Consider the following 56,882-nt stretch of genomic DNA (forward strand, 5'->3'; position numbering starts at 1 on the left):
ACCGTCACCGGCAGGCCAACCACCTGTACCCGAGGAGCCCCCACCCGCAGGCCAACCGCCAGTCCCCGACCGACCATCACCCGCAGGCCAACCACCCGTGCCCGACCCACCGTCACCGGCAGGCCAACCACCTGTACCCGAGGAGCCCCCACCCGCAGGCCAACCGCCAGTCCCCGACCGACCATCACCCGCAGGCCAACCACCCGTGCCCGACCCACCGTCACCGGCAGGCCAACCACCTGTACCCGAGGAGCCCCCACCCGCAGGCCAACCGCCAGTCCCCGACCGACCATCACCCGCAGGCCAACCACCTGTACCCGACCGGCCATCACCCGCAGCCCAGCCACCCGTGCCCGACCCACCGTCACCGGCAGGCCAGCCGCCCGTGCCGGAGTGACCGTCGTCGATGGGCTGAGGGCCAGTCGGGGGTTGGGGGGTTTCGGCGGCGCGACGGCTGCGACGACGGCTCCGGCCACGGCTCTCCCCGGACGCCTGCCAGCCGTCGGTCCGCCGACCACCATCAGAGCCGTCACCCGGCCACGCGCCGTCACCACCGGCCTCGTGACCACCCGTCTCGGCGGCACCACCGACGCCACGACCCCCCGCCCCAGCGGTCGGCACGGCGTCGAAACCACCCGTCCCGGTAGCACCTGAGCCGTAAGCCGCCCCAGCAGCGCCACCAGCGCCGTAGCCTGTCGCTGCGCCGCCAGAGCCGTAACCCGCCCCACCGGCACCGGCACCGAGGCCTTCGTCGGCTCCGCGGCCGCGACCACGGCCGGCGCCCCTGCCGTCGCCCGCGTCGGCGACGTAATCCGGCCCTACGCCGTAACCGCCCGTGCCGCTGTCGCGGCCGCCGGGCGTTCCGTCGCCGTAAGCGCCGCGAGCGTCACGAGTGCCGCGATTGCCGCGTCGGCTGCGCGAGCCGCCGGGCGCGGTGCTCGGCCAGTCGCCGGTCGCGCCACCTCCGGCAACGCCACCGAGGCCTCCGCCGGCGCCGTCGTCGAAGAAGCCGCCGGTAGCGGCGTCGCTGCGACCGGCGGCGGGAACGTCCGCGCCGGGCCGGCCACGCCCGCCGGCCCCAGCCTCAGCCCCGTGTGCGGAACCGGCCCCGCCCCCGGACCCGTAGCCGGACCCGTGCTCCGGCCTCGTGCCGGCACCATGTCCCGCTCCGTACTCCGAACCGGCCTCGGCTCCGGACTCGGACGCCCCAGGCCCGTAGCCGGACCCGTACGCGGGGTCCGCCCCAGCGCCGTAGTCGGCTCCGGGCTCGAAGTCGGGCCCGGAGCCGGGGGCGGTGCGGCGGGAGCGGCGAGAGCGGCCGGAGCCAGGGGTGCCGCGTCGGCGGGCCATCACAGCCCCGCCGCCCCGATGGCGTTGCCGACCGAGAAGGTGACCGCCGCGGCCACCGCCCCGACGAGCAGCTGCCGCAGCCCGGAGTACCACCAGCTGCGGGCGGTCACCGCCGACACCAGCGCACCGGCGGCGAAGAGCGCGCAGCACGACACCGCGGCCGAGATCGCCAGCTCGCGCGCCCCGAACAGGTACGGCAGCAGCGGCAGCGCCGCCCCCACCGCGAACGACACGAACGACGAGACGGCGGCCACGACCGGCGACGGCAGCTCCCCGGGCACCACGCCGAGCTCGTTACGCGAGTGGACCTCGAGCGCGCGGTCGGGATTCTGCGAGATCTGGCGGGCCACCTCGGCGGCCAGGTCGGGCGCCACGCCCTTGTCCACGAAGGTCTGTGCGAGCTCGGCCTGCTCGTCTTCGGGATGGTGGGCGAGCTCGCGCCGCTCGGCGGCGATCTCGGCCTGGGCGAGCTCGCGCTGGCTGGCGACGGAGACGTATTCGCCGCCCGCCATGGACAGGGCTCCCGCGGCCAGCCCGGCGACGCCGCCGAGCGCGACGACCCTCGGGTTGGCGGTGCCGCCCGCCACGCCTGCGATGAGCGCGAAGTTCGACACCAGGCCGTCCATCGCGCCGAACACCGACGGCCGTAGCCAGCCTCCGGTGACGTCGCGATGGGCGTGGTGGGCCTCCGCGCGTTCGCTCATCGAGTGTTCTTCTCCTTCGTCACCGTCTCGGCCTCGGCGGGCACCGCCTGCGCGCCCTCCTCCCGGCCGCCTGAGGCGGCGCCTGCGGGCTGCGCAGGATCGGCGGCGGCCTCCGCTTCGGCGTCGCCGGAGGGCGTGTCCGCGCCGGCACCGGACGCGCCAGTACCCGACTCACCAGCGCCCGACTCACCAGCGCCCGACTCGCCAGTGCCCGCCTCACCCGTGCCGGCCGCGCCACCGCGGGACGCGCCGTCGCCGGACTCACCGCTCCCGGACGCACCGCTGCCGGACGCGCCAGCCCCGGACGCACCGCTGCCGGACGCGCCGCTGCCGGACGCGCCATCGTCGGAGCGGGACTCGCCGGACGCGGACGGGTCCGGCGCAGCCGAGGACTCACCGCTGCCGGGATCGGCCTGGCCCGCGCCGTGGGCCGGGTCGGCCGCCTCGCCGTCGGAGCCCGGCTCGGGCACGACGACGATCTCCTCGCCGGTCCTGCCACGCGTGGCGAAGAAGTAGGCCAGCGCGAGCACGAACAGCACGATCGAGGTCCACTGGTTGATGCGCAGCCCCAGGAACATGACGGCGTGGTCGACCCCGCCGACGGGGTCGATGCGCAGCCCCTCGATCCAGAAGCGGCCGAGCGTGTAGCCCGCGACGTAGAGGGCGAACAGCCGGCCGTGGTGCAGCGCGAAGCGGCGGCCGGCGAAGATGAGCGCGAAGCCGAGCGCGACGTCCCACAGCGATTCGTACAGGAACGTCGGGTGGTAGAGAACGCCGGGCTCGCCGCCGTGGTCGATGTCGATCTCCAGGCCCCAGGGCAGGGTGGTCGGCGAGCCGTAGAGCTCTTGGTTGAACCAGTTTCCCCAGCGGCCGATGGCCTGCGCGAAGGCGATGCCGGGCGCGACCGTGTCGGCGACGGCGCTCATGGACAGGCCGCGCTTGCGTACGGCCAGCCAGACGCCGAGGGCGCCCAGCGAGATCGCGCCCCAGATGCCGAGGCCCCCCTCCCAGATGAACAGCGCCTGGTAGGGCTCCTTGATCGCCCGGCTGCCGAAGTAGGTCTGCCAGTCGGTGATGACGTGGTAGAGCCGGCCACCGATGAGGCCGAAGATGACCGCGGGAACCGCGATGTCCACGATCGTCCCCGCCTGGCCGCCGCGGGCGCGCCAGCGCCGTTCGCTCAGCCAGACGGCGACGACGACGCCGAGCACGATGCAAAGCGCATAAGCCCGGATCGGGATGATTCCGAGATACCAGACCCCTTGGGAAGGGCTGGGAATCGAGGCTAGGGGCATGTCAGGTGAGGGTAGCGGAAGCGGGCCTATTTGGCCGCCTCGGTAATCTCTTCGCGCAGCTGGGAAGGAGTGAACAGTACCTGATTGTCGATTTCTGTTCCGTTCAATTTCACTGTCGGCGTGTGGTCGAGCTTCTGCTCGTCACTGACCTTCTTGCTGTACGCGAGCTGCGCGTCGGCGTTCTTGTTGCTGGTCACGCACTGGTCGAACCCGGGCGTGTCGACCCCCGCCTCCTTGCCCCACTCCTTGAGCTGGTCGGGCAGGAACCCCTCTTCGGTCTCGGGCGGCTGGTTCTTGTAGAGCAGGTCGTGGAAGGCCATCCACTGCTTGCCGTCGGCGATGCAGCGGGCCGCGCTGCCGGCGCGCACGGAGTTGGCCCTGGTCGGATCCTGCGAGAAGATCGTGATCGGGTGGTAGACGACCTTGGCCTTGCCCTCGGCGGCGAGGTTCTTGAAGGTCTGGCCGCTGACGCGCTCCAGCTCCTTGCAGGCCGGGCACTGGAAGTCCTCGTAGATGTCGACGACGGGCGAGGTGACGCCGTTCTGGGCCATCACGACGCTGCCGTCGGACTGCACGGTGATCGGTGCGAGGGAACCGAGCGCCTCCTCAGAGCGCGACTGGCTGGCGGTGTACCACACGCCCAGGCCGACGACGGCGACGGCCACCACGGACGCGGTCGTGTACGTCACGATGCGCCGCCGCTTCTCGCGAGCCCGCTGCGCGGCCTGCTGCGCCTTGATCTTCTCCCGCGCCGACTGCGCCTTCGTCGTGGTGCGCTCGCCTTTGCTCATTGTTCGTCCTCTCCCTCATCAACACCATTGTCGCCCCCGAGGCCGAGAGCTCCGTCGAGCGCGAAACGGCCCGGCGGGAAGCGCACGGTCCACGCGCCGAGCAGCACGAGGCCGAAGTCGCGCAGGATGTCGAGCAGGTAGGTCGGCTCCTGTCCGGCACCCAGCTGGCCACCGCCGCCGAAGCAGCCGCAGTCGATCCGCAGGCCGTGCGCCCACGCCCAGGCGATGCCGAAGACGAACGCGAACATGAGCAGCGCGGCGATCACCGCGGCCGCCCTGGTCAGCAGACCGACGACGAGCAGCACGCCGACGACGATCTCCACGATGGGCAGCGCGTAGCCCACCGCGATGGCGACCGACTCCGGCAGCAACTGGTAAGCCTTGACCGCGACCACGGAGTCGGCCGGGTTACCGATCTTCAACGCACCCGCGACGATCAGCACCCCGCCCAGAACCAACCGGGCGACGGTCGTCACCCAGGGTATCGCCGTTCTCGCCCACGGTGACGCTTGAGACGCGGCCACGAGTCCTCTCCTCTTTTCTCTGCGCCGGAATGCGCACAGTACCCGGTCCCATCCGATCACGTCTGGGATAAGCGTCAGCTAAGCGCGTACCCCGCCGCCGACCTGGGAGGGTCTTCGCAATAGACCCTGAAACGGGGCAAAGGGGAACGCCCACTTGCGGAGGCGCGGGCGCCGACCTTGACCGCGCGGCCCCAAGCTATCAACGCCCGAACCCGGTCCTGAGACGAGCCATCGCGTCCCGCAAGCACGGGCTCCGCCTCACGCTCACCCCGGCCCCCTCGGCCTCCCGAACGCACACCCGCCCAGCCCCTCGGCCTACCCGAACGCTCGCCCGCAACAGCCCCTCCAGCTTGCCCAGCCACACCCCGCGCAGCCGCTCGCCCTGCCCAACCCCACCCCCACAGCGCCCCGCAACACGGGCTGCGGCCCGCGAGAGGCGGAGAGGGCCTGCAACCCAGCGGCAAGCGACCCGCGGAACGCGGAAAGACCGGCGATCCAGCGGGACACCATTCCAGCGGGAGTCGGGCGCGTTAGCGGCTGCGGACGCCCTTGGCCATGTCGCGGGCCAGCGCGGCGATGGACTCGCGCCCCGCTGCCTCGTCGGGTGCGTCGAGCATGCGGCGGATGAACGCCGAGCCCACGATCACGCCGTCGGCGTAGGCGGCGACCTCGGCCGCCTGGGCGCCGGTGCCGACGCCGAGGCCCACGCACACGGGCAGCTCGGTGTGGGCGCGGGTGCGCTCGACCAGGCCCTGGGCGGCGGAGTTGACCGTCTCCCTGGCGCCGGTGACGCCCATGAGCGAGGCGGCGTAGACGAAGCCGGTGCAGCAGTCGACGACGGCCTTGATGCGCTGCTCGGTGGAGCTGGGCGCGACCAGGAACACCGTGTCGATGCCGGCCGCGGCGGAGGCCGCGCGCCACGGCTCGGACTCCTCGGGCGTCAGGTCGGGCGTGATCGTGCCGACGCCGCCCGCGTTGGCGAGGTCGCGCGCGAAGCGGTCGGCGCCGTACTTGTCGATCGGGTTCCAGTACGTCATGACGAGCGTCGCGGCTCCGGTGGCGGCCACGCCCTCGACGGTGCGCACGACGTCGGCGATGCGGGTGCCGTTGGTCAGCGACCGGTGCACGGCGTCCTGGATGGTCGGCCCGTCCATGAGCGGGTCGGAGTACGGCAGGCCGATCTCGATGACGTCGCAGCCGGCCTCCACCAGGGCCGCGGCGGCGGCGATGGCGCCGTCTTTCGACGGGAAGCCCGCGGGCAGGTAGCCGACCAGTGCGGCCCGGTTGTCCGCCTTCGCCTTGGCGAAGACCGTCTGAAGAGTCGTCATGTCTGTCCGTTTCGAAGGTCTAGTCCCACCATGATGCCCTGCTCCGCGCCCGGTCCGAAGCCTCTCGGGGCGTCGTGTCGGGGCGCGGGCGTCAGCGGACCGGCGGTGTCACAGGTTGAAGTACTTCATGGCGGTGCCCATGTCCTTGTCGCCGCGCCCGGAGAGGTTGACCAGGATGATCGCCTCGGGGCCGAGCTCGCGGCCCAGCTCGAGCGCGCCCGCGAGCGCGTGGGAGGACTCGATGGCCGGGATGATGCCCTCGGTCCTGGCCAGCAGCGAGAACGCGGCCATCGCCTGGTCGTCGGTGATGCCGTGGTAGGTGGCGCGGCCGGAGTCCTTCAGCCAGGCGTGCTCGGGGCCGACGCCCGGGTAGTCGAGGCCGGCGGAGATCGAGTGGGACTCGATGGTCTGGCCCTCGTCGTCCTGCAGGACGTAGGTGCGCGAGCCGTGCAGCACGCCCACCGAGCCGGCGGTGAGGGTGAGCGCGTGCTCGCCGCTCTCCAGGCCCCGCCCGGCGGCCTCGTAGCCGTGGAGCTGCACGCCCTCGTCGTCGATGAAGGCGTGGAAGGCGCCGATGGCGTTGCTGCCGCCGCCGACCGCGGCGCACACCGCGTCGGGCAGCCGGCCGGTCAGCTCCTGGATCTGGCGGCGCGCCTCGACGCCGATGATGCGCGCGAAGTCGCGCACGATCTCGGGGAACGGGTGCGGGCCCGCGACGGTGCCGAACAGGTAGTGGGTGGTGTCGACGTTGGTCACCCAGTCGCGGAAGGCCTCGTTGATGGCGTCCTTGAGCGTCTGGGAGCCGTTCTTGACCGGCACGACGGTGGCGCCGAGCAGCTTCATCCGCGCGACGTTGAGCGCCTGGCGCTCGCAGTCGACGGCGCCCATGTAGATGGTGCACTCCAGGCCCATCAGCGCGGCGGCGGTGGCGGTGGCCACGCCGTGCTGGCCCGCGCCGGTCTCGGCGATGACCCGCTTCTTGCCCAGCCGCTTGGTCAGCAGCGCCTGGCCCAGCACGTTGTTGATCTTGTGGGCGCCGGTGTGGGTGAGGTCTTCGCGCTTGAGGATGATGCGGGCGCCGCCGGCGTGCTCACTGAACCGCGGCACCTCGGTCAGCGTGGTGGGACGGCCCGCGTAGGTGCGCAGCAGGTGGTCGAACTCCTTGATGAACTGCGCGTCGTTCTTGGCCTTCTCGTAGACCGCGGCCACCTCGTCGAGCGCCGGGATCAGCGCCTCGGGCACGTATCGGCCGCCGAAGATGCCGAACTTGCCGTGCACGTCGGGGTCGTCGCCGCGCGCGCCGTTGCCCGCCAGATCGGCGGCGGTCAGAATGGTGCCTTCGTTTGCCACTGCTATCCCTCTGTCGAGTGGTCGGGGCGCGTCGACGGATGCGCACCGGCGGTCACCAGCGCCTCCACTGCCTTACGCGGGTCCTTGCCGGTGACCAGGCTCTCCCCCACCAGGACGGCGTCGGCGCCGGACCTGGCGTAGGCGAGCAGGTCGTGCGGGCCGCGCACGCCCGACTCTGCGATCTTGATCACATTATCGGGGATCTTAGGCGCGATCTTCGCGAAGACATCGCGGTCGACTTCGAGTGTCTTGAGATTTCTCGCGTTGACCCCGATGACCCGCGCGCCGGCCGCGACGGCCCGCTCGAGCTCCTCCTCGGTGTGCACCTCGACCAGCGGCGTCAGGCCGATGGACTCGGCGCGCTCGATGAGCGACACCAGCGCCTCCTGCTCGAGGCAGACGACCATGAGCAGCGCCAGGTCGGCGCCGTAGGCGCGGGCCTCCCAGAGCTGGTAGGAGGTCAGGATGAAGTCTTTACGCAGGATCGGGATGTCGACACGGGCGCGGACGGCCGCGAGGTCGTCGAGGCTGCCGCCGAACTTGCGCCGCTCGGTCAGCACGCTGATGACGTGGGCGCCGCCCGCTTCGTAGTCGGCCGCCAGCGCGGCGGGGTCGGCGATCGCGGCGAGCGCGCCCTTGGACGGGCTGGAACGCTTCACCTCGGCGATCACCGAGACGCGATCGCCCCCGAGCGCGGCCATGGCGTCTCTGGGCGGCTGCGCCCGCTCGGCTCGCCGCTTGAGCTCGTCGATCGAGACGGCCTGCTGACGGGCGGCGAGGTCGGCGCGCACCCCGTCGAGGATGTCGTCGAGGACACTCGGCCCTTCCGTCCGCTCACTCACGCGCTTGAGGTCCCTCCGGTCGGCTTTAAGGGGGTGGCGGAGAGTTCGCGTCGCGTCCGCTCTCTGCCTTGTCCTGCGATGGTATCGGCCTCTGCGAGGCGCGTTCACCACCGGTCCCCGCCTAGGGGGCGAGGAACGCCCCGAAAGGCAGATTACGAACTACCCAGTAGACCATGACGACGGCGATGAACGCCCACAGCCACGCCGGGTGAGGCACGGACGTGCTCGGCGGCCTGCCCCGCCAGGCGCGCACGACCCAGCGCGCCCACCAGAACAGCAGGATGGGCATCATCGCCACGAACAGCGGGTTCAGGCCCAGCGCGGCGACGGGGTCGAGGTGGGCGAGCGCGTGCATGGTGCGCAGCGTGCCGCAGCCAGGGCAGTAGAGGCCGGTGAGCCACAGGAACGGGCATGTCGGGTAGTGGCCAGGCTCGTTGGGGTCGACCAGCCCCGTGACCGTGAAGGCCGCGACGGTGACGGCCGCGACGCCGAGCGGCGGGAGCAGCGCTCTCATGCGCCGCGTGCCTGGCCGCTCGATGGTCGCGAAGCTCATGCCCCCGATGTCCGCCTTCCCGGTCGGCCCGCGCCGCGTGGCCGGGTCAGTAGCCGTACGTGCTGCTGGCGGCTCCGGCGAGCCCGACCAGCGACAGCAGGATACCGCCGAGGAAGATCCAGGTGAGCACCCAGATCACGACGGTGATGTAGGACGTGACCAGGCCGCCGATGGCCATGCCCGAGCCCTCTTCGCCGTTGCGCTTGATCCGGTTGAGCGCGATGTGGCCGCAGATCACGCCGGGGATGCTGGTGAGCCCGCAGAAGACCAGGCCGATGATGCCGAGGACGAGCGAGGCCACCGCCATGCCGTTGGTCGGGCGCTGCGGGGGGTAGTAGCCGGCCTGCTGATCGTAGCCGCCGTAGCTCTGCGGCTGGGCGCTGTAGCCGCCGCTCGCGGGCATCTGGCCGTAGCTGAGGTCCTGCGGGTAGCTGGGCGGCTGCTGCCCATAATCGCCGCTCGGCTGCTGACCGTAGCCGCCGCTGCCGGGCTGCTGGCCGTATCCGCCGCCGCTCGGGGGCTGCTGGCCGTATCCGCCACCGCTAGGGGGCTGCTGGCCGTACCCTCCGCCGCTCGGGGGCTGCTGGCCGTACCCTCCGGAGGCCGGCTGTCCGTAGCCCCCGTCGTAGCCGGGCTGGCCGTAACCGCCGCCGGGCGGCTGCGCGCCGTAGCCGCCGCTACCGCTCTGATCCCCGTAGCTCATGAGCTGGCTCCTCAATCGTTCGTGGCGAGTTGGTACGGCAGCTTAGTGAGGAAATCTTTGCCAAGAAGACAAGGACTCAGGACAGTGGAGGTTTCGTCAGCACCGCGCGTCAGCGGCCCTCGGTCGGGTCGTCGCCCCTGTCGAGCGCGTCCCACAGCGCCCGATCGTCGCTGACCTGCGCCTTCGCCTCGCCGTCCGTCCCCTGGGCGCGGTCGTAGCGCGCGGACATGCCCGCCCAGCGCGGGCCGCGCGCGATCGCGGTGATCCCGCCCGCGAGCATCAGCAGCGCACCCGCGGCGGCGACGGCGGGCCACAGCGGCGCGGCCTCCCAGGGCACGCCCGAGGATCCGTGGAGCACGTCGCGCTCGCCGAGCCAGCCGGTGACGTTGGCGTCGTCGATCGCCGCCCAGACGGCCGCCGCCACGCCCGCGCCGCACAGGGCGAGCACCGCGCCGACGACGCGCCTGCCGGTGCCCCTGGTGGCGAGCACGGCCACGACGCCGGCCAGCCCGGCCAGCGCGACGGGTGTGAGCACCGGGCTGAGATCGCCGCCGGTGGGTGCGGCCGCGCCCGCCTGGAGCACCCTGGCCCACTCGCGGCCGGCGGCGAGCAGCACCAGCAGGCAGCCCAGGGCGGTGGCGGCGACCCAGATCGACAGCTCCCGCTTGTCGCTGCGCATGGTGCTAGCCGATCGCGATCTCGAGCCGGTCGGCGTCGAAGCAGGTGTGGTCGCCGGTGTGGCAGGCCCCGCCGACCTGGTCGACCTTGACCAGCACGGTGTCGCCGTCGCAGTCGAGTGCCACCGACTTCACGTGCTGGACGTTGCCCGAGGTGGCGCCCTTGACCCACAGCTCCTGGCGGCTGCGCGACCAGTAGGTGGCCTTGCCGGTGGTGAGCGTCAGGTGCAGCGCCTCGTCGTTCATCCAGGCCAGCATGAGCACCTCGCCGGTGTCGTACTGCTGGGTGATCGCGGGCACCAGGCCGTCGGCGTTGCGCTTCAGCCGCGCGGCGATCTTGGGATCCAGGGACATGCTGCCATTCAACCAGGCCGCCCGCGCGCCCCGGACGTCAGGCGAGCGCCTCCGGCAGGGTGTCATAGATGGGGAACAGCGGCGCCAGGTTGGTGCGCCGGAGCCTGCGCAGCACCACGCCGTCGGGGGCGACGAGCGCCATGGTGCGGCCGCGCTCGCGCAGCGAGGCGAGCAGGCGTACCAGCACCCCCAGGCCCGTGGTGTCGATGAACGTCAGCCCGGTCAGATCGACCACGAGGCGCGGCTCGTCCGCCGCGACCGCCTCATCCAGACATTTCCGCACTTGGGAGACGTTATCGACGTCCATCTCCCCCGACAACCTCACCACCACCGAGCCCCCGTGATCGTGTCGCGACATCTCCAGCACATCCACGCCCATGTTCCTCATGACCCCTCCCGTGGGCGGCTCCGCCGAAAACGTACACCCGCCCGCATCGCGTCACGGTGGGTTTTGCTGAGAATGCGGCACGTGATCACATCCGTGCGAGTACCTTCTGACCCGATCGCGTCGAAGGACGGGCTGCTAGGGAGGACAGGATCGTGGTGCACGTGGCGGGCTCCGTCCTGGATCCGGATCTGGGCGACCATGTCTGCCTGCCGTTCGACGGCGAGCGCGAGCGGATGACGGTCACCGGGGTCTTCACCGTGAACGGCCTGCGCCGCCGCGTCAAAGTGCTGATCATGACGCACACCGACACCCCCGAGCGCACGCGCACCTGGCTGGCGCCGCTGGTGCCGGGGTTCGCCGAGGCCGAGTCGGCCGGCCGGATCGAGATCCTGGCCTGCGCCGACACCCACTTCACCGGCGGCTTACTCGACCCGGCGCGGCTGCGCGCGGGGCTCGCCGCCGCCCGCGACCGCGCCGGAGGACACGGCGTGTACGCGCTGGTGGACGCCTCCTGGGGCCTCGGCGACGTGCCGGGGCACGCGGCGTTCGAGGCGGCCGTCAACGAGCTGTTCGGCGAGGGCTGGCTGGCGGCGGTCTGCCAGTACGACCGCGGCGTCTTCCCCCGCGACGCCCTGGAGGAGGCGGCGGCCGTGCACCCGATCGCCCCCGAGCAGGCGCTGCTGCGCTTCGCCCGCGCCGGAGACGGGCTGCGGGTGTGGGGCGATGTGGACCTGACCAACCGCCCGGCGTTCGCCTCCCTGCTGCGGCCCCTGGTCAGGTGGCCGGGCGAGGTCGTGATCGACGCGAGCGGGCTCGGCTTCATCGACGCCGGCTCGGCCCAGCTGCTCGCCACCATGGCGATGGCCAGGCCGCGCGGCACGACGACGGTGGTCTGCCGCGCCCCCATGGCGCGGGTGCTGCGGCTGATCGGCGCCGACGAGCATCTCGCCGTACGGCGGGCCGGCGATGACTAGCCAGGTGCTCCGCACCAGCTTCGCCCGCGGCCGCATCACGCTGCTGCGCAGGACGGTCACCGAGCACGCCAGGCGGCACGGGCTGACCGGCGTCCGCCTGGAGGACTTCGTGCTGGCGGTCAACGAGGTCGCCACGAACGCCGTGCTCCACGGCGGCGGGCACGGCCGGCTGCGGATGTGGTCGCACGGCGGCCGGCTGTGGTGCGAGGTCAGCGACGAGGGGCCCGGGCTGCCCGCCGGGTGGATGGGCGACGGCCGGCCGCCGGAGCGGCTCGACCACCGCGGGCGCGGGCTGTGGCTGACCGGCATGCTGTGCGACCAGGTCATGATCGTCTCAGGCCCGGCGGGGACGACGGTGACGTTCGCCGCCCTCTGCGACTGAAGCAGGAACCCGGCCCAGGAACCGGCCCGGCGTGCGAGCGGGCCCTACGTGTCGCGAGCGGTCTTCGAGCGCGCCGCCGACACCCAGGAGGCGTGCAGGTCGGCGTACACGCCGGGCTCCTGCACCAGCTGGGCGTGCGGCCCGCGCTGCACCAGCCGGCCCGCGTCGAAGACCAGCACCTCGTCGGCGTTCTCCGCGGTGGACAGCCGGTGCGCGATGGAGACGGCGGTGCGGCCCCGGGTGACGCCTTCGAGCGCGCGGGCCAGGCGCACCTCGGTGGCCGGGTCGACGGCGGAGGTGGCCTCGTCGAGCAGCAGCAGGTCGGGGTCGGCGAGGTAGGCGCGGGCCAGCGCGACGAGCTGCCGCTCGCCCGCCGACAGCGACTCGCCGCGCTGCCCGACCGGCGTGTCGAGGCCCGCGGGCAGGCCCTCCAGCCAGTCGGCCAGGCCCAGCTCGGTCAGCGCCAGCTCGATCTCCTCGCGGGTGGCCGACGGCTTGCCGTAGCGGATGTTCTCCTCCAGGGTGCCGTCGAACAGGAAGCCGTCCTGCGGCACCATGACGATGCGCTCGCGCAGCGAGGAGAAGCGCACCTGGCGCAGGTCGTGGCCGTCCACGGTGACCCGGCCGGATGCGGGGTCCATGAGCCTGGTGAGGAGCTTGGCGAACGTGGTCTTGCCCGAGCCGGTCTCGCCGACGACGGCGACGCGCGAGCGCGGCGGGATGGACACGGTGACCTCGCGCAGCACGGGCGCGCCACCGGGGTAGGCGAAGTGCACGTTCTCGAAGGCCACCTCGATGGGGCCGCGCGGCAGCGTCACGCCGCGCTCGCCGGGGTCGGCGACGTCGGGCGGGGTGTCGAGCACACCGAGGATGCGCCGCCAGCCCGCGACGGCGTTCTGCGCCTCGTTCAGCACCTCGGTCGCGGTCTGCAGCGGCGAGATGAACAGCGTGACGAGGAACAGGAACGCCACCAGCTCGCCCTGCGAGATGCCGCCCGACAGGCCGAGCCGCACGCCGAGCAGCACGATGCCGGCGATGGCGATGGCGGCGACGATCTCGGTCAGCGGGAAGACGAACCCGACGATGGTCTGCGCCCGCACCTGGGCCTTCTTGTTGGCGTCCACGGCCCTGTCGATGCGTTCGGCGGTGCGGCGCTCGGAGGCGTAGGCCCTGATGACGGTGGCGCCGACCACCGACTCGCTGACCGCGGCCAGCATGTCGCCGGTGCGCTCGCGCACGGTGGTGTACGCCCGCGACAGCAGCCGCTGGAAGCGCGGCAGGGCGATCATCAGCGGGATGAAGCAGGCCCACACCAGCAGCGTGAGCTGCCAGGAGTAGACGAGCATCAGCACGGTGGCCACGAGGAGCTGGCCGAGCGAGACGATGATCATCAGCCCGCCCCACTGCATGAACGTGCTGATCTGGTCGATGTCGTTGGTGACGCGGGAGACCAGGGCGCCGCGGCGCTCGGTGTTCTGGGTGAGCACCGACAGGTCGTGCACGTGGCGGAAGCCGCGCACGCGCAGGGTGGCCAGCGAGGACTCGGTGGCCTTGTAGAGGCGGACGTTCATGGCGTACCCGGCCAGGGCCGTCACCACCACGGCGACGGCGCAGATCACCACGGCCCGCGTGATGTACGGGATGTCGGGTGTGCCGGTCTTGAGGCCGGTGTCGATGGTCTGCTGCACCGCGATCGGCACGATCACCTTGCCGATGGTGGCGACGACGGCGAGTGCCAGCGTGCCGAGCAGGCCGGCGCGGAACTCGGGCGTCAGCGACAGGCCCTGCCGGATGGTGGCAAGCGCGGAGCGCTCGGCGTTGCCGTGGATGCTCTGCGCGGTCATGCGCTGACCCCTTCTTCCTCGATGTCGATGTCGGACAGCTCGATGGCGGCCCGCTCGGCCTCCTCGCGCTCGTAGGCGGTCACCAGGTTGCGGTAGCCCGCGCAGCGCCCGATCAGCTCCTCGTGCGTGCCCCGGTCCACCACGCGGCCGTGGTCGAGGTAGACGACCTCGTCGGCCAGGGAGATGGTGGCCATCCGGTAGGCGACGACCACGACGGTGGACGCCTCGGCGGCGTCGCGCAGCCCGTGCAGGATCCTCGCCTCGACCTGCGGGTCCACGCTGGAGGTCGCGTCGTCGAGTACGAGCAGGCGGGGGCGGCGCACGACCGCGCGGGCCAGGGCCAGGCGCTGACGCTGGCCGCCGGAGAGCGAGGCGCCGCGCTCGCCGACGCGGGTGTCGAGCCCGTCGGGCAGCCGGCCGACGAAGCCGTCGGCCTGGGCCAGCCGCAGGGCGGCCCACACGTCCTCGTCGGTGACCTCGCCGCCGAGGGCGATGTTGCCGCGGACGGAGTCGTCGAACAGGAACGTCTGCTGTGGCACCAGCGCCACCGACGCGGCCACGCCGCCGTAGGGCAGGTCGCGCAGGTCCACGCCGTCCAGCAGCACCTGACCCGAGTCGGGGTCCACCAGGCGCACCAGGAGCTGCACGAGCGTGGACTTGCCCGATCCGGTGGGGCCGACGATGGCGACGGTGCGGCCCGCGGGCACGTCGAAGGTGACGTCGTGCAGCACCTTCGCCTCGCCGTAGGCGTAGGAGACGCCTTTGACGCTCAGCTCGGCGGGGCCTGCGGAGGTGCCGGGGGCGGCGGTGCCGTACTCCATGGAGCCGGTGGCATCCAGCACGGCCTGCACCCGCTGCCAGCCGACGACGCTGCGCGGCAGCTCGGCGAGCACCCAGCCGAGCGCCCTGATCGGGAAGGCGAGCAGCGTGAACAGGTACGCCACCTGCACCAGGTCGCCGGGGTCGATCGCGCCGGCGGACAGCCGGGCCGCGCCGACGCCCAGCACGGCGAGCACGCCGAGCGTGGGCAGCGCCTCCAGCATGGGGTCGAACAGGCCGCGCACCCGGCCGACGGCGATGTTGGCGTCGCGCAGCTCGTGGGCGCGCCGGCGGAACCGCTCGGTCTCCAGCTCCTCCCTGCCGAGCGTCTTGACGACGAGCGCGCCGTCGAAGCTTTCGTGGGCGATCTCGCTGACCTCGGCGCGCAGCTGCTGCGCGCGGGTGGCCAGCGGGCTCAGCCTGCGCTGGTAGACGAGGTTGAGCACGGCGATGGCCGGGAAGATGAGGAAGCCCACGAGCGCCAGCGCGAGGTCGGTGAGCACCATCGCCACGGCCGCGGTGATCAGCATGACGACCACGCCGACGGCCATCGGCAGCGGCGCGAGCGGCGCCCAGGCGGCCTCGGCGTCGGAGCTGGCGTTGGACAGCAGCTGCCCGGTCGGGTGCCGGTGGTGCCAGGCCAGCGGCAGCCGCAGGTACTGCTTGGTGACGTCGCGCCGGGAGCGGGCCTGCATGCGGTACTGCATGAGACCGGCCAGGATGCGCCGTCCCGCCACGCCGATCGCCTTGAGCAGGGCGGTGCCGACGATGAGCGACACGCCGGTCCACAGCGCTCCCGCGGTGACGTCGCCGTCGCGGAACGCGGCCAGCACGACGTTCTGTGTCGCCCACCCAAGGGCGGAGGCCGAGGCGACGGTCATGCCGCCGTACACAGCGCTGGCCAGCACCGCGAGGGTGAAGACCGTCTTCTCGGTGCGAATGGCCACCCCAAGGACGCGGAGCCCTTGACGCATCACGGCCGAGGTGACCTTGCTCGCCACTCGGTACGTTTCCTTCCAGGTCTGATGTTGATACGTATGTCCCTATCACGCCCGATCATGCGGTTATTCCCGGCGGTAGGCTGATCCACGTGACTCACGCTCGTGGCGAACGCGCTGCGCTCTGCACTCTGCTCGACCGGCTCGGCCCGGACGCGCCGACCCTGTGCGCGGGCTGGACCACCTACGACCTGGCCGCGCACCTCGTCGTGCGCGAGCGCAGGCCCGACGCCATGCCGGGCATCGGGCTCAAGCCGCTGGCCGGCTACACCGCCAAGGTGCAGCAGCGGATGAAGGAGGCCCACCCCTACCCCGAGCTGGTCGGCCTCGTCCGCCGGCCGGGCGGCGTCTACGGCCTGCTGCCCGCGCTCGATTCGGCGGTCAACACGCTGGAGATGTTCGTCCACCACGAGGACGTGCGCCGCGCCCAGCCGTCGTGGGAGCCCCGCGAGCTGGACCCCGGGTTCGAGCAGCTCATCTGGAAGCGGGTGTCCACGGGGGCCCGGCTGATGCTGCGCAAGGCGCCCGTCGGCGTGGTGCTGCACCGGCTCGGCGGCGGCGTCGTGCTCGGCGGCCCCAAGGGACGCTCGCGCGTGGAGGTCACCGGGCGGGCGGCCGAGCTGCTGATGTTCTGCTTCGGACGGCAGCGACACGCCCGGGTCGAGCTGACCGGGGACCCGGCGGCCGTGGAGGCGCTGCGCGAGGCTCCCCTGGGGGTCTGACCTGCTCCCGTGAGGGGCGGCCCGGTGCCCGGCAGGCCCGGAAAACCCGGCGGGGCAGGCGCTCGCGTTTCCGGACACTGCGCTTACCATGGCAAGGGAAAGAAGCCCCCCGGTTAGGATCTTGTACATCTATAGAGATGCCTAAGGATCGCCCAGACTCGGGTATATACGGCTGGGAACGGACTGCAGGAGGCCCCCCATGCAGGTCAAGAAGGTGATCACCTACGTGGCTATCGCGTTCGTGGTCTTCTACCTGTTCACCCGGCCGGCCCAGGCCGCCGCCGCGGTCAACGGTGTGTTCGACGGGATCATCCATGGAGCCAACCAATTGGCGGTGTTCTTCTCGAGCATCCTGACCTGACCTTGGGCGCTGTCTGCGTGCGGTGCTTCCACGCGCCGCCCGTTCGTGTTACGCAGGCAGGGTGACAGATCGCCCCACCGGCACCAGACCGCATCAGCTCGGCGCCGCCGCCCGGCGCACCCTCGAGCGTGCCGAGCTCGAGGGCATCGAGCTCATCCGTTTCCTGTACGCCGACCACGGAGGCGTGATCCGTGGTAAGGCGGCGGCCAGGTCCCGGCTGGCCGAGCGGCTCAGCTCGGGCATCGGGCACACGGTGGCCATGATGGCGATGAACATGCTCGATCAGTTGCAGGAGGTCGAGCACATGGGGCCGGTGGGCGAGGTGCGCATCGTGCCCGACGCCGCCACGTACGTGCCGCTGCCGTACGCTCCCGGCGCCGCCGCGATGCTGTCGGATCTGCGCCGTCCCGACGGCACCCCCTGGGAGGCGTGCCCGCGCACGTTCCTGAAGGACGCGATCGCCGCGCTGCGTGAGGAGGGCTACGCGCTGGAGGCGGCGTTCGAGCCGGAGTTCACGCTCGGCCGGCGGCTGCCCGACCCGTCGGGCGGGCCCGACCGGCTGGTGCCGATCGACGACGCCCTCTGCTACGCCGCGATCGGCTTCGACATCGCTCACGACTACACGATGGCGCTGGTGCGCGCGCTGGAGACGCAGGGGCTGCGCGTCGAGCACTACCATCCCGAGCTCGGCCACGGTCAGCAGGAGCTGTCGATCCGCCACGCGCCCGCGCTGCGCGCCGCCGACAACCACGTGCTCTACCGCGAGACCGTGCGCGGCGTGGCCCTGCGCATGCAGATGTGGGCCTCGCTGGCCCCCAAACCGCTGGCCGACCAGGCCGGCAACGGCGCCCACCTGCACCTGTCGCTGTGGAGCGGCGGCCGCAACGTCTTCGCCACCGACAACGAGGTGCGCGACGCCTTCATCGGCGGCCTGCTCGCCCACCTGCCCGCGCTGACGGCGCTGACCTGCGGCAGCGTCAACAGCTTCCGCCGCCTGGCGCCCCGCATGTGGTCCAGCGCGTACGCCGTCTACGGTCCCGACAACCGCGAGGCCGCCGTCCGCGTCTGCTCACCGCTGGGCGACAGCGGCGAGCCGAACCTGGAGCTGAAGCCGTCCGACTCCTCCGCCAACCCCTACCTGTCGCTCGGCGCGGTCATCCACGCCGGCCTCGACGGCATCCGGCGCAAGCTGGACCCGGGCGAGCCGGTGGACGTCGACCCCGACACCCGGCCGGGCCGTTATCCGCGCCTGCCGTCCTCGCTGGACGAGGCGCTGGACGCGCTGGAGGCCGACGAGGTGCTCATGGAGGCGCTCGGACCGCTGCGGCGCAGCGCGTATCTGGCCGTCAAGCGGTCCGAGGCCGCGGCGTTCGCGGGGAAGGACGCCTCCTTCGAGCTCTTCCACCACATGCGGGTGTTCTGAGCGCGCCGCTCAGCGGACCGGGTGGCCCGCGTTCCTGAGCGTCTCCTTGACCTCGGAGATCTTCAGCGTGCCGAAGTGGAACACGCTCGCCGCCAGCACGGCGTCGGCGCCCGCCGCCACCGCCGGGGGGAAGTGCTCCAGCCGGCCGGCGCCGCCGCTGGCGATCACCGGCACCCGCACGGCCGCCCTGACCGCGCGCAACATCTCCAGGTCGTATCCGTCGAGCGTGCCGTCGCCGTCCATCGAGTTGAGCAGGATCTCGCCCACGCCGAGCTCCTCGCCGCGGGCGGCCCACTCGACGGCGTCGATGCCGGTGCCGCGCCGCCCGCCGTGGGTGGTCACCTCGAACCCGCTGGCCGTGCCCGGCGCCCGCCGGGCGTCCACCGACAGCACGACGCACTGCGCGCCGAACCGCCGGGACGCCTCGGTGAGCAGCTCGGGCCTGGCGATGGCGGCGGTGTTGAGCGACACCTTGTCGGCCCCCGCCCGCAGCAGCCGGTCGACGTCGTCGACCGAGCGCACCCCGCCGCCCACGGTGAGCGGGATGAAGACCTGCTCGGCGGTCCTGCGCACGACGTCGAGCATGGTCTCGCGCTCGCCTGACGAGGCGGTGATGTCGAGGAAGGTCAGCTCGTCGGCGCCCTCCTCGTCATAGCGCCTGGCCAGCTCCACGGGGTCGCCCGCATCGCGCAGGTTCTCGAAGTTCACGCCCTTGACCACGCGGCCGGCGTCAACGTCGAGACAGGGGATGACTCTTACCGCCACGCTCATGTTCGCAGTGCCTCGATCTCGATCTCTACCAGCATTCTCGGGTCGACCAGCCCGGCCACCCGCACCCCTGTGCAGGCGGGGCGCACCTTCGAGAAGACCTCGTGGATCGCCTTGCCCACGGGGTCGAAGTGGCGCTGATCGACCACGTAGTAGCGGACCATGACGACGTCCTCACGCGTCAGGCCGCCCATGAGGACGGCCTCGAGCGCGATCTCGATCGCGGTCAGGGCCTGCATGTACGGGTCGCCGACGTGGCGTACCTCTCCGTCGACCGTGGCCGTGCAGCCGGACACGATCACCCGGCCGCCCGCGACCACCGCGCGGGCGTAACCGTACTTCTCCTCCCAGATGCCGCCTGAGAACACCCGGTAACCGGTGCTCTCCATGCCGATGCTCCCAATACTCATCTCGCCCCTCCTGGCACGGCTACACACGTACCGCTGCCAGCGCATCTTCCAGGGTGAACGCGCGAGCGTACAGGGCCCTGCCCACGATGACCCCCTCCAGGCCGTCGGGGACCAGGGAGGAGAGCGCGACCAGGTCGTCGATGCTGGAGACGCCGCCGCTGGCCACCACGGGCTTGTCGGTGCGGGCCAGGATGCGCCGGTAGAGGTCGAGGTTGGGGCCCTGGAGCATGCCGTCCTTGGTGACGTCGGTGACGACGTAGCGGGGGCAGCCGTCGGCTTCGAGCCGGTCCAGCACCTCCCACAGGTCTCCGGCGTCCTCGGTCCAGCCGCGCGCGGCCAGCGTGGTGCCGCGCACGTCGAGGCCCACCGCGATGCGGTCGCCGTACTCGGCGATGATCTTGCTGCACCAGGCGGGGTTCTCCAGCGCGGCGGTGCCGATGTTGACCCGGCGGCAGCCGGTGGCCAGCGCCTGGGCCAAGGAGTCGTCGTCGCGGATGCCGCCCGACAGCTCCACGTTGACGTCGAGCCTGCCGATCATCTCGGCGATCAGCTCGCGGTTGCTCCCCCGGCCGAAGGCGGCGTCGAGGTCGACCAGATGGATCCACTCCGCGCCCGCCTCCTGCCAGGCCAGCGCGGCGGCCAGCGGCTCGCCGTAGCCGGTCTCGGTGCCGGCCTCGCCCTGCACCAGGCGTACGGCCTGGCCGTCGACGATGTCGACGGCGGGCAGCAATGTGAGAGACATCAGGTCCTCCGGTCGAAAGCGAGAGTCACGACGACGGGCACGAACAGCAGCGACAGCACCAGGACGGCGAAGCTGGCGAGGAGCGACCCCCACACCAGCCACGCGACCACCTGGACGAGCAGGAAGCCGAGCGCCACCACGGCGTTCTGGGCGCGGTGGCGGCGGGCCAGCAGCCCGCCCTGACGGCGGATGCGCACCGGGCGCGGCGTCAGCCGGGCGATGAGGGCGCGGCGCCGGGCCCTGCGGGCCTGCCGCTCCTCGTTGGCCCGGATCGCGCGCGCCCGCTCGGCCTCCCGCTCCGCCCTGCGGCGCGCACGCTCCTTGCTCACGACAGCGCCTTGACCCAGTTTCGCAGCAGGGCCGCACCGGCGTCGCCGGACTTCTCCGGGTGGAACTGGGTGCCCATGAGCGGGCCGTTCTCCACGGCGGCCACGAACGGCACGCCGTGCTCGGCCCAGGTGACGAGCGGCTCGGAGAAGCCGTCGCCGGTGCGCAGCTCCCACTCGCGCACGCCGTAGGAGTGGACGAAGTAGAAGCGGGTGTCCGCGTCGAGCCCGTCGAACAGCACGCTGCCCGCGGGCGCCTTGACGGTGTTCCACCCCATGTGCGGCAGCACGGGCGCGTCGAGCCGCTCGACCGTGCCCGGCCACTCGCCGCAGCCCTCGGTCTCCACGCCGTGCTCGACGCCGCGCGCGAACAGGATCTGCATGCCGACGCAGATGCCGAGCACGGGCCTGCCGCCGGACAGGCGGCGGCCGATGATCTGCTCGCCGCGCACCGCCTTCAGGCCCTTCATGCAGGCGGCGAACGCCCCAACGCCGGGCACCACCAGGCCGTCGCTGTCCATGGCCGTCTGGTAGTCGGAGGTCACGGTGACCTGGGCACCCGCCCTGGTCAGCGCGCGCTCGGCCGAGCGCAGGTTGCCCGAGCCGTAGTCGAGTACGACGACATTGTTCTTCACCACCACAACACTCCCGCCGTGATCGCCATCACCGCGCCGACCGCGCAGATCGCCGCGCCCGCCTTCAGTCCCTGCTTGGCCAGGGAGTACACGCCGCCGCCGAGGAACAGCCCGAGGAACACCAGGGCCACGGCGAGCAGGTTGTCGGTCACAGCACGCCCTTGGTGCTCGGCACCCCGCTCGCGCGCGGGTCGAGCTCGGACGCCTCGCGCAGCGCCCTCGCCAGCGCCTTGAACTGCGCCTCGACGATGTGGTGCGCGTTACGGCCGTAGGGCACATGAACGTGCAGGCAGATGGCCGCCTGCGCGACGAACGACTCCAGGATGTGGCGGGTCATCGTCGTGTCGTAGTCGGGGCCGATCATCGGTGCCATGCCCTCGGGCTCGGTGTGCACGAGGTAGGGGCGGCCCGACAGGTCGACGGTGACCTGGGCGAGCGACTCGTCCAGCGGGCACGACGCGCTGCCGAACCGCCTGATGCCGGACTTGTCGCCCAGCGCCTCGCGGAACGCGGCGCCCAGCGCCAGCGCGGTGTCCTCGATCGTGTGGTGGGAGTCGATGTGCAGGTCGCCCTCGGTCTTGACCGTCAGGTCGAACAGCCCGTGCTTGCCGAGCTGGGCCAGCATGTGGTCGTAGAAGCCGACCCCGGTGGACACCTCCACCCGGCCGGTGCCGTCGAGGCCGACCTCGACCAGGACCGAGGTCTCCTTCGTGACGCGCTCGATGCGACCTACGCGGCTCACATTGCTCCTTCCAGGGCGGCGCGGAAGGCCGCCATCTCCTCGCCCGTGCCGATGCTCACCCGCAGCCACTCGGGAGGGCCCACCTCGCGGATGAGCACCCCGCGCTCCAGCAGCCCCTCCCACACCCTGCGCCGGTCGGGGAAGCGCCCGAACAGCACGAAGTTGGCGTCGGAGTCGGCCACCTCCAGCCCCTTGCCGCGCAGCCACTCCACCGTGGCGTCGCGTTCGCGGCGCAGCGCGTCGACCGTGCCGAGCAGCTCGTCGCGGTGGCGCAGCGCCACCCGCGCCGCCGCCTGCGTCAGCGTGGACAGGTGGTACGGCAGCCGCACCAGCAGCAGCGCCTCGACCACCGCCGGGTGCGCCGCGAGATAGCCGAGGCGGGTGCCGGCCATCGCGAACGCCTTCGACATCGTCCTGGTGACGATGAGCCGCGGGTGGCCGGGCAGCAGGGTCAGCGCCGACGGCGTGCCCTCGCGGGCGAACTCGGCGTACGCCTCGTCGACCACCACCATGCCGGGCGCCGCCGCCAGCACCGCCTTGATCGTCTCCAGCGGCTGGGCGGTGCCCGTGGGGTTGTTGGGCGAGGTCAGGAAGACCACATCGGGGCGGTGCTCCTCGATCGCGGCGACCGCCTTGTCCGGGTCGAGCGAGAAGTCGCCCTCACGGGACGCGCTGATCCACTCGGTGGAGGTGCCGCCCGTGATGATCGGGTGCATGGAGTAGGAGGGCTCGAACCCCATGGCGCTGCGGCCCGGGCCGCCGAACGCCTGCAGGATCTGCTGGAGCACCTCGTTGGAGCCGTTGGCGGCCCACACCTGCGCGGCCGTCAGGCCGTGGCCGAGGTAGTCGGCCAGGTCGGCGCGCAGCTCGGTGGCGTCCCTGTCGGGATAGCGGTTGAGCTCCCCCGCCCGCCGGCCGATCTCCGCCGCCAGGTCGGCGACCAGCTCGGGAGACGGCGGGTAGGGGTTCTCGTTGGTGTTGAGACGTACGGGCACGTCGATCTGGGGCGCGCCGTAGGGCGTCTTGCCGCGCAGATCGTCACGGATGGGCAGGTCGTCGAGGTTCACGCGGTCTCCGTCGGCACTCGCCAGTCGAATCGGGCGCGGATCGCGGCGCCGTGTGCGGGCAGGTCTTCGGCGTCGGCCAGCACCGACACATGGGCCGCCGCGCCGGCGAGCGCCTCGCGGGTGTAGTCGACCACGTGGATGCCGCGCAGGAACGACTGCACCGACAGGCCGCTGGAGTGGCAGGCGCAGCCGCCGGTCGGCAGCACGTGGTTGGACCCGGCGAGGTAGTCGCCGAGCGAGACCGGCGAGTAGGGGCCGACGAAGATCGCCCCGGCGTTGCGCACCCGCGCCGCCACGGCCGCCGCGTCGGCGGTCTGGATCTCCAGGTGCTCGGCGGCGTAGGCGTCGACCACCTTCAGGCCGTCGTCGATCGAGCTCACCAGCACGATGCCCGACTGGCGGCCGCCCAGCGCCTCGGTGATGCGCTCGGAGTGCTTGGTCGCCGCGACCTGCGCCGGCAGCTCCTTCTCGACCGCGTCGGCCAGCTCGACGCTGGTGGTGACGAGCACGGATGCGGCGATCACGTCGTGCTCGGCCTGGCTGATCAGGTCGGCGGCGACGTAGACCGGGTCGGCCGTCTCGTCGGCGAGGATCGCGATCTCGGTGGGGCCGGCCTCGGAGTCGATGCCGATGCGGCCCTTGAGCAGCCGCTTGGCGGCGGCCACGAAGATGTTGCCGGGACCCGTCACCATGGACACCGGCTCGCACTCCTCGGTGCCGTAGGCGAACATCGCCACCGCCTGCGCGCCGCCCACGCTGTAGACCTCGTCCACGCCGAGCAGCGCGCACGCGGCCAGGATCGTGGGGTGCGGCAGCCCGCCGAACTCCTTCTGCGCCGGGCTGGTGACCGCCAGCGAGCCGACGCCGGCCTCCTGGGCGGGCACGACGTTCATCACGACGCTCGACGGATAGACCGCGCGGCCGCCCGGGACGTAGAGGCCGACCCGCTCGACCGGCACCCACCGCTCGGTCACCGTGCCGCCGGGCACGACCTGGGTGGTGACGTCGGTGCGCCGCTGGTCGCGGTGGACCAGCCTGGCCCGCCTGATCGACTCCTCCAGCGCGGCGCGCACCTTCGGGTCGAGCCCGGCGAGCGCGTCGCGCAGCGCCTCGGCGGGCACGCGGGCGGAGGCGATCTCGACACCGTCGAACTCGGCGGTCAGCTCCCGTACGGCTGCCGCCCCGCGATGGCGCACGTCCTCGCATATCGGCCGCACCTTCTCCAGGGCGGCCTCGACGTCGAGCTCGGCGCGGGGCAGCACGTCGCGCAGGTCCGCAGGCAGGGAACCGCGCATGTCGATACGGGAAATCACCCTCACAGTCTACGGAGTCCGGGCTCCGGTTCAGGTTGTGTCCACCATGCGGACAGCGACAACACAGCGAGAACACAGCGGGAACACAGCGGGAACGCCGTGCGCCCGACCCCCGGAGGGCACCACGTGCCCGGTGCGCGACGGCCGCGGAGACGCCGTCGCGCCCGGTGCTCGACGACCGCGGGGGCGGCGCTCGCCGACGCACGCCCCGCACGGCCGTCGCGGCCCCGGACCGGGCCTGCCGGGGCCGGCGCCGTGGCCGTCACGGGGGTACGGCCACGGCCGGGGAAAGCCACGGGAAACTCCACTGCCCGGGACATGCGGTCTCTAACCCGGATTCTCAAGACAAACCTTGCAGCGCGACAAGGTGACCTTGCGTGATTTTTAGTCACATCTGCCGGCCGCCGCGCGGCGCGTCCGTGTCGGCCAGGGCGCGGGGCGGCGCGCTCGTCTCACCCGAAGGCACGGGCCGCGCGGCCGGGCTCCCCGCGGCCGGTGTCGGATCGGTTTCCGGAAATTATCCGCCCATTATGTGCGGCCTCTTACCCTTAGCCGCATGGGACAGTGGCACGGACCCGATGGCATCCTCGTCGAGGCGATCATCCTGGACGATCGCCCGCTCCTGCGCGTCTCCCATCGCGTCAACGGCCGCACGTACCTGCGCGGCTACTGCGCCACCGTCGACGAGCTCAGCGAGCACGGCGTCGACCTCGCCGAGCTCGTCGAACGCGCCGACGACGGGCCACTTGACCATCTGCAGACCCCGGAGCGCCACTGACGATCACGCGGACGGGGTACGGCATGCACCATGGTCCGGCTGCCGGTCTACGCGCCCATGCTGGCCCAGCCCGGCACCCTGTCCGCCGTCCAGGGCCCCGGCTGGGCCGTGGAGATGAAATGGGACGGCGTGCGCGCCCTCGCCTACATCGAGGACGGCGCCGTACGCCTGATGTCGCGTAACGCCAAGGACATCACCCCCGCCTACCCCGAGCTCCAGCTCATGGCCGGCGCCACCGGCGGCCACGACGCCGTCATCGACGGCGAGATCGTCGCCTTCGACGAGGCCGGGCGGCCCAGCTTCGAAGCCCTGCAGCCCCGCATGCACCAGCGCAACCCGGCCGCCGCGGCCGCGCTGGCCAGGGCCGTGCCGGTGACGTACATGGCCTTCGACATCCTGCACCTCGACGACGGCAGCACCGTCTCGCGGACCTACACCGAGCGCCGCGAGATCCTGGAGAGCACGCTCACCCCCGGCTACCGGTGGCAGGTGCCCGTCTGGTTCACCGACCACGCCACCCGCGCCTTCGAGTCCTCCCGGCGGCTCGGGCTCGAAGGGGTGGTGTGCAAGCGGCTCGGCTCGCCGTACCGGCCGGGGCGGCGCAGCAGCGAATGGACCAAGGTCAAGAACGTCAGCACCGCCGAGGTCGTCATCGGCGGGTGGAAACCGGGCAGCGGCCGGCGCGCGAGCACGATCGGGTCGCTGCTGCTCGGCGCGTACGACCAGGGCGGCCGGCTGCGCTTCGTCGGCCACGTCGGCACCGGCTTCACCGACCGGGCGCTGCGCGACCTGCGCGACCGGCTGCTCCCCCTGGAGCGGCCGGAGCCGCCCTTCGACGAGGAGGTGCCGCGCGAGCACGCCCGCGACGCCCACTGGGTGCGCCCCGAGCTCGTCGGCGAGGTCCAGTACGCCGAGGTCACCGGCGACGGGCGGCTGCGTCACCCCTCGTGGCGGGGGCTGCGGCCCGACCGCGAGCCCGCCGAGGCCCGTACCGAGGGGCTGCTCCCCCACCGGGGCGACGCCGCCGCCGGCTGACGCATAACGGCTCGTCTCCCGACACGACACCCCTGACCACACATCGTCCTCATATGGTGACTTAGAGTTACCGAAAGGCATGTTGAACGGTTCGGGGGGCATCGTGCGCAGAACTCTCGTCACCACCATGGCCGGACTGGCCGGGCTCACCGGCCTGACCGCCACGCTCGCCCCGCCCGCCACCGCCGACCGGCCGCCCCTCATCTTCGCCGGAGACCGTCAGGCCGCACCCGCCGCCGGCGACCGCCAGGCCCCGCCCATCGCCACCGCATCCCCCGCCACCGGCTCGCAGACCGCCGCCTTCCCCTGGGGCGCCGATGCGTCGCCACTGATGCGCCCCGGCCGCGCCGTCACATACTGGACCGCCGCCAAACAGGCCGCGGCCACACCCGCCGACCTGCCCCGGAGCTCCGAGCCCAAGAGCCGCATCGGCGCCGCCCGCACCGCCGCGCCGCTCAGCGTCCCCGCCGCCGAACGCCTCACCCCCGGCGGCGACGTCAACGGCTACGCCCGCGTCCCCAGGCCCTACACCGCCGTCCCCTACAGCCGCATCAGCGGCCGCCTGTTCTTCATCAACTCCTCCGGCCAGGGCGACTCCTGCACGGCCTCCGTCGTACGCTCGGCCAGCGGCCTGCTCATCGCCACCGCCGCCCACTGCGTCTACAGCGTCCCCGAAGGCACCACCACCGGCCGGTGGCACCGCGACTTCGCGTTCGTGCCCGCCTACGACGGCCGCGCCACCTCGGTGCGGGAGCGCGAGCCGTACGGACGCTGGGGCGGGCGCCGCGCGTGGAAGCCCGACGGCTACACCGGCCTGCACGGCGGCGACTGGAACTCCAGCTACGACATCGCCCTCATCGAGGTCGGCTGGCGCGGCCGCACGCTCCAGGACGCCGTCGGCGCCTTCACCCCCATGCTCAACCAGGGCGGCAGGCACGTCATCGCCACCACCGGCTATCCAGGGCTGCCCGGCAGGCAGCCGTACGACGGGCGCGACCAGCTCTGGTGCCTCGGCAGGACCCGCCAGACCGCCGGCGTCGCCCCGGCCGAGACCCTGCTCGCCGCCCGCTCCACCCGCCTGCCCGCCCTCGGCCGGGCCACCGGGAACGGGCGCATGGAGACCTACAACTGCCACCTCTACAAGGGGCACTCCGGCGGGCCCTGGTTCCTCAAGGACACCGGCGACCTCGTCGGCGTGCTGTCGGCGGGCAAGGAGGACGGCGAGGCCGACGGCAACTCCGTCGCCACCGCGCTCAACCTCGAAGGCTACGGCGCCATCGTCCGGCAGGCCGACCCGAACGGCGTCTACGACGCCCTGTCCGTCAAGCTGACCGGCCCGGCCAAAGCCGCCAGGCGCGGCGAGAACACCACCGTCACCGCCACCGTCACCATGCGCGGCGTCATGGCCGCCGCGCGGGTGCCCGTCACGCTCAGCGTGCCGCGCGGCGCCGCGCTGACCGCCGTGCACGGCGTCTCCTGCAGGCCCACCCGGCGCCAGGCCACCTGTGTCATCCCCGCCGTACGTCCCGGGCGGCCCGTCGAGATCACCGCCCGCCTGCACGTCGCCGCCGGCGCCCCGCACCGCCTGCCCGTCACCGCCCGGGTCGTCTCCACCAGGCTCGACCCGGACCAGCGCGACAACACCGCCACCCTGCGCCTGCGCACCCGCCGCTGAGCCCGCTCACGCCGGCTCGGCCGCGGGCAGCGGCTCGGGCTCCTTGATCGTGCGCGCGAACAGCCAGGCGAGGACCGGGAACACGATCAGGCAGGCCAGCGCCGTACGCAGCGACGACGCCTCCGCCACCGCGCCCACCAGCGGGGTCGCCAGGCCGCCCACGCTCACCGCGAGGCCCAGCGTCACCCCGCCGGCCGTGCCCACCCTGTTCGGCAGCATGTCCTGGCCGAGCGTGACGTGCAGGGAGAAGGGGGTGTACAAGGCGATCGAGGAGGCCGCCACGAACGCGTACGCCGCCGGGCCGGGCACCAGCACCACGCCCGCGACCGCGGGCACGGCCAGCGCGTACGCCGCCCGCATCGTGCGCACCCGCCCGTAACGGGCGGCCAGCCTGCCGCCCAGCACCGTGCCCACGGCGCCGCCCGCGAACAGCACGAACAAAGCCGCCGCGCCCGCCGCGCCGCCGCCCATCAGCAGCGCCACGAACGCGCTCAGCCCCACGTACACCACCGAACGGAAGACGATCACCAGCGTCAGCCTGGCGAAGGCCGCCCAGTCGTCCCTGCCGTGCGCCACCCGCGCGGCCTTGGCCGCCCGCGTTCCGCGCGTCAGCGCCCGCACGGCGGGCAGCGTCGCCAGCGCGCCCGCCACCGCGGGCACCACCAGGAACGGCGAGGCCTCCAGGCCGCCCGCCGCCAGCAGCGGCGTCACCAGCACCGGCGCGCAGGCGAACCCCAGCGTCCCGCCCAGCGAGAACCAGCTCATCCGCACGTGGCCGCCCGCGCTCGCGATCCGCGCCAGCCGCGCCGACTCCGGGTGGTAGGCGGCCACGCCCATGCCCGACAGGGCCACCGCGAGCCACGTCAGCGCGTACGAGCCGGACAGCCCGCCCGCCGCCACGCCGGCCCCGGCCAGCACCGTGCTCACCGGAATCAGCCACGGCATCCGCCACCTGTCGGTCAGCACCCCGAACAGCGGCTGCACGATCGACGACGACAGCGTGGCCGCCAGCACGATGCCGGACGCGGCGACGTACCCGTATCCGCGCTGCGCCACCAGGAACGGCACCAGCGCGGGGACCGCACCCTGGTAGAAGTCCACCGCCGCATGACCTGCGGCGAGCGTAGGAATCCTGTTCATGCCTTCGATGGTGATTCGGACGGCCGCTGGCACGCTTCCGATAAAGTGCCAATGTATGTCGCATATCCGCCATCTACCGGAGGCGCCCACCGGTCACCGGCCGCTCACCGCCGGCGCCGGCATGGACGCCCACCGCCACGACACCCACCAGATCGTCTACGCCTGCCGCGGCGTCCTGTCCGTCACCACCGACGCCGGCACCTGGGTCGCCCCCGCCAACCGCGCCATCTGGGTACCCGCGGGCACCGTGCACGAGCACCGCGCCCACGGCGACACCGACCTGCGGCTCGTCGGGCTCACCCACAACCCGCTGAACCTCGGCCGCCCCGCCGTGCTCGCCGTCGGCCCCCTGCTGCGCGAGCTGATCATCGCCTACACCGCCGACTCCGCCGCCCCCGAGGCCGAGCGCGCCCGGCTCCTCGCCGTCCTGCTCGATCAGCTCAAGCGCGCCCCCGAGCAGCCGTTCCACCTGCCCACCCCGCGCGACCCGCGCCTGGCCGCCGTGTGCGCCGCCCTGCACGACGACCCCGCCGACCCCGCCACGCTGGCGCGGCTCGCCGCCCGCGCCGGCACCAGCGAACGCACCCTCGCCCGGTTGTTCCGCGCCGAGCTCGGCATGAGCTTCCCGCAGTGGCGCACCCAGCTCCGGCTGCACCACGCGCTCGTGCTGCTGGCCGACGGTCTGCCGGTGACCGCCGTCGCGCATCGCTGCGGGTGGTCGACGCCGAGCGCGTTCATCGACGTGTTCAAGAAGGCCTTCGGGTACACCCCCGGCCGGGCCTTTACAATGTAGATTCGCTACACTGAAAAGTTGTGAGCAAAACCAAGGGCAAGGGCGGCACCCCGGCCACCATGGCGCTGACCAAGGCCGGAGCCGAGTTCACCCTCCACCCCTACGAGCACGACCCCGCCGCGCAGGCCTACGGCGAGGAGGCCGCCGACGCGCTCGGCGTCCCCTACGAGCGGATCTTCAAGACGCTGGTCGCCGAGGTCGAGAGCGGCCTGGCCGTGGCCGTCGTCCCCGTGGCGGGCAAGCTCGACCTCAAGGCCTTCGCCGGCGCGCTCGGCGGCAAGCGGGCCGCGATGGCCGACGCCGCCAAGGTCGAACGCGTCACCGGCTACGTCGTCGGCGGCATCAGCCCCCTCGGCCAGCGCAAGCAGCTGCCCACCGTGGTCGACTCGTCGGCGCTCGGCTTCGAGACCATCTACTTCTCGGCGGGCAGGCGCGGCCTCCAGATCGAAACCGCCCCCGCCAACCTCATCGCGCTCACCCGCGCCATCACCGCCCCCATCGCCAAACCCGCCTGACCAACCTCGCCGGGGCGGGATCACACCGCCCGCCCCGCGCCCCGACCGGGGACACGCCGCCCTGCGCGATCAGCGCTGCGCGCCGGCCGGCCCACGTGATCCCCCACCGAGCGCCACACCGCCCGCCCCTCCCGGCCCCCACGGGGTGCGCCCCACCGCCCGCCTCTCGCGGACCCCGACCGGGCTGTGCCGATCACCCGCCCCCGCGAGCCCCAACCAAGCTGCGCCGCCCACCCGCCCCCGCGAGCCCCAACCGAGCTGCGCCGCCCACCCGCCCCCGCGAGCCCCGACCGAGGACTGCGCCGCCCACCCCAACGAGATCCCACCGAGCGCTGCACTGCCCGCCTCCCCACGAACCCCGACCGGAGTGCACCGGCCGCCCGGTGCCGGCCTCGTCCTCGACGTGCCCGTCCGCCCTACGCCTGCACGCCCAGGCGGCCCACCGAGCCACGCACCCGCGATCGGCCGTACCCACGCACGTGCCCACCCGACGAGCTCGGCGGACGCGCCACCGCCCACCCGGACGGGCCTGGCGGACGCACCGGGCCACCCGCCCCAGACGAACCTCCCGCCCTCGATAAGCCGCCGAGCCCGCTGCCACGCCCCTCTCCCCCGGACGAGCCTCACAAACGCGGTGACCGCCCACCCCGGACCAACGCTCAGGAATGCTGGACCGCCCACCCGGACGAGCCTCACAAGCGGACGACCGATCACCCGGACGAGTCTCGCGAACAAGCAACCGCCCACCCTTCCCGGCCTGGCGGACGCATTGGGCGCCGCCCACCCCGGACGAGCCCGCCCCGACTCGGATCCGCCACCTTACGAGCGGCTCGCCCCCGGTCCGGACCCGCCACTCCACGCTCAGCCTGTCGGCGACCCTGCTTCCCCGACGGACGCAACCACCCGAAAAGGGCGCGTTTCCGATCCGGATGAAGTTTGAGCCTGGTCGACACGCTGTGATTGATAGAGCGACAAATGAACAAATGGTGGCGCTCGACTCCTGTGTGTCGCCATGGGGGCAACGGCTGAACGGATGCAAGATGAGCCGTACCGGGAGGCCTGCAGTCGGCGGGTCCATCCGGAAAAAATCGACATTGCGTATCTATGTGTGCAATCCCATAATGAGGAGATCAATTGCCTAGAATTGGCAGCCTCTTCGGGGTTCTCGCAGCCGGCACGGTGCTGACCGCAGGTGCCGTCGCCCTGGCCGACGGCGCGGCCTTCGCGGCCTCCGGCCCTGCGCGTGCGGCCGCCTCTCCAGCTCGCGATGGACAGCTGCGCTTCGCCGTCCGCGCCTCTCATCGCTCGGACCCGAAACACAACACCCAGCACGAACGTCAGGGCGCGGACCAGAGCCGGCGTCAGGTGACGGGGCAGCGCAACGATTCCCTGGGACAGGCGGTCCTTCAGAGATCGGAGGGAGCGCCCGGTAAGCAGGGGCCGGGGTGGCCACGGCCGCCCCACCCGCACGGTAAGCGTGGTCCGGCGGGTCCGCCCGGACCGCCCGGGCCGGAGGGCCCGCCCGGACCGGAGGGCCCTCCCGGACCAGAGGGCCCACCCGGACCGGCAGGAGTCTCGGGCTATGAGGTCGTCACCGGAGACGCCTTCACCGTGCCCGGAGGGGTGAATGTAGGTACCGGGGGAGTTCTGTGTCCCGCTGGAAAGGTGGCGATTTCCGGCGGATATAGGCTGCAGAGCGGCGGCATCTCAGTGGACGACAGCGTCGTCTCTGTGGTCACGTCCGCACCGAACAACGCAAATAACGGGTGGGAGGTGCTGGTCTTCAACAACAGCAACTTCAGCGCGACTTTCGTCCCTTATGTGATCTGCGCCAACCAATCCTGACCACCCGAGCGGAGCGGCCACGGCTAAGGGCGTCGGCCCTCTTGCCGATGTTTTCCGCTGGCAGGGGCGATGAGAACTCGTCATCGCCCCTGCGAGGGGTCGCAACTCATCGACGGTGAGCGGGATGAGACCGCCGCTTCAGGGAGCCCTCAGCGTGGCAGGCGCAAGGTCGTGCATGTGACGGCGGAACGGCACAGCTGTCGCGACAGTTGTCAGGTCGTACGAGGAGCCGGGGACGCCTCCTGAACCCGGGGGATCTCCGATGCTCGATTCCCTCGCCCTCGCCGCAAGAAGCGTGTGCGACTTGGCGGTTTCACCAGAGACTCACGCAATGGCCCCGTGCGTCGAGATCGCGACGCACCAATGAGGGCCGCTTCTCCACGACTCGACGGGACCTGACCCGCCCGCGGCCGCGCGACGCGAACCCGCCACTCCACGCTCAACCTGATCGGCGAACCCTGCGCCCGACGCGGACCCACCACCTTCGAGCGCTCCGCCCCTGGGCCCGGCCCACCGCCCTACGAACGACCCTGCGCCCCCGCGCCCGACCCACCACCTCACGAGCGACCCTGCGCCCCCGCGCCCGACCCACCACCCCACGAACAGCCCTACGACCCCGCGCCCGACTCGCCGCCCTACGAGCGACCTGATCCGCGACCCTGGGCACGACCCGATCCGCCGCGATGCGAGCGGTCATCGGCGGAGGGTTGGCGGTGCTGCTGAGCAGACGACTGCGAGTGGGGCTTCGCTGAGCCCTGCTGCCGAGACTGCGCGGGAGGTTGCCTGCGGGGCTGCGCTGCCGGTTGCGGGCGCGGCTGGGCGGGCTGCGGACGCGCTTGCGCGCGGCTCTGAGCGGGTGGCTGCTTACGCGCCTGGGCGGGCGGTTTCGGACGCGATTGGGCCGCCGTCTGCGAGTGCGATCGCGCGGGCGGCTGCTGCCGCGCCTGCGAGCGGGACTGCGCGGGTGACTGCGGGCGTGCCTGGGCGGGCGGTTGCGGGCGCGGCTGGGCGGGTGGGGCGGTGCTCGGCTGGGCGGGTGCGGTGGTGTGGGCGGCGGGGTGGTGGCGGCGGTGCGGGGGCCATTCGAGGGTGAACTCGGTACGCCCGCGGCGCGGCGAGGTGATCGCTTTCTGCCCGAGCAGCCACTCGAAGAGCCGGCGGTGCCGCCGCAGGAAGGGGTGCATGCGGCGCTTGCGCTCCTCCTCGGCGAGCGCCTTCTCCAGGCCTGGCGTGTGCCCGCCACCGAAGCGGGACATGTCGGGCTTGTGGAAGCGCGTCGGTTCCGTACGCCGCAGGGCGTGCCGCATCGACTCCACCCAGATCGGCCCTGGCAGCGACGCCCCCTGCACCGACCCGTAGTACCGCCCGCCGATCTCCACGCCCCGCAGCGGATACCGGTACGACCCCCGGATGTCCCCCACGCTGACCGCCGCCGCCAGGTCGGGCGTGTGGCCGGCGAACCAGGCGGAGGTGTAGCCGTTGTTGGTGCCGGTCTTGCCGGCGGCCGGCCGCCCGATGCTCTGCCCCTTCATCGTGCCCTTGTCGAAGACGCCGGTGAGCACGTGGTTGACGGCGTCGGCGACGGGCGCCTCGATGGCCTGCTCGCAGGCGGGCGGGATGTGCGTGCGCCGCCCGTCCCTGCCGGTGATCTCGACGATGGCGAGGGGCCGGCAGTAGCGTCCGCGCGCGGCGAAGGCCGCGAACGAGGCGGCCACGGTCACCGGGTCCATCTCGTTGATGCCGAGCGTGAACGTCGGCACCTCGCGCAGCGGCTGCCCGTCGGCCCTGACGATGCCGAGCTTCTTGGCGGTGCGGACGACGTTGCAGAGCCCGACCTTGCGCTCCAGCATCATGTAGAAGATGTTGACCGACTTCCAGGTGCCGGTCTCGATGCTGTGCGGGCCGCCCTCGCCCTCGCCGCTGGCGTTGTGGATGGTGGTGCCGGGGTCGTTCACGGGACGTCCGGCGCAGTTGCGGTAGCCCTGTGACGGCGTCAGCGAGCCGGGGGTCTGGAAGCCGTCGCCGAAGCGCCAGCCCTGCTGCAGCGCGGTGGCCAGGGTGAACACCTTGAACGTCGATCCGGCCTGGAAGCCCTGCCCGCCGCCGTGCGCGACGTCGGCGGCGAGGTTGAAGGTGGTCCTGTGACCGTTCTTGCGGTTGCCGGGGTTGGGGCCGAAGTGCTTGCTCGCGGCCATCGCCAGGATGCGGCCGGTTCCCGGCTCGACCATGGCCTCGGCGGCCACCTCGGTGTCCTTGGGCGAGACGTACCTGCGGATGGCCTGTTCCGCGGCGCGCTGGGCGACGGGGTCGAGGCTGGTCCTGATGGTCAGGCCGCCTCTGGCCATGCGGCGGCGCCGCTCTGCGGCGGTGTTGCCGAAGACGGGGTTGGACAGCAGTTCCTGCTGGACGTACACGCAGTAGTAGGGGTAGTCGCTCTGCGCGCAGCCGCCGGGCTCTGGCCGCAGCCGCAGCCCGAGCGGCGAGCTCTTGGCCTGGGCCGCCTCCTGCTGCGTGATCCACTTGAGCCCGGCCATGCGGTCGAGCACGAGGTCGCGCCGCGCCTTGAGCCGTTCCCGGTGCTCGCTGCCGAGCGAGGGGTCGGTCGAGTGCGGCATCCGCACCGCCCCCGCCAGCGTGGCCGCCTGGGTGAGCGTGAGCTTGGAGGCGGTGGTGGAGAAGAACCGCCTGGCCGCCGCCTCCACGCCGTGGGCGCCGGCCCCGAAGTAGGCGATGTTGAGGTACCGCTCGAGGATCTCGTCCTTGCGGTACTTGCGTTCCAGCGCGAGCGCCAGCCGCAGCTCGGTGATCTTGCGGGCGAGGTTGGGCGCGCGGGCCCGGTCGCGTTCCTCCTCGGTGCGGGCGCTTTCCACCAGGATGTTCTTGACGAGCTGCTGGGTCAGGGACGAGCCGCCCTGCTTGATGCCGCCCGCCTGGGTGTTGGTGAGCAGCGCCCGCAGCGTGCCCCTGACGTCGAGTCCGCCGTGCTCGTAGAAGCGGGCGTCCTCGATGGCCACGATGGCCTTGCGCATCACGGGCGCGACGGCGGCCAGCGGTACGACGGTCCTGTTGGCCTCGTAGAACTGCGCGAACGGGCGGCCGTTCCTGTCGAGCAGCCTGGTCACCTGGGAGAGCTGCTCCTCGCGCGGGGCGGGCGGCAGGTCCACGAAGTGGTTCACGGCGTTCTTCGTGGCGATGCCGCCTCCGCCCACCACCGGGACGGCCAGCGCGGCCGTGAGCAGCCCGCCCAGCGCTCCCGCCAGCCCGAGTGCCCCGATGGATCTGAGTACGCTCACGTGAGTTGTGTGCGACGCCCCGATCGGCGGCAAACGTCCGGCTGGCAGCTCTTTACCGTTGCCTGCGGATGTTCAGACCCAGCGAGGCGAACTGCTCGAACGGCCGGTGGTACCCCCGTTCGATGTGGTGCACCCCGCGCAGTGTCGAGGGCCCGTCGGCGACGGCCGCGGCCAGCACCGCCGAGAACCCGGCCCGGATGTCCGGCAGCGTCACGTCGGCGCCCTTGAGCTTGGACACGCCGCGCACGACCGCCGAATGGCGGGCGTTGGTGTCGTGGTAGCGGCAGGCGGGGCCGCCGAGACACTGGTCGAACACCTCGATCTCGCAGCCCATCTTCTGCAGCGCCGGCACGTACACCAGGCGGTTTTCGAAGACCGTCTCGTGCAGCACGGACATGCCGTGGCTCTGCGTGAACAGCACCATGAGCGGCGTCTGCCAGTCGGTCATGAAGCCGGGGTGGGTGTCGGTCTGCACGGCCGCCGCGCGCAGGCCCTCGGGCGGCGCCGTGGCGCACAGGTACTCGTCGTTGATCTCGAACTGGGCGCCCATCCTGGCCAGCGTGGTGATGGCGGTGACGAGGCGGTCCTGGGGGCAGCCGTGGACGCGTACCTCGCCCTGGGTGATGAGCCCGGCGGCAAGGTACGAGAACGCCTCGATCCGGTCGCCGGTCAGCCACGTGGAGGCACCGCGCAGGTGATCGACGCCCTCGATGACGATCCTGCGGTCGGGCGAGAGCTCGATCCGCGCGCCCATGCGCTGCAGGAACAGCGCCAGCTCCACCACCTCGGGCTCGGTGGCGGCGTTCTTCAGCACGGTCTTGCCGTCGGCCAGCACCGCCGACATCAGCACGGTCTCGGTGGCGCCCACGCTCGGGTACGGCAGCTCGATGCGGGTGCCGTTGAGCCGTTTCGCCTTGGCGTAGATGCCGGTCTCCTTCACCTCCACCTCGGCGCCCATCGCCCGCAGCGCGTCCACGTGGAAGTTGACCGGCCGCCGCCCGATGGGGTCGCCGCCGACCAGCGGCACGAACGCCTCCCCCGCCAGATGCAGCAGCGGGCCGAGCATGAGGATGGGGATGCGGTTCAGGCCGGTGAACGCGTCGGGCACCCGCGGCTCGATCTCGGCGCCGCGCTCGATCCTGATCTCCGAACCGGAGATCTCGACGTGGATGCCGAGGGCGCGCAGCATGTCGGCGGTGATCCCCACCTCGCCGACCTCGGGGGCGTTGTGGATGCTGCTCTCGCCGTCGCCGAGCATGGCGGCGACCATGTGCTTGGACACGCCGTTCTTGGAACCGCGTACTTCGACATCACCCCGGAGTGGACCGGAGGGTTCTATCAGCCAGACCTCTTCAGCAATCACGAAGTGAGCCTAACCGGGAGATACCATCGAGCTGATTCGGACGTACATGTGAGGGGGAGTGGCGTGGCGAGGGAAGTACGCGCATTTGCGGTAACTGTCCTCACTCTCGCCACACTCGGAGCCGCCGCCGGCCTGCTCTGGTCGGGGCTGTCGCCCCGGGCTCCCTACCAGGTGACCGGGCAGGGCCAGACGGTGCTCGCCGACCCCACCACGCAGGCGCTGATCGCGGCCGACGGCTGGTTCGCGGTGATCACCGGCGGTCTCGGGCTGGTGTGCGGCGGGGTCGCCTGGTTCATCGCCCGCCGCTGGATGCTGCCGGTGCTGCTGGGCCTGTGCGCGGGTGGGGTGCTGGCGTCCTTTCTGACGCTGTGGATCGGGTCCACGTTCACCATCGGGGCGGTCACGGTGGAGGCGGCCGCCGCGCCCGGGGTGACGATCGTGCCCGGCGCGCTGAAGCTGACCGCCTCCGGCGTGCTGGTGTGCTGGCCGCTGCTGGCCGTCGGGTTCTTCGGGCTCCTGGAGGGCATGCACGGCTACCGCGAGTCGCCGCTGCGGCATCCGTACGGCCTCGAGCCCGGCGACCCCGACCGGCTCTGAGCGGCTACAGCGGGGGCCGGCGCCGCCCGTGGCCGGTGGCGTGCTCGAACGCCCGCGCCACCCGCAGCACCCTCGCGTCCTCGAACGGGCGCCCGACGATCTGCACGCCCACCGGCAGGCCGTCATCGGTGAACCCGGCGGGCACGGACGCCGCCGGCGCGTGCAGCACGCTGATCAGGTACGCCGAGCGCATCCACGACAGGTAGTCGGGCAGCTTCTGGCCGTTGATCTCGCTCACGTGCGGATGCTCGACGGGGAACGGCGGCACCTGGCTGACCGGCGCGATGAGCACGTCGTAGGTGTCGAAGAAGGCGGCCATGCGCTGGTAGAGGCGGCTGCGCGCCATCTCGGCCCTGGCCAGGTCGGCGCCGGTGACCTTGCGGCCCTGCTCGACGTTCCAGGCGGTGTTGGGGCCGAGGCCGCTCTTGTCGCCGTGGGCCAGCAGGTAGAACCAGGCCCGGTAGGTCCTGAACGCGTCGTCGGCGTCCTCCAGGTCGAGCTCCACCTCCTCCACACGGGCGCCGAGACCCTCGAACACGGCGGGCGCGGTCGCGGTCACCGCCGCCGTACGCGGATCGACCGGCAGGCCGCCCAGGTCAGGGCTCCACGCCACCCGCAGCCCCGCCACGCCCTGCTCCGGCTCCGGCCGGAACTCCTCCTTGATCGCGAACGGGGAGCGCCGGTCGAACCCGGCGATGGCCCCGAGCATGAGTGTGACGTCGTCGACCGTCCGCGCCATCGGCCCGGACACCGACAGCGTGTACCAGGCGGCGGTGTCCGAGGGCGTGGGCACGCGTCCCGGCGTCGGCCGCAGCCCGACGACGTTGCAGAACGAGGCCGGGTTGCGCAGCGAGCCGCCCATGTCGGTGCCGTCGGCCAGCGGCACCATGCCGGTGGCCAGCGCGGCGGCCGCTCCCCCGCTGCTGCCGCCCGCCGACTTCGTCAGGTCGTACGGGTTCCTGGTGGCGCCGAACACCTCGTTGACCGTGTGGGAGCCGGTGCCGAACTCCGGGGTGTTGGTCTTGCCCACGCTGATCGCGCCCGCCGCGCGCAACCTCCTGACGACCAGGTCGTCCTGCTCGGGCACGTGGTCGGCGAACAGCGGCGAGCCGTACGTGGTGCGGATGCCGGCCGTGTCGAGCAGATCCTTGTGGGCGACCGGCACACCGTGCAGCGGGCCCACCGGCTCACCGGCCGCGAGGGCCGCGTCGGCCGCCTCCGCCGCCCGCAGCGCCTGGTCGGCGGCGAGCGTGACGATGGCGTTGACGGCGGGGTTGACCTTCTCGATGCGGTCGAGGTGGGCGCGCAGGACCTCTACGGCGCTCACCTCCCGGGTCTTGATGAGGCGGGCCAGCTCGGTCGCGGTCAGGTAGTGCAGTTCGCTCACGATGTGATCCTGCCCCACGGGGGCCGGGGAGGCGACGGCGAGGGTTGCCGAACGCCACCCGCCGCGCTCAGCCACCCGGACGCCACCACCGCGCTCAGCCATCCGAACGCCACCACCGCACTCAGCCACCCGAACGCCACCACCGCGCTCAGCCACCCGGACACCCGCCCGCCTCGCACAGCGACCCGGACGCCGCCGACCCGCTCAGCCACCCGGACACCCCCGCTCAGCGGCGGCCACCACCCGCCCCCTCAGCGACCCCGCCATCGCCGGCCCGATCGCCCACCCCGACCCGGCCCGCACCCGGGCGGCCGGCGCTCGCGGGCCGTCGGGCGGCGATCCGGGCAGGGCCGTCGGGCGGCGATCCGGGCGGGGCCGTCGGGCGGCGATCCGGGCGGGGCCGTCAGGTGGTGACGGAGGCCGGGCCGAGGAGCTGCTTGAGGTCGCCCATGAGCGCCGGCGACGGCGTGACCCGCAGCCGGTCGTCGACCCGCAGGACAGTGGTGCGCGGCCCGTTGCGCACCTGCAGGTGCACCTCGGAGGTGCCGGGATGGGTGGTGAGGATCTCCTTCAGCCGGCCGACCACGGGCGGCGTGCAGCGGGCCAGCGGGAGGTTGACCTTCACCGGCCCGCCCGCCTCCTGGGTCAGGTCGGGCACCGTCACCTCCATGGCGATGATCTTGGCGACGTCCTCCCGCTTGTCGATGCGGCCCTTGACGAACACGATGGCGTCCTCGGCCACGACCGTCGAGCACAGCTGGTACGTCGACGGGAAGATCATCACCTCGATCGAGCCCGCGAGGTCTTCGAGCTGGGTCAGCACCCAGGTGTCGCCTTTCTTGGTGACCTTGCGCTGCACCCCGCTCAGGATGCCGCCCACGGTCACGATCTGCCCGTCGGGCCTGCTCTCGTCCTGCACGGCCGCGATCGAGCAGTCGGCGCCCGCCGCCAGAATGTGCTCGACGCCGAACAGCGGGTGGTCGGAGACGTACAGGCCGAGCATCTCGCGCTCGAACTGCAGGAGCGTGGTCTTGTCCCACTCCCCCTCGGGGATCTGCACGTCGAAGGTCTGGTCGTCGCCGCCGTCGATGGCCCCGAACAGGGAGTCCTGGCCGATGGCCTCGTTCTTCTTGATGTCGATGATCGCGTCGACGGCCTGCTCGTGCACCATGACCAGGCCCTTGCGCTGGTGGCCGAGCGAGTCGAACGCGCCCGCCTTGATCAGCGACTCGATGACCCGCTTGTTGCAGACGGCGGCGGGCACCTTGCGCAGGAAGTCCTTGAAGTCGGTGAAGCGGCCCTTCTGCTTGCGGGCGTTGATGATGCCCTCGACGACGTTGGCGCCGACGTTGCGGATGGCCGACAGGCCGAAGCGGATGTCGGAGCCGCGCGGGGTGAAGTCGAAGTCGGAGTCGTTGACGTCGGGCGGCAGGACCTTGATGCCCATGCGGCGGCACTCGTTGAGGTAGAGGGCCGACTTGTCCTTGTCGTCCTTGACCGACGTCAGCAGCGCCGCCATGTAGGCCGCCGGGTAGTTGGCCTTGAGGTAGGCGGTCCAGTAAGCGATGAGGCCGTAGGCGGCCGTGTGGGCCTTGTTGAAGGCGTAGTCGGAGAACGGCAGCAGGATGTCCCACAGCGCCTTGATGGCCTCGTCGGAGAAGCCGTTCTCCTTCATGCCGCGCTCGAAGTTGGCGTACTGCTTGTCCAGCTCGGCCTTCTTCTTCTTGCCCATCGCGCGGCGCAGCAGGTCGGCGGCGCCCAGCGAGAAGCCGGCCACCCGCTGGGCGATGGCCATGACCTGCTCCTGGTAGATGATCAGACCGTAGGTGGTCTCCAGGATGTCCTCGAGCGGCTTTTCCAGCTCGGGGTGGATGGGCGTGATCTCCTGCTGGCCGTTCTTGCGCAGCGCGTAGTTGGTGTGGGAGTTGGCGCCCATCGGGCCGGGACGGTAGAGCGCGAGGGCGGCGGAGATGTCCTCGAAGTTGTCGGGACGCATCAGGCGCAGCAGCGAGCGCATGCCGCCGCCGTCGAGCTGGAACACGCCGAGCGTGTCGCCCTTGGCGAGCAGCTCGTAGCTCTTGCGGTCGTCGAGCGGCAGCGAGAGCAGATCGACCTTCTCGCCCGTGGTCGCCTCGATCAGCTTGAGGCAGTCGTCCATGATGGTGAGGTTGCGCAGGCCCAGGAAGTCCATCTTGAGCAGGCCGAGCGTCTCACACGTCGGATAGTCGAACTGCGTGATGATCGCGCCGTCGGAGTCGCGGCGCATGATCGGGATGTGGTCGGTCAGCACCTCGCGCGACATGATCACGCCGGCCGCGTGGACGCCGGTCTGCCGGATCAGGCCCTCCAGGCCCCTGCCGAGGTCCATGGTGGCCTTGACGTCGGGGTCCTCCTCGTAGAGGCGGCGCAGCTCGCCCGCCTCGGCGTAGCGCGGGTGGTCGGGGTCGAAGATGCCCGACAGCGGGATGTCCTTGCCCATGACGGCGGGCGGGAACGCCTTGGAGACGCGGTCGCCCAGCGCGTAGGGGTAGCCGAGGACGCGGCCGGCGTCCTTGATGGCGGCCTTCGCCTTGATGGTGCCGAACGTGGCGATCATGGCGACCTTGTCGGCACCGTACCGCTCCGTGACGTAGCGGATGACGTCGCCTCGCCTGCGCTCGTCGAAGTCCACGTCGACGTCGGGCATCGACACGCGCTCGGGGTTGAGGAACCGCTCGAAGATCAGGCCGTGCGGGAGCGGGTCGAGGTCGGTGATGCCCAGCGCGTACGCCACCAGCGACCCCGCGGCCGAGCCTCGCCCGGGACCGACCGGGATGCCGTTCTGCTTGGCCCAGTTGATGAAGTCGGCGACCACGAGGAAGTAGCTCGGGAAGCCCATCTGCTCGATGACGCCGATCTCGTACTCGGCCTGCTTGCGGTGCTCCTCGTCGTAGCCGTCGGGCCAGCGGCGGGCCATGCCGTCCCAGACGGCCTTGCGGAAGTACTCGGTCTCGGTCATGCCGTCGGGGATCGGGAACGTCGGCATGAGGTTCTTGTGCTCGAAGAAGCCGCTCGTGTCGACCTTCTCGGCCACCAGCAGCGTGTTGCGGCAGCCCTCGGCCCACAGGTCGGAGGAGTCGATGGCGCGCATCTCGTCGGCGCTCTTGATGTAGTAGCCGGTGCCGTCGAAGCGGAAGCGGTCGGGGTCGGACAGCTGCTTGCCGGTCTGGATGCACAGCAGCGCGTCGTGAGAGGCGGCGTCGGACTCGTAGGTGTAGTGGGAGTCGTTGGTGACCAGCGGCGGGATGCCCAGCTCACGGCTGATGCGCACCAGGCCGTCGCGGACGCGGCGCTCGATGTCGAGGCCGTGGTCCATGATCTCCAGGTAGAAGTTGTCCTTGCCGAAGATCTCCTGATATTTCGCGGCGGCCTTCAGCGCCTCGTCGTACTGGCCGAGCCGCAGCCTGGTCTGCACCTCGCCCGAGGGGCAGCCGGTGGTGGCCATGAGCCCGTCGGCGTGCTCGGCGAGCAGCTCGGCGTCCATGCGGGCCCACTTGCGCACGAAGCCCTCGGTGTAGGCGCGCGAGGACAGCTTCATGAGGTTGTGCAGGCCCGTCTTGTTGCGGGCCCAGATCGTCATGTGGGTGTAGTAACCACCCGCGGACACGTCGTCCTTGCGCTGGTGCGGCTCGCCCCACAGCACCGGCCGCTTGTTGTGGCGCGACTCCGGCGCGACGTACGCCTCGATGCCGATGATCGGCTTGACGCCCGCGCCCGTCGCCTGCTTGTAGAAGTCGAAGGCACCGTGCATGTTGCCGTGATCGGTGATGGCGATCGCCGGCATGCCCAGCTCCCCGACCACCTGGAACATCTGCTTCAGCCTCGCGGCTCCGTCCAGCATCGAGTATTCGGTGTGAACGTGCAGGTGGACGAACGAGTCGCTGGACGACATGAACCGCGCCTCCCAGTCTCGAAGCGGACGTGCGGATCAGACTTTAACCCCCGCCACCGACAGTCCGTATCACCTCCCGGCCGCGGTGGACCGGCGAGGCGGCGGCGGGCTTCACGGGCGGCACCGATATCCTCGATGTCACGTTTCGTAGCCAAGGAGTGACTCGGTGCGCACGGAGACGGACGAGGGATACCGCAAGGCGCTGGGCAACCGGCAGGTCCAGATGATCGCCATCGGCGGGGCGATCGGCGTCGGCCTGTTCCTGGGCGCGGGAGGCCGCCTGGCCGCCACCGGGCCCGCCCTCGTGCTCTCCTACGCCATCGCGGGCCTTGCCGCGTTCTTCGTCATGCGGGCGCTCGGCGAGCTGGTGCTCTACCGGCCGGTCGCGGGGTCCTTCGTCGAGTACGCGGGCGAGTTCATCGGCCCGTGGGCGGCGTTCGCCAGCGGCTGGATGTACTGGATCAACTGGGCGTTCACCGGCATCGCCGAGCTGACGGCGATCGCCGCGTACATCCACTACTGGGCGCCCGCCTTCCCGCAGTGGCTGACGGCGCTCATCGCGCTCGGCACCGTCATGACCGTCAACCTGCTGTCCGTGCGGCTCTTCGGCGAGATGGAGTTCTGGTTCGCGCTGCTGAAGGTGCTGGCCATCTCGACGTTCCTGATCGTGGGGCTGGTGCTGGTGGTGTTCGCGGTGGGCGACGCCGGGCCGCACAACCTCGTGTCGCACGACGGGTTCTTCCCGACCGGGTTCCCGCTGGTGCTGATGAGCCTGCAGTCGGTCGTCTTCGCGTACGCCTCGATCGAGCTGGTCGGCATCGCCGCCGGTGAGACGGCCAACCCGCGCGAGGTCATGCCCCGCGCGATCAACGGTGTCGTGTGGCGCATCGCGATCTTCTACGTCGGCTCGGTGCTGCTGCTCGCCATGGTGCTGCCGTGGACCGCCTACCGCGCGGGCACCTCGCCCTTCGTGACCGTCTTCGCCGGGCTCGGCGTGCCCTGGGCGGCCGACGCGATGAACCTCGTGGTGATCACCGCCGCCGCGTCGTCGTGCAACTCCGGCCTGTACGCCACCGGCCGCATCCTGCGCTCGATGGCGCAGAAGCGGGAGGCCCCGGCGTTCGCCGCCACGCTCAGCTCGCGCCACGTGCCGATGGGCGGCATCCTGTTCACCGCGTCGATGCTGCTCGGCGGGGTGGCGCTGTTCTACTTCCTGCCCGAGCGGGCCTTCAACATCGCCACCGCCTGCGCCTCGCTCGGCGTGATCACCACGTGGGGCGTGCTGGTGTGGTGCCAGACCCGGCTGCGCCGCAGCGGCCACCGCTCCGCGTTCCCGATGCCGGGCTCCCCCTACACCAACTGGGCGACGCTGGGCTTCCTCGCGCTGGTGGTGCTGCTGATGCCGTTCGCCGACGAGGACCAGCTCGTCGCGTTCTTCCTCATCCCGGTGCTCGCGCTCGGCATCGCGCTGGGCTGGCAGGTGGTCAAGCGGCGCCGCCGCGCCCCTGAGCCGCCCGGCCCGGCCGGCCCCGCCGACCCCGCCGGCTCCACGGATCCCAGCGACCCCCAGGGCCCGGCCGATCCGGTCGCCCGGCCCTGACCCGCCCGGGCATACCCGCCCCGGAGATCGGCTCGGTAGTCTCGTCAGCGCAGCCATGAGGAGTCGCCGCTCGGGGAGGTCGCGCTGGACGGGGCTGTACGTGACACCAGACGGTCGCTCATCAAGGTCGGGGTGGCGGTCGCGATCGGCGTGGTGCTGGCGCTGGCCTGCCTGCCCCTGGGGGTCTATCCGAAGCTCGCCTGCGCGGTGCTCGACGCGGGCTGCCCGCCCGGCTCGCCCGCCGGCGACCTGCCGCGGGTGACCCGGCTGACCGCTCTGCAGGCCGCGCAGAGCGGCACCTACGTGGCGCTCGGCGACTCCTACTCCTCCGGCGAAGGGGTCTACGAGCTCGACGAGCAGCCGATCAACGAGGGCGCCGACCGCTGCCACCGGGCCACCGGCTCGTACGTGCCGCTCGTCGCCAAGGCGTACCGGTTCGGCGGCGGCACCGCGTTCTACGCCTGCAGCGGCGCCACCACCCGCCAGTTACTGTCCGGGCAGCACGGCCAGCCGCCGCAGGTCTCCCGTGTCGGCTCCGGCACCAGCCTGATCACGCTCAGCATCGGCGGCAACGACGCCGGCTTCAGCAAGGTCCTCACCGGGTGCATCGCCAAGCTCCCCTGGTCGTCGGCGTGCGTCGACCAGGAGGCCGCGGTCAGCCGGCGCATCGAGGAGCTGCGGACGAGCTTGCTGCAGGTGCTCAGGGAGCTGCGGGTGCGCGCCCCCGAGGCGCGCGTGATCGTGCTCGGCTACCCGCGGCCGTTCCCCAAGGACCCGGTGGACACCGTCGACAACCTGAGCGTGGCCGACCAGCGCTGGCTCAACGACGTCACGCGGCGGCTCAACGACACCGTGGGGTCGGTGGTCAGGGACTTCGACCGGGCCATCGCCGCCTTCGGCGCGCCGGGAAGCGCCGAGTACGTCGACGCCTACGAGGCCTTCAGCGGGCACGAGGTGGGGCAGCCCGCGCCGTACCTGAACGGGCTGGCGGTGGACGTGAAGGAGCTGCGCGTCAACGCCCGCAGCTACCACCCGACGGGCGACGGCTACCGGCGCTTCGCCGAGCTGATCATCAAGCAGATCGCCGACGGTCCCGGCCGCCCGCTCAACAACCTCCGCGTCACCCAGCCGACCCCCGGCTGACCCGGGGTCCGGTCACGCTCCGGCGGTGTCTCACGCGCCGCCCGCCCCGCCCGCCGACGGGTGGTCACCGATTCGCCGGCCCCGCAGGCCCGCGCGGTGTGCTCCGTGTCGCTCTCGGAGCGCGGCCCGGACCACCGTCAGGCGCGCGGTCAGCGGGCGGCGCGTTGCTCCGACAGGCGCAGGCCGGCCTCGATGACGGCGTTCATGATCGGGGCCAGGCCGGGCTCGCCGAGCGACGGTGCGCGCAGGGCCATGCGGGCGACCAGGGCGCGTTCGCGTTCCATGTCACGTCCCGCGAAGCCGCCGACCGGCTTGATGCGCTGGACGATGCCCGCCAGCTCCACCCGGCGTTCGAGGAGCGTGGCCAGCGCGGCGTCCACCCGGTCGATGGCCGCGCGGCACTCGGGGAGCGTGGCGGGCGACTCGGGGCGCAGCAGGCCGCCGACGACGGTGACGGCCTCCTCGGCGAGCGCCCGGCCGTCCTGGCCGGCGATGAGCCCGTCGGCGCCGGCGGCGACGGCCGCGGCGGACAGTCCGGGGTCGCCGGTGACGTCCACGAGCACGGGGCGTCCGGATGCGGCCCTGGCCGCGCGTACGAGGCTCAGGTCGGGCCGCCCGCCCTCGCACAGGATCACCCGCCCGTCGCCCTCGACGGCGCAGTAGTCGGCCAGCCCCAGCCACTCCTCCAGCGACGCCCCGGGCCGCCGTTCCACGACGACCGGCAGCCCGAGCCCGGCCGCCGCGCGCACGAGGGGGATGTCGCGGGTCCACGACGCCCCCACGACGACGGCCTGCGCGTGCGCGGCGATCGCCGGAAGGTCCGCGGCGCCGGCGGGCTCGACGAGCGTCACGCCGCGCCCCGGCGCCCCGGCGGCGCCCTCCGCCGAGGCCGGTCCGGCGGGCGATCCCGCCCCGGGCACGGACGGCGCTCCAGACGCCCCGCCAAGCCGCGCCGACCGCCCCTGAGCCGCATTCCGCGCCGGATCGTGAGAAAGCCCCTCAGGCAGGGCCCACGGCGGCGCCGAGGGGGCTCTGGGAGGCTCGGCGGGGCGATCACGGAGGCTGATCCGCGCGTCGATGACCACGGCGGGTCCGTCGCCGAGGGACAGGCCGCCCAGCGTGATCCGCGACCGGCACTCCTGCCGGTGTTCCAAGGTCGATGACATGCCGACTCCTCATCGAAGGCCGGCCCCTCTGGAGCCGGCGGGGGAAACGAAAAAGGCAGAGACGGTGGTCTCTGCCTCGTGCCGACTCCAGGTGGTCGCTAGCGCACGACCGGCTCTCCTGGAGCCGGCTCGGTAAACGCGTAGCGACGCAAGGTCATATCTGAACTCTACACCCCGCCTCCACCTGCTGGTCGGCACTTCTCGCACACCGGAGTGGCCGTCGAGCGAGTCGCCGTTGATCCCTGCCTATGGGAGTATTTCTTGGCCTAGAGGAGGGTTAAGGCCGTTGATGTCGGATCGCAAGCAGGAGGGACGCCGCATCGCCGGCCGCTACCAGCTGCAGGAACCCATCGGCAGGGGCGGGATGGGCATCGTCTGGCGTGCCTACGACGAGCTCTTGGACCGCACGGTGGCGGTCAAGGAGGTCAGGTACGCCGCCGCCCTCGGCGAGGAGGTGCAGCTGCTGAACCGGCGCACTATGCGCGAGGCGAGGGCGGCGGCCAGGTTCGAGCATCCCAACGTGATCGTCGTGCACGACGTGATCGAGGAGGACGACCGCCCCTGGATCGTCATGCAGCTCGTCCAGTCGCGCTCGCTCGGTGCCGTGATCAAGCAGGACGGGCCGCTGCCGCCCAAGCGGGTGGCGGAGATCGGCCTGGCGGTGCTGGACGCGCTGCACCGCGCCCATGAGGCGGGCGTGCTTCACCGCGACGTCAAGCCCGAGAACGTCCTGCTCGCCGACGACGGCCGGGTCGTGCTCACCGACTTCGGCATCGCGACGCTGGAGACCGAGACGCAGCTGACGGTGACGGGCCTTGCGGGGACGCCGGCGTTCATCGCTCCCGAGCGGCTCAAGGGCCTGCCCGCGCGCCGCGAGTCGGACCTGTGGTCGCTGGGCGCCACCCTCTACACGGCGGTCGAGGGACGCTCGCCGCACGAGCGCGGCATGGCGCTGGCGACCATGCACGCCGTGCTCACGGACGAGCCCGACCCCGCGCCGAACCTGGGACCGCTCCACGACGTGGTCATGGGGCTGCTGGCCAAGGAGCCGGTGCAGCGGCTGACGTACGAGGAGACGCAGCGCATGCTCCGCGACGCCATCGCGGTGCTCTCGCAGCCGAGCCCGGCGCCCACGGCGCAGTTCCCCGCCGCCCGGTTCCCCGCGCAGGAGCTGCGGGTGCCCGAGCCCGCGCACAAGCCCGCGCACAAGCCGGTGCAGCCGCCCGCCCCGGGGTCGGGGCCGCAGCCTGCCAGGCCGAAGCGGCCGGGTCCGGCCAGGGCGCGGCGGCCGTACGCGCCGGTGGAGGACGACCTGCCCACCGACCCCGGTCTCGCGCCCGCCCGCTCGCAGGCCGCGTCGTCGGCCGCGGCGAGCGCGCCCGAGACGGGGATGCGGCTGTCGCAGGCGCCCACGGCCTCGCCGCAGCCGCCCGCACAGCCCCCGGCGCCGCCCGCCGGCGACTCCACGGTGGACGCGGCCACCGGGGGCGAGCAGCGGCGGGTGCTGCCGATCGTGGCGGCGGCCGCGGCCGTGTTACTGGTCGCCGGCGTCGGCGGCTACCTGGGCCTGCGCTCGGCCCCCGGCGGGGAGACCGGCGGCTCCCAGGCGGCGGTCACCGCGGTCCCGACCGGGCCGGGCGCGTCCGCGCCGGAGACGTCTCCCGCGTCCCCGCCGGCCTCACCGTCGGGTGAGGCGTCGCCGCCCGCGACCCAGCCGCCGAGCCCCGAGGCCAAGCCCAAGGAGACCAAGGACGCCAAGGCCGCGCTGCCGTCCGGCTGGAAGATGCACACGGACAAGAAGCTCGGCTTCTCCATCGGCCTGCCCAAGGGCTGGGACGAGTGGCAGCGCACCGGCAACGGCGTCGAGTTCAAGGGCCCCGGCGGCGCGCCCAACGCGCACGTCCGCATCGAACGGGCGTCCAAGCTGGGCAAGGACCCGCTCAAGGGCTGGAAGAAGCTGGAACCGCGGCTGAAGCACCAGTACGGCGGCTACCGCAAGCTCGGCATCAAGAAGGTGTCCTACCGCGAGGCCGCGGCCGACTGGGACTTCATCTGGCCCACCCAGACCGGCAAGTCCCGCATCCGCTACCGGGGGTTCATCGCCGAGGACGGCAAGGCGTACGCCATCTACTGGCACACGCTGAACAGCCACTGGAAGGCCGATTACCACTTCTTCGAAGGCTTCTGCGCGACGTTCACGCCCAAGAAGTAGGCTGCGCGGCGTGCACGTCAGCAATCGGTACCGCCTCCTCGAGCCGATCGGGGAGGGCGGCATGGGGGTGGTCTGGCGGGCCTACGACGAGCTGCTCGACCGTACGGTGGCGATCAAGGAGGTCCGCTACACCGGGGTCGGCGACGCCAAGCGGGCCGAGCTCAACCGCCGCACCATCCGCGAGGCCAGGGCGGCGGGGCGGCTCGACCATCCGTCGGTCATCGTCATCCACGACGTCGTCGAGGAGGACGGCCGTCCGTGGATCGTCATGCAGCTCGTACGCTCCCGCTCCCTGGCCCGGGTGATCTCCGAGGACGGGCCGCTGCGTCCCGAGCAGGTCGCGGTGATCGGCGGCCGGGTGCTCGGCGCGCTGCGGGCCGCCCACGCCACCGGGGTGCTGCACCGCGACGTCAAGCCCGAGAACGTCCTGCTCGCCGACGACGGCCGCGTGGTCCTCACCGACTTCGGCATCGCGGCGCTGGAGACCGAGGGCGGGCTGACGGCGACGGGCGGGCTGGTGGGGACGCCCGCGTACATGCCGCCCGAGCGGCTCAACGGCGAGCCCGCGCGGCCGGAGTCCGACCTGTGGTCGCTGGGCGCGACGCTGTACGCGGCCGTGGAGGGGCGGCCGCCGTTCAAGCGCGACTCGTGGGCGGCGACGGTGGCCGCGGTGCTGCGCGACGAGCCCGAGCCGCCCGCGCGTGCCGGGGCGCTGGGGCCGGTCGTGATGGGGCTGCTGCGGCGCGAGCCCGAGGCGCGCCTGCCCGCGGACGAGGCGGCCAGGCTCCTGAACGAGGTCGCCGCCGCCGCGCCGCGCCCCGCCGCCACCACCGACGCTCCCTGGCAGGCTCCCGCGGGCTCTCCGTCCCTGGAGGGTTCCTGGCGCGGCACCGTGTCTCCGGACGCCTCCCAGCGCGACACGCCGCCGCCCGGCGGCTCCTGGTCTGCGACGCCGCCTTCCGGCGCCGCTTACGGCGGCACCCCGCCGCCCGATGGCTCGTGGCACCGGACGCCGCGGACCGCGTACGGCGGCGTCCCGGCCGATGACCGCCGCCCCGGCGCGACGGCGCCCGGCGGGCGAGGCGGCGGGCGGCGCAAGGCGGTGCTGATCGCCCTGCCGGCGGCGGTGCTCGCCGTGGCGGCGCTGGGCGGTGGTGGCGTGCTGCTGTACGACCGCTTCGCGGATACCGGCGCCGCCCTCGGGCCCTCCCCCACGGCCGCACCCGCGCAAGAGCCCGCGGACAAGCCTTCGGAGCAGCCTTCGGAGCGGCCATCGGAGCAGCCGTCGAAGGAGCCGTCGAAGGAGCCGTCGAAGGAGAACGTCACGACCGCCCCCACGACCGGCGTGCCCACCGAGCAGCCCGGCGACGAGCCCGAGATCCCGGACGGCTGGCGGACGTACCGGAACGCGGCGGGACGCTTCGAGATCGCCGTCCCCCCGCGCTGGCAGGCGACGAAGACGGCGGGCCGCGACAGCGTCGAGTTCACCCGCCCCGGCGCCCCCGGCAGGCTGCTCGTGGAGTGGACGGTCCCCGACATCCCCTGGCAGGACCCCGAACGCCACTGGATCCTGCTGGAGGCGGAGATCCGCAGGAAGGGCGAGTTCGAGCGGTACCGGCGGCTCGCCATCACCCCCACCGAGTTCCAGGGCCGTCCGGCCGCCGACTGGGAGTTCACCCGCGTCGACCAGGGCGTGACGATCCATGTCATCGACCGGAGCCTGCGCACCGCCGACGGCCGCCCGTTCGCCGTCATGTGGGAGACCACGCACGACCGCTGGGGGGCCGACCGCCACTACTTCGACGACTTCCTCAGGACGTTCAGACCGCTGTGAGCAAGATCACCGAGGAGCGGGCGACGTTCTGGCGGCATCCGGCGGTGCCGGAGACCGACCTGCTGAAGGCCCGCTACGTCACCCACCGCTTCTCCCGGCACGTGCACGAAGGCTACGCCATCGGGCTGATCCTGGCGGGGGTGGAGGAGTTCGACTACCGGGGCACGCTGCACCGGGCGAGGGCGGGCGAGATCGTGCTGGTCAATCCCGAAACGGTGCACACCGGGCAGGCGGGCGTGCCGGGCGGGTGGGCGTATCGGATGCTCTATCCGTCGATCGAGACGGTCGCGGCGATCGCCAGCGAGCTGGGCGGACCCGGCGGGACGCCGTACTTCCCGCAGCAGGTGGTGCGCGACGACGAGGTGGCGGCGCTGCTGCGGCGCGCGCACCAGGCGGCCGAGCGGGGCGACGCGCTGGCGGCCTCGACGCTGAGCCGTACGCTGTTCGCCCGGCTGCTGATGCGGCACGCCGCGCCCAGGCCGCCCGCCCCGCAGGCCCCGGGGAGCGAGCGGGCCGTGCGTGCGGCACTGGAGCTGCTGCACGAGAGCCTGGTCGATCCTCCGACGCTGGACGACCTGGCGGAGGCGGTGGGGTCGCGGCCGTTCCCGCTGCTGCGGGCGTTCAAGGCGGCGACGGGCCTGCCGCCGCACGCCTACCTGATCTCGCTGCGGGTACGCCGGGCGCGCGAGCTGCTGCTGAGCGGGATGCGCCCGGCGCAGGTGGCGGCCGAGACGGGTTTCACCGACCAGGCCCACCTCAACCGGCATTTCAAGCGGGTCATGGGCGTGCCGCCCGCCGTTTATCAGAGAGCCGCAGGATCGTACAAGACCCGACATTCAGGCGGCGCATAGCCTCGGGAGGCATGGAACCGACAACTCACCGTTCCGCGGCCGTGCGGGACGGTCTCGGCGTGGGCCTGGCCGTGGGGCTGTCCGGGCTCGCCTTCGGCGCCGCCGCGATCACGGCGGGCCTGTCCGTGCCGCAGGCGTGCGTGCTGAGCCTGCTGGCGTTCACGGGCGCCTCGCAGTTCGCGCTGACGGGCGCGGTGGGCGCGGGCGGCGATCTCCTGGCGGCCGGTCTCGGCGCGCTGCTGCTCGGCGGCCGCAACACCCTGTACGGCCTGCGCCTGGCCGACCTGCTCCAGGTACGCGGCCCGCGCAAGCTGCTGGCCGCCCACGGCGTCATCGACGAGACCACGGCCGTGGCGATGGCCCAGCCCGACCCCCGCTCGGCGCGTACGGGCTTCGTCACCACGTTCGCCACCCTCTACATCACCTGGAACCTGACCACGCTGGCGGGCGCGTACGGCACCTCGTCACTCGGCGACCCCGGCGTCCTCGGCCTGGACGTCGTGGGCCCGATGGCGTTCCTCGCCATCCTGTGGCCCCGGCTGAAGGACAGCGGCGAGCTGCGCGCGCTGGCGGCGGGCGCGGCGGCGATCGCGCTGTGCGCGACGCCGTTCTTCCCGCCCGGCGTGCCGGTGCTGCTGTCGGCCGCGGCGGTGCTGGTGGTGATGGTGCGATGACGCTGTGGTGGGCGATCGCGCTGGTGTGCGCGGGCTGTTACGCGCTGAAGGTGGCGGGCCTGGCCGCGCCGCGCGCGGTGCTCGACCATCCGAGGGTGCGCAGGTTCGCGGAGCTGGTGCCGGTGGCGCTGCTCGCGGCGCTGATCGCGGTGCAGATGTTCACGCAGGAGGGCGGGCTGGGCTTCGACGCCGCCCGTACGGCGGGGCTGGGCGCGGGAATCGTGGCGCTCCTGCTCCGCGCCCCCTTCCTGGTGGTCTTGGGGGCAGCGGCGGCGATGACGGCGCTTGTCCGGTTCTTTCTGGGGTAGCCCGCCGCATGTCCGCATGCGCGGTGACGGCCGGCGGGCGGCACCGGCTGATCGGGACGATCGGCGGCTCCCGCGGTAAGAAATCTCGCGGCACCGCCCGCGGATGAGCCCCCACGCGCACGCCGCAGCCCGCCCGGGCGCGGCCCAGGACGCCTGAAACCGGCGAGCAGGCCCCAAGATCCCCGCACCGCGCCCCAGCACGTCCAGAACGCACTCAGAGCGCGCGGAGAGGACATCCGAGGCGGACAGGGCGCAGGAAAGCGACGAGTCCCCCTCGGAGGCGCGGCCAGTCGAGGGCTCGGGCGGCGGCCGGCCGGCGGAACGCGGGAGGCGGCGCCGCCACAGGCACCACCAGTGCGAGGAGACGTCCCGCCGGGGCCGGCGGGTGCGCGGCGGCTCAGGACTCCGCGCGGACCAGGTCGAGCGCCTTCTGCAGGTCCTGCGGATAGTCCGTGCTGAACGACATCCACTCGCCGGTCGTCGGATGCTCGAACCCGAGCGAGACCGCGTGCAGCCATTGCCGGGTGACGCCCAGGCGGGCGGCCAGCGTGGGGTCGGCGCCGTACAGCATGTCGCCGACGCACGGGTGGCGCAGCGCCGACATGTGGACGCGGATCTGGTGCGTACGCCCCGTCTCCAGCTTGATGTCGAGCAGGGAGGCGGCGCGGAACGCCTCGACCGTGTCGTAGTGGGTCACCGACGGTTTGCCGCCGGCGACGACGGCCCACCGGCCGTCGCCCGACGGGTGCCGGTCGATGGGCGCGTCGACCGTGCCCCTGAACGGGTCGGGATGCCCCTGCACCAGCGCGTGGTAGCGCTTGTCGACCGTGCGTTCCTTGAAGGCGCGCTTGAGGAACGAGTAGGCGTGCTCGCTCTTGGCCACCACCATCGCGCCCGTGGTGTTGGCGTCCAGGCGGTGCACGATGCCCTGGCGCTCGGCGGCGCCGCTGGTGGCGATGGTGTGACCGGCGCCGAGCAGCCCGCCGATCACGGTGGGGCCGGTCCAGCCGACCGTGGGGTGCGCGGCCACGCCGACGGGCTTGTTGATGACGATGACGTCGTCGTCCTCGTACACGATCGTCATGCCCGGCACGGGCTCGGCCACCGGCATGGGCGTGGTGACGGGCGGCGGCATCGTGACGTCGAGCCACGCGCCGGCGTGCACACGGTCGGACTTGCTCGGCACGCGCCCGTCGACGAGCACCTCGCCGGCGCTGATCAGCTCGGCCGCGCGGGTGCGGGAGAACCCGAAGAGCCGCGAGAGCGCGGCGTCGAGCCGCTCGCCCTCCAGCCCGTCGGGCACGGGCAGGCTGCGCTGCTCAGCCATCCTCGGCCACCTCCTTCGAACCGTCGATCTGCACGTTGCGCCAGGCGAGGATCACGGCCAGGATGCCGCCGCAGACGATGGCGGAGTCGGCGATGTTGAAGACGGGGAAGTAGTCGATGACCGGGAAGTTGCCCGGCAGCACCTCGATGAAGTCCACGACGTGGCCCTGGAGCTGCGTGGAGCGCCCGAACCCCGAGGGGTAGCGCAGCAGCCGGTCGGTGAGGTTGCCGATGGCGCCGCCCAGCAGCAGGCCGAGCGCGACCGCCCACGCACGGCTGCCGAGCTTGCGCGCCGTGCGGATGATGGCGACGACCACACCGGCCGCGATGAAGGTGAAGACGAACGTCATCCCGGTGCCGATGCTGAAGGCGGCACCGGAGTTGAAGATGACCCGGAACTGGAGCACGCCCGGGATCACGACCAGGGGCGCCTCACCCTCGAGGGTGCGCAACACCACCGTCTTGGTGACGAGGTCGGCCGCGTAGATCACGGCCGCCAGCGCGACGAGGACGGCGACCAGGCGCCCGCGTGGCCTGCCGGCGGTGTCCCGCCGGTCTACCGGCGCTCCTCCTTCTGCTTGCAGGCCACGCACAGCGTCGCCCTCGGGAACGCCTGCAGGCGTTCCTTGCCGATCGGCTTGTGGCACGATTCGCACACTCCATAGGTCCCTGCGTCGATCCTGGCGATCGCACGTTCGTTCTGCGCGACCAGATCGCGCGCATTCAGGGTAAGGGCGATCTCGCGTTCGCGCTCGTACGTCTTCGCCCCGGCGTCCGCCTGATCGTCCCCCGCGCCCTGTGTGACGTCCCCAGAGGCTATCTCCGTCTCGTGACGGAGGATGTCCGCCTCGAGCTCGTCGATCTCCTTCTGGAGCCTGCCGCGTACCTCGGCCAGCTCCTCTTCCGACCACATCGACGGTGTAGCGGTCTGCGTGACTGCCGCCATGGCTGCCTCCATGCTGATCAAGGCCGTGAATGGTGCGGGCAGCTTAGGATCCTGATAACGGAACGGCAAACGACCCGCCGGACGGTTTACCTAGCCCGCACTATCCCGCCTCGCGCATTCAACTCCTCCACAGCGGCGTCCATTCCCACATCTTTGCGCCCTTTACGACTCACGTACCGCTGGGAGGCGGGTGACCCACCTGGGGCGGACCTGACGCGGGAAACGTGGAAGCCTTGACCTCGACTCTGCGTTATGGTTTGAGTCTGCAAGGCGTTGATGGGGCCCGCTGTGAGGGATATCACCCCGGAGCCGCCGGAAGAACGGCTCGCGCGAGCTCATTAGAACCGGCAGCAGTCAAATGAAGAGGGCCTCGCCTCCCGGCGGGGTCAAGAAGGGTGGTACCGCGGGGCCGCGAGGCTTCGTCCCTTCACGCCACAGCCCTATCGGCCGATTCACGCGTGGAGGTCACGCCCGAGATGTCTTCCCCAACGTTCCGCTCTCTTCCCGCGCAGGTCGACCTGCCCGCGCTTGAGCGCGAGGTCCTGGACCGCTGGCGGGACGGGAAGATCTTCGAGCGCTCCGTCGAGCAGAACGCCGGCAACCCCTCGTGGGTGTTCTACGAGGGCCCGCCCACCGCCAACGGCCTGCCCGGCGTGCACCACGTCGAGGCCCGGGTCTTCAAGGACCTGTTCCCCCGCTACAAGTCGATGCGCGGGTTCAGCGTTCCCCGTAAGGCCGGCTGGGACTGCCACGGCCTGCCCGTCGAGGTGAGCGTGGAGCGCGAGCTGGGCCTGTCCGGCAAGAAGGACATCGAGTCCTACGGCATCGCCGAGTTCAACGCCAAGTGCCGCGAGTCGGTGCTGCGGCACGTCGACGCGTTCGAGCAGATGACCGAGCGCATGGGCTACTGGATCGACCTGTCGCAGGCCTACCGCACCATGGACCCGTCCTACGTCGAGTCCGTGTGGTGGTCGCTGAAGGTCATCTTCGACAAGGGGCTGCTGTTCCGCGACTTCCGCATCACGCCCTACTGCCCGCGCTGCGGCACCGGGCTGTCGGACCACGAGCTGGGCCAGCCGGGCGGCTACGAGACCATCTCCAGCCCGTCGGTGTACGTCCGCATGCCCGTCACCTCCGGGCCGCTGGCCGAGCTGGGCGCCTCGCTGCTGATCTGGACGACCACGCCGTGGACGCTGGTGTCCAACACCGCGGTCGCCGTGCACCCCGACGTCACGTACGTCGCCGCCCGCACCGCCGACGGCGAGGTGCTGGTCGTCGCCGAGCCGCTGCTGTCCGTGCTGGGCGAGGGCGTCACCGAGGTCGCCCGCTACACCGGCCGCGAGCTGGAGCGCACCACCTACCGGCGGCCGTTCGACCTGGTCGACATCCCCGACGCCCACTACGTCGTGCTCGGCGACTACGTCACCGTCGAGGACGGCACCGGCCTGGTCCACCAGGCGCCCGCGTTCGGCGCCGACGACATGGCCGTCATCAAGCGGTACGACATGCCGATCGTCAACCCGATCGGCCCCGACGGCCGCTTCCTCGAAGACGTCCCCATGGTGGGCGGCCGCTTCTTCAAGGACGCCGACGAGGAGCTGACCGAGGACCTGCGGCGGCGCGGCCTGCTGTTCAAGGGCGGCCACTTCGAGCACAGCTACCCCCACTGCTGGCGCTGCCACACCCCGCTGCTCTACTACGCGCTGCCGTCCTGGTACATCCGCACCACCGCTGTCAAGGACCAGATGCTGGCCGAGAACTCCGGCACCAACTGGTACCCCGACACCATCAAGTGGGGCCGCTTCGGCGAGTGGCTGCGCAACAACGTCGACTGGTCGCTGTCGCGCTCCCGCTACTGGGGCACGCCGCTGCCGCTGTGGGTGTGCGAGCAGGACGAGTCCCACGTGACGTGCGTCGGGTCGCTGGAGGAGCTGGGCAGGCTCGCCGGGCGCGACGTCTCCGCCCTCGACCCTCACCGCCCGTACGTCGACGACGTCACGTTCGACTGCCCGACCTGCGGGGGCCTCGCCCGCCGCGTGCCCGACGTCATCGACGCCTGGTACGACTCCGGCTCCATGCCGTTCG

52 protein-coding genes (1 of these 52 cut by a window edge) are annotated in these 56,882 nt (G+C 72.2%); 20 read left to right on the forward strand and 32 right to left on the reverse strand.

What is annotated here, in order from left to right; all coding sequences use genetic code 11:
• Positions 1-1,349: 1,349 nt before the first annotated feature.
• The 12 genes from ACGFIM_RS08700 to ACGFIM_RS08755 form a co-directional block, all read right to left on the reverse strand.
• The gene (locus ACGFIM_RS08700) at positions 1,350-2,054 is read right to left on the reverse strand and encodes a VIT1/CCC1 transporter family protein (protein ID WP_393196839.1); all 705 of its coding nucleotides are present in this window, start codon (positions 2,052-2,054) and stop codon (positions 1,350-1,352) included.
• Positions 2,051-3,349: a prolipoprotein diacylglyceryl transferase gene (gene lgt / locus ACGFIM_RS08705; protein ID WP_393196842.1), complete on the reverse strand. Its 1,299-nt coding sequence runs from the start codon at positions 3,347-3,349 to the stop codon at positions 2,051-2,053. Before lgt ends, ACGFIM_RS08700 begins: the two co-directional genes overlap by 4 nt.
• A gap of 26 nt (positions 3,350-3,375) precedes the next feature.
• Positions 3,376-4,140: a DsbA family protein gene (locus tag ACGFIM_RS08710; protein ID WP_393196845.1), complete on the reverse strand. Its 765-nt coding sequence runs from the start codon at positions 4,138-4,140 to the stop codon at positions 3,376-3,378.
• Positions 4,137-4,616, reverse strand: a complete 480-nt coding sequence (locus ACGFIM_RS08715) for a MauE/DoxX family redox-associated membrane protein (protein WP_393196847.1) — start codon at positions 4,614-4,616, stop codon at positions 4,137-4,139. The genes ACGFIM_RS08710 and ACGFIM_RS08715 overlap by 4 nt, the downstream gene beginning before the upstream one ends.
• 578 nt (positions 4,617-5,194) lie before the next feature.
• Positions 5,195-5,992, reverse strand: coding sequence for a tryptophan synthase subunit alpha (gene trpA, locus ACGFIM_RS08720; RefSeq protein ID WP_393196850.1), 798 nt, complete (start codon positions 5,990-5,992; stop codon positions 5,195-5,197).
• A 108-nt stretch (positions 5,993-6,100) separates the two neighbouring features.
• Entirely contained in the window at positions 6,101-7,321 is a 1,221-nt protein-coding gene (gene trpB / locus ACGFIM_RS08725) for a tryptophan synthase subunit beta (protein WP_393199666.1), read from the reverse strand.
• A gap of 23 nt (positions 7,322-7,344) precedes the next feature.
• Positions 7,345-8,184, reverse strand: coding sequence for an indole-3-glycerol phosphate synthase TrpC (trpC, locus tag ACGFIM_RS08730; RefSeq protein ID WP_364054683.1), 840 nt, complete (start codon positions 8,182-8,184; stop codon positions 7,345-7,347).
• Between the two features lie 121 nt (positions 8,185-8,305).
• Entirely contained in the window at positions 8,306-8,737 is a 432-nt protein-coding gene (locus ACGFIM_RS08735) for a DUF2752 domain-containing protein (RefSeq protein WP_393196853.1), read from the reverse strand.
• A 46-nt stretch (positions 8,738-8,783) separates the two neighbouring features.
• On the reverse strand, positions 8,784-9,440 hold the full coding sequence (locus tag ACGFIM_RS08740) for a DUF4190 domain-containing protein (protein WP_393196854.1): 657 nt from the start codon (positions 9,438-9,440) through the stop codon (positions 8,784-8,786).
• Between the two features lie 109 nt (positions 9,441-9,549).
• Positions 9,550-10,119 (reverse strand): Trp biosynthesis-associated membrane protein, encoded by a 570-nt coding sequence (locus tag ACGFIM_RS08745; RefSeq protein ID WP_393196857.1) that lies wholly within the window; start codon positions 10,117-10,119, stop codon positions 9,550-9,552.
• Positions 10,120-10,123: 4 nt separating this feature from the next.
• Positions 10,124-10,471 carry a phosphoribosyl-AMP cyclohydrolase gene (gene hisI / locus ACGFIM_RS08750; protein ID WP_393196859.1) on the reverse strand — a complete coding sequence of 116 codons (348 nt, stop codon included), beginning with the start codon at positions 10,469-10,471 and terminating at the stop codon, positions 10,124-10,126.
• Between the two features lie 37 nt (positions 10,472-10,508).
• Positions 10,509-10,859: an STAS domain-containing protein gene (locus ACGFIM_RS08755; protein ID WP_393196862.1), complete on the reverse strand. Its 351-nt coding sequence runs from the start codon at positions 10,857-10,859 to the stop codon at positions 10,509-10,511.
• 152 nt (positions 10,860-11,011) lie between these two features.
• On the opposite strand from ACGFIM_RS08755, the gene ACGFIM_RS08760 reads away from it, so the two are divergent.
• Positions 11,012-11,833 (forward strand): MEDS domain-containing protein, encoded by an 822-nt coding sequence (locus ACGFIM_RS08760; protein ID WP_393196865.1) that lies wholly within the window; start codon positions 11,012-11,014, stop codon positions 11,831-11,833.
• Positions 11,826-12,215 (forward strand): ATP-binding protein, encoded by a 390-nt coding sequence (locus ACGFIM_RS08765; RefSeq protein ID WP_393196868.1) that lies wholly within the window; start codon positions 11,826-11,828, stop codon positions 12,213-12,215. The genes ACGFIM_RS08760 and ACGFIM_RS08765 overlap by 8 nt, the downstream gene beginning before the upstream one ends.
• A gap of 44 nt (positions 12,216-12,259) precedes the next feature.
• Here the strand turns inward: ACGFIM_RS08765 and ACGFIM_RS08770 are convergent, their stop codons facing one another.
• Complete coding sequence (locus tag ACGFIM_RS08770; RefSeq protein ID WP_393196871.1) at positions 12,260-14,059, reverse strand: ABC transporter ATP-binding protein; 1,800 nt, start codon at positions 14,057-14,059, stop codon at positions 12,260-12,262.
• Positions 14,056-15,852 carry an ABC transporter ATP-binding protein gene (locus tag ACGFIM_RS08775; protein ID WP_393199669.1) on the reverse strand — a complete coding sequence of 599 codons (1,797 nt, stop codon included), beginning with the start codon at positions 15,850-15,852 and terminating at the stop codon, positions 14,056-14,058. The genes ACGFIM_RS08770 and ACGFIM_RS08775 overlap by 4 nt, the downstream gene beginning before the upstream one ends.
• Before the next feature lie 116 nt (positions 15,853-15,968).
• On the opposite strand from ACGFIM_RS08775, the gene ACGFIM_RS08780 reads away from it, so the two are divergent.
• The 3 genes from ACGFIM_RS08780 (at position 15,969) to ACGFIM_RS08790 (ending at position 18,382) form a co-directional block, all read left to right on the forward strand.
• Positions 15,969-16,598, forward strand: a complete 630-nt coding sequence (locus ACGFIM_RS08780; protein ID WP_393196874.1) for a TIGR03085 family metal-binding protein — start codon at positions 15,969-15,971, stop codon at positions 16,596-16,598.
• 199 nt (positions 16,599-16,797) lie between these two features.
• The gene (locus ACGFIM_RS08785; RefSeq protein ID WP_364054711.1) at positions 16,798-16,959 is read left to right on the forward strand and encodes a hypothetical protein; all 162 of its coding nucleotides are present in this window, start codon (positions 16,798-16,800) and stop codon (positions 16,957-16,959) included.
• Between the two features lie 61 nt (positions 16,960-17,020).
• A complete protein-coding gene (locus tag ACGFIM_RS08790) occupies positions 17,021-18,382 on the forward strand; it encodes a glutamine synthetase family protein (protein ID WP_393196877.1) in 1,362 nt (453 codons plus the stop codon).
• A 9-nt stretch (positions 18,383-18,391) separates the two neighbouring features.
• Here ACGFIM_RS08790 and hisF read toward each other — a convergent pair whose 3' ends face one another.
• The 9 genes from hisF to hisD are packed head-to-tail and all read right to left on the reverse strand — an operon-like array spanning position 18,392 to position 24,385.
• On the reverse strand, positions 18,392-19,153 hold the full coding sequence (gene hisF, locus ACGFIM_RS08795) for an imidazole glycerol phosphate synthase subunit HisF (protein ID WP_393196880.1): 762 nt from the start codon (positions 19,151-19,153) through the stop codon (positions 18,392-18,394).
• The gene (locus ACGFIM_RS08800; RefSeq protein WP_393196883.1) at positions 19,150-19,560 is read right to left on the reverse strand and encodes a Rid family hydrolase; all 411 of its coding nucleotides are present in this window, start codon (positions 19,558-19,560) and stop codon (positions 19,150-19,152) included. The genes hisF and ACGFIM_RS08800 overlap by 4 nt, the downstream gene beginning before the upstream one ends.
• 19 nt (positions 19,561-19,579) lie before the next feature.
• The gene (gene priA / locus ACGFIM_RS08805; protein ID WP_393196886.1) at positions 19,580-20,302 is read right to left on the reverse strand and encodes a bifunctional 1-(5-phosphoribosyl)-5-((5-phosphoribosylamino)methylideneamino)imidazole-4-carboxamide isomerase/phosphoribosylanthranilate isomerase PriA; all 723 of its coding nucleotides are present in this window, start codon (positions 20,300-20,302) and stop codon (positions 19,580-19,582) included.
• Positions 20,302-20,631, reverse strand: a complete 330-nt coding sequence (locus tag ACGFIM_RS08810) for a hypothetical protein (protein WP_393196889.1) — start codon at positions 20,629-20,631, stop codon at positions 20,302-20,304. The genes priA and ACGFIM_RS08810 overlap by 1 nt, the downstream gene beginning before the upstream one ends.
• Positions 20,628-21,263: an imidazole glycerol phosphate synthase subunit HisH gene (hisH, locus tag ACGFIM_RS08815; protein WP_393199672.1), complete on the reverse strand. Its 636-nt coding sequence runs from the start codon at positions 21,261-21,263 to the stop codon at positions 20,628-20,630. Before hisH ends, ACGFIM_RS08810 begins: the two co-directional genes overlap by 4 nt.
• Positions 21,260-21,415: a hypothetical protein gene (locus tag ACGFIM_RS08820; protein ID WP_393196892.1), complete on the reverse strand. Its 156-nt coding sequence runs from the start codon at positions 21,413-21,415 to the stop codon at positions 21,260-21,262. Before ACGFIM_RS08820 ends, hisH begins: the two co-directional genes overlap by 4 nt.
• A complete protein-coding gene (hisB, locus tag ACGFIM_RS08825; protein ID WP_393196895.1) occupies positions 21,412-22,005 on the reverse strand; it encodes an imidazoleglycerol-phosphate dehydratase HisB in 594 nt (197 codons plus the stop codon). Before hisB ends, ACGFIM_RS08820 begins: the two co-directional genes overlap by 4 nt.
• On the reverse strand, positions 22,002-23,072 hold the full coding sequence (locus ACGFIM_RS08830; RefSeq protein WP_393196898.1) for a histidinol-phosphate transaminase: 1,071 nt from the start codon (positions 23,070-23,072) through the stop codon (positions 22,002-22,004). Before ACGFIM_RS08830 ends, hisB begins: the two co-directional genes overlap by 4 nt.
• On the reverse strand, positions 23,069-24,385 hold the full coding sequence (hisD, locus tag ACGFIM_RS08835; RefSeq protein WP_393196901.1) for a histidinol dehydrogenase: 1,317 nt from the start codon (positions 24,383-24,385) through the stop codon (positions 23,069-23,071). The genes ACGFIM_RS08830 and hisD overlap by 4 nt, the downstream gene beginning before the upstream one ends.
• Before the next feature lie 556 nt (positions 24,386-24,941).
• Here hisD and ACGFIM_RS08840 point away from each other — a divergent pair.
• From ACGFIM_RS08840 to ACGFIM_RS08850, 3 genes are all read left to right on the forward strand, one after another.
• Entirely contained in the window at positions 24,942-25,163 is a 222-nt protein-coding gene (locus ACGFIM_RS08840; RefSeq protein ID WP_393196904.1) for a hypothetical protein, read from the forward strand.
• A gap of 30 nt (positions 25,164-25,193) precedes the next feature.
• Positions 25,194-26,198 carry a non-homologous end-joining DNA ligase gene (gene ligD, locus ACGFIM_RS08845; protein WP_393196907.1) on the forward strand — a complete coding sequence of 335 codons (1,005 nt, stop codon included), beginning with the start codon at positions 25,194-25,196 and terminating at the stop codon, positions 26,196-26,198.
• A gap of 103 nt (positions 26,199-26,301) precedes the next feature.
• Positions 26,302-27,873: a trypsin-like serine peptidase gene (locus ACGFIM_RS08850; RefSeq protein ID WP_393196910.1), complete on the forward strand. Its 1,572-nt coding sequence runs from the start codon at positions 26,302-26,304 to the stop codon at positions 27,871-27,873.
• 6 nt (positions 27,874-27,879) lie between these two features.
• On the opposite strand, the gene ACGFIM_RS08855 is transcribed toward ACGFIM_RS08850, so the two are convergent.
• Positions 27,880-29,013, reverse strand: coding sequence for an MFS transporter (locus ACGFIM_RS08855; protein ID WP_393196913.1), 1,134 nt, complete (start codon positions 29,011-29,013; stop codon positions 27,880-27,882).
• 55 nt (positions 29,014-29,068) lie between these two features.
• Between ACGFIM_RS08855 and ACGFIM_RS08860 the strand changes: the two genes are divergently transcribed.
• The 3 genes from ACGFIM_RS08860 to ACGFIM_RS08870 all read left to right on the forward strand — a co-directional run bounded on the left by ACGFIM_RS08860 (position 29,069) and on the right by ACGFIM_RS08870 (position 32,166).
• The gene (locus tag ACGFIM_RS08860) at positions 29,069-29,806 is read left to right on the forward strand and encodes an AraC family transcriptional regulator (protein WP_393196916.1); all 738 of its coding nucleotides are present in this window, start codon (positions 29,069-29,071) and stop codon (positions 29,804-29,806) included.
• 59 nt (positions 29,807-29,865) lie between these two features.
• Positions 29,866-30,321 (forward strand): Cys-tRNA(Pro) deacylase, encoded by a 456-nt coding sequence (gene ybaK / locus ACGFIM_RS08865; protein ID WP_393199675.1) that lies wholly within the window; start codon positions 29,866-29,868, stop codon positions 30,319-30,321.
• A 1,665-nt stretch (positions 30,322-31,986) separates the two neighbouring features.
• Positions 31,987-32,166: a hypothetical protein gene (locus ACGFIM_RS08870; protein ID WP_393196918.1), complete on the forward strand. Its 180-nt coding sequence runs from the start codon at positions 31,987-31,989 to the stop codon at positions 32,164-32,166.
• A gap of 635 nt (positions 32,167-32,801) precedes the next feature.
• Here the strand turns inward: ACGFIM_RS08870 and ACGFIM_RS08875 are convergent.
• Both ACGFIM_RS08875 and murA read right to left on the reverse strand, forming a co-directional pair.
• Positions 32,802-35,459, reverse strand: coding sequence for a transglycosylase domain-containing protein (locus ACGFIM_RS08875; RefSeq protein WP_393196921.1), 2,658 nt, complete (start codon positions 35,457-35,459; stop codon positions 32,802-32,804).
• A 52-nt stretch (positions 35,460-35,511) separates the two neighbouring features.
• Positions 35,512-36,822, reverse strand: coding sequence for a UDP-N-acetylglucosamine 1-carboxyvinyltransferase (murA, locus tag ACGFIM_RS08880; RefSeq protein WP_393196923.1), 1,311 nt, complete (start codon positions 36,820-36,822; stop codon positions 35,512-35,514).
• A gap of 171 nt (positions 36,823-36,993) precedes the next feature.
• Here murA and ACGFIM_RS08885 point away from each other — a divergent pair, with 171 nt between their 5' ends.
• Complete coding sequence (locus ACGFIM_RS08885; RefSeq protein WP_393196926.1) at positions 36,994-37,419, forward strand: hypothetical protein; 426 nt, start codon at positions 36,994-36,996, stop codon at positions 37,417-37,419.
• Positions 37,420-37,423: 4 nt separating this feature from the next.
• On the opposite strand, the gene ACGFIM_RS08890 is transcribed toward ACGFIM_RS08885, so the two are convergent.
• Complete coding sequence (locus ACGFIM_RS08890) at positions 37,424-38,806, reverse strand: amidase (RefSeq protein ID WP_393196929.1); 1,383 nt, start codon at positions 38,804-38,806, stop codon at positions 37,424-37,426.
• Between the two features lie 403 nt (positions 38,807-39,209).
• A complete protein-coding gene (dnaE, locus tag ACGFIM_RS08895; protein WP_393196932.1) occupies positions 39,210-42,737 on the reverse strand; it encodes a DNA polymerase III subunit alpha in 3,528 nt (1,175 codons plus the stop codon).
• A 166-nt stretch (positions 42,738-42,903) separates the two neighbouring features.
• Here dnaE and ACGFIM_RS08900 point away from each other — a divergent pair, with 166 nt between their 5' ends.
• Entirely contained in the window at positions 42,904-44,337 is a 1,434-nt protein-coding gene (locus tag ACGFIM_RS08900) for an amino acid permease (protein WP_393196935.1), read from the forward strand.
• Between the two features lie 132 nt (positions 44,338-44,469).
• The gene (locus ACGFIM_RS08905; RefSeq protein WP_393196938.1) at positions 44,470-45,480 is read left to right on the forward strand and encodes an SGNH/GDSL hydrolase family protein; all 1,011 of its coding nucleotides are present in this window, start codon (positions 44,470-44,472) and stop codon (positions 45,478-45,480) included.
• Positions 45,481-45,629: 149 nt separating this feature from the next.
• On the opposite strand, the gene ACGFIM_RS08910 is transcribed toward ACGFIM_RS08905, so the two are convergent.
• A complete protein-coding gene (locus ACGFIM_RS08910; RefSeq protein ID WP_393196941.1) occupies positions 45,630-46,400 on the reverse strand; it encodes a chorismate mutase in 771 nt (256 codons plus the stop codon).
• Positions 46,401-46,935: 535 nt separating this feature from the next.
• Here ACGFIM_RS08910 and ACGFIM_RS08915 point away from each other — a divergent pair.
• From ACGFIM_RS08915 to ACGFIM_RS08935, 5 genes are read left to right on the forward strand one after another with little or no spacing between them, the layout of a single operon-like run.
• Entirely contained in the window at positions 46,936-48,858 is a 1,923-nt protein-coding gene (locus ACGFIM_RS08915) for a protein kinase (protein WP_393196944.1), read from the forward strand.
• 10 nt (positions 48,859-48,868) lie between these two features.
• Positions 48,869-50,692 carry a protein kinase gene (locus ACGFIM_RS08920; protein WP_393196947.1) on the forward strand — a complete coding sequence of 608 codons (1,824 nt, stop codon included), beginning with the start codon at positions 48,869-48,871 and terminating at the stop codon, positions 50,690-50,692.
• Positions 50,689-51,543 carry an AraC family ligand binding domain-containing protein gene (locus ACGFIM_RS08925; protein WP_393196950.1) on the forward strand — a complete coding sequence of 285 codons (855 nt, stop codon included), beginning with the start codon at positions 50,689-50,691 and terminating at the stop codon, positions 51,541-51,543. Before ACGFIM_RS08920 ends, ACGFIM_RS08925 begins: the two co-directional genes overlap by 4 nt.
• A gap of 11 nt (positions 51,544-51,554) precedes the next feature.
• Positions 51,555-52,217 (forward strand): AzlC family ABC transporter permease, encoded by a 663-nt coding sequence (locus ACGFIM_RS08930; protein ID WP_393196953.1) that lies wholly within the window; start codon positions 51,555-51,557, stop codon positions 52,215-52,217.
• Positions 52,214-52,525 (forward strand): AzlD domain-containing protein, encoded by a 312-nt coding sequence (locus tag ACGFIM_RS08935; RefSeq protein ID WP_393196956.1) that lies wholly within the window; start codon positions 52,214-52,216, stop codon positions 52,523-52,525. Before ACGFIM_RS08930 ends, ACGFIM_RS08935 begins: the two co-directional genes overlap by 4 nt.
• Before the next feature lie 397 nt (positions 52,526-52,922).
• On the opposite strand, the gene ACGFIM_RS08940 is transcribed toward ACGFIM_RS08935, so the two are convergent.
• The 3 genes from ACGFIM_RS08940 to ACGFIM_RS08950 are packed head-to-tail and all read right to left on the reverse strand — an operon-like array spanning position 52,923 to position 54,797.
• Complete coding sequence (locus ACGFIM_RS08940; RefSeq protein WP_393196958.1) at positions 52,923-53,852, reverse strand: RluA family pseudouridine synthase; 930 nt, start codon at positions 53,850-53,852, stop codon at positions 52,923-52,925.
• On the reverse strand, positions 53,845-54,444 hold the full coding sequence (gene lspA / locus ACGFIM_RS08945) for a signal peptidase II (protein ID WP_393196961.1): 600 nt from the start codon (positions 54,442-54,444) through the stop codon (positions 53,845-53,847). The genes ACGFIM_RS08940 and lspA overlap by 8 nt, the downstream gene beginning before the upstream one ends.
• Positions 54,408-54,797 (reverse strand): TraR/DksA family transcriptional regulator, encoded by a 390-nt coding sequence (locus ACGFIM_RS08950; protein WP_393196964.1) that lies wholly within the window; start codon positions 54,795-54,797, stop codon positions 54,408-54,410. Before ACGFIM_RS08950 ends, lspA begins: the two co-directional genes overlap by 37 nt.
• A gap of 476 nt (positions 54,798-55,273) precedes the next feature.
• Here ACGFIM_RS08950 and ileS point away from each other — a divergent pair, with 476 nt between their 5' ends.
• Positions 55,274-56,882 carry the 5' portion of an isoleucine--tRNA ligase gene (gene ileS / locus ACGFIM_RS08955; RefSeq protein WP_393196967.1) on the forward strand. 1,541 nt of this gene lie beyond the right edge of the window, so the window shows 1,609 of its 3,150 coding nt (coding positions 1-1,609); its start codon is at positions 55,274-55,276; the stop codon falls past the right edge of the window.

The organism is Nonomuraea sp. NPDC049309 (genome assembly GCF_043196965.1).
Taxonomy (GTDB): Bacteria; Actinomycetota; Actinomycetes; order Streptosporangiales; family Streptosporangiaceae; genus Nonomuraea; species Nonomuraea fastidiosa.

Excerpts from the sequence above, each read along its gene's own strand:
- ACGFIM_RS08700 (WP_393196839.1), bottom strand. The coding sequence starts at position 2,054 with ATGAGCGAACGCGCGGAGGCCCACCACGCCCATCGCGACGTCACCGGA.
- lgt (WP_393196842.1), bottom strand. The coding sequence starts at position 3,349 with ATGCCCCTAGCCTCGATTCCCAGCCCTTCCCAAGGGGTCTGGTATCTC.
- ACGFIM_RS08710 (WP_393196845.1), bottom strand. The coding sequence starts at position 4,140 with ATGAGCAAAGGCGAGCGCACCACGACGAAGGCGCAGTCGGCGCGGGAG.
- trpA (WP_393196850.1), bottom strand. The coding sequence starts at position 5,992 with ATGACGACTCTTCAGACGGTCTTCGCCAAGGCGAAGGCGGACAACCGG.
- ACGFIM_RS08735 (WP_393196853.1), bottom strand. The coding sequence starts at position 8,737 with ATGAGCTTCGCGACCATCGAGCGGCCAGGCACGCGGCGCATGAGAGCG.
- ACGFIM_RS08740 (WP_393196854.1), bottom strand. The coding sequence starts at position 9,440 with ATGAGCTACGGGGATCAGAGCGGTAGCGGCGGCTACGGCGCGCAGCCG.
- ACGFIM_RS08745 (WP_393196857.1), bottom strand. The coding sequence starts at position 10,119 with ATGCGCAGCGACAAGCGGGAGCTGTCGATCTGGGTCGCCGCCACCGCC.
- hisI (WP_393196859.1), bottom strand. The coding sequence starts at position 10,471 with ATGTCCCTGGATCCCAAGATCGCCGCGCGGCTGAAGCGCAACGCCGAC.
- ACGFIM_RS08755 (WP_393196862.1), bottom strand. The coding sequence starts at position 10,859 with ATGAGGAACATGGGCGTGGATGTGCTGGAGATGTCGCGACACGATCAC.
- ACGFIM_RS08765 (WP_393196868.1), top strand. The coding sequence starts at position 11,826 with ATGACTAGCCAGGTGCTCCGCACCAGCTTCGCCCGCGGCCGCATCACG.
- ACGFIM_RS08770 (WP_393196871.1), bottom strand. The coding sequence starts at position 14,059 with ATGACCGCGCAGAGCATCCACGGCAACGCCGAGCGCTCCGCGCTTGCC.
- ACGFIM_RS08775 (WP_393199669.1), bottom strand. The coding sequence starts at position 15,852 with ATGCGTCAAGGGCTCCGCGTCCTTGGGGTGGCCATTCGCACCGAGAAG.
- ACGFIM_RS08785 (WP_364054711.1), top strand. The coding sequence starts at position 16,798 with ATGCAGGTCAAGAAGGTGATCACCTACGTGGCTATCGCGTTCGTGGTC.
- hisF (WP_393196880.1), bottom strand. The coding sequence starts at position 19,153 with ATGAGCGTGGCGGTAAGAGTCATCCCCTGTCTCGACGTTGACGCCGGC.
- ACGFIM_RS08800 (WP_393196883.1), bottom strand. The coding sequence starts at position 19,560 with ATGAGTATTGGGAGCATCGGCATGGAGAGCACCGGTTACCGGGTGTTC.
- priA (WP_393196886.1), bottom strand. The coding sequence starts at position 20,302 with ATGTCTCTCACATTGCTGCCCGCCGTCGACATCGTCGACGGCCAGGCC.
- ACGFIM_RS08840 (WP_393196904.1), top strand. The coding sequence starts at position 24,942 with ATGGGACAGTGGCACGGACCCGATGGCATCCTCGTCGAGGCGATCATC.
- ligD (WP_393196907.1), top strand. The coding sequence starts at position 25,194 with ATGGTCCGGCTGCCGGTCTACGCGCCCATGCTGGCCCAGCCCGGCACC.
- ACGFIM_RS08855 (WP_393196913.1), bottom strand. The coding sequence starts at position 29,013 with ATGAACAGGATTCCTACGCTCGCCGCAGGTCATGCGGCGGTGGACTTC.
- ACGFIM_RS08860 (WP_393196916.1), top strand. The coding sequence starts at position 29,069 with ATGTCGCATATCCGCCATCTACCGGAGGCGCCCACCGGTCACCGGCCG.
- ybaK (WP_393199675.1), top strand. The coding sequence starts at position 29,866 with ATGGCGCTGACCAAGGCCGGAGCCGAGTTCACCCTCCACCCCTACGAG.
- dnaE (WP_393196932.1), bottom strand. The coding sequence starts at position 42,737 with ATGTCGTCCAGCGACTCGTTCGTCCACCTGCACGTTCACACCGAATAC.
- ACGFIM_RS08915 (WP_393196944.1), top strand. The coding sequence starts at position 46,936 with ATGTCGGATCGCAAGCAGGAGGGACGCCGCATCGCCGGCCGCTACCAG.
- ACGFIM_RS08930 (WP_393196953.1), top strand. The coding sequence starts at position 51,555 with ATGGAACCGACAACTCACCGTTCCGCGGCCGTGCGGGACGGTCTCGGC.
- ACGFIM_RS08935 (WP_393196956.1), top strand. The coding sequence starts at position 52,214 with ATGACGCTGTGGTGGGCGATCGCGCTGGTGTGCGCGGGCTGTTACGCG.
- ACGFIM_RS08940 (WP_393196958.1), bottom strand. The coding sequence starts at position 53,852 with ATGGCTGAGCAGCGCAGCCTGCCCGTGCCCGACGGGCTGGAGGGCGAG.
- ACGFIM_RS08950 (WP_393196964.1), bottom strand. The coding sequence starts at position 54,797 with ATGGCGGCAGTCACGCAGACCGCTACACCGTCGATGTGGTCGGAAGAG.